A 57,359-nucleotide genomic window follows, 5' to 3' on the forward strand; every position below is an offset into this window, starting at 1 on the left:
GCTGGTGCTCAGGGTGCCGGTGGCGGTCACACTGACCGCGCCGCCGTTGCCGTTGGCCCCGCCGACCGTGCTCAAGGCGCCCAAGGTGGTGTTGCTGCCCGTGAGTGTGAGGGAGCCTGCGGCGCCGCCCGTGCCCGTGCCGGTCGCCCCACCCGTCGATGCCGTGATGCTGCTCGTACCCAGTGTGCCGCTGCCGGTGATGGACACCACGCCTGCGTTGCCGCCGGCCTGGTTGGTGCCGTTGGCTGCGCTGCCGCTGGCGGTGATGGCGCCGGTGATGGACCGGTTCACGCCGGTGATCGTGATGTTGCCGGCGTTGCTGCCGGCGCGTGTGCCTGCCGCCAGCACGGTACCGCTGGTGCCCAGCGTTCCGGTCACCGTCACCCCCGCCTGCGAAGACAGGGTCACGGCGCCGCCATTGCCGCCTGCACCGCCGGCGGTATTTATCGCCAGGGTCGTGAGGTTGGCGCCGGCTGCGCCGTTGGTGACGCTGATGCTGCCGGCGACGCCGCTGGCGCCTGTACCCACCGCTGCACCTGTACGCACGGTCAGGGAGCCCAATGCAATGTCGCCAGCGCCGCTGTTGCTCACGCTGATGCTGCCGGCATTGCCGCCCGCGCCACCAGTGGTCGAACCGCCCGCGCCGCTGGCCGTTATCGCGCCGGTCTGCGTGATGCCGTTGGTGGAGGTAATTGAGATAGCTGCGCCGTTGCCACCCGTCTGGCTGGTACCCGCGCCTACACCTGCCGAGCCGCTGGCCGTGATGACCGCTGCCGTGACCCCCGCTCCCGTGATGTTGACCGTGCCTGCGTTTCGCCCTGTGCTGTTGGCAGCGGCTGTTCCGCCTGAAGTGATGATGGCGCCCACCCCTACTGTCTGCGTACCCGTGATACTCACCGCACCGCCATCACCGTTGGCGGCGCCGGTGGTGGTGATGGCGCCGGTGGAGATGGCCTTGCCGCTCAGGCTCAGGCTCGTCCCGGCGCCCGTGCTGGCACCGGTGATGGTGATGTCACCTTTGTTGGTCGTGCGGTTGGTGTCAATCGTCACGCCGTTGGCCAGCGTCACCGCACCGGTGACCGTCGCGTTGTTGGCCGCAACATCGGCCGTGGTGATGTCACCGCGCAGCGTCGTGGTCGCCGCCGTCAGGGCTGCCGAGGCGATTTCGTTGCCTGCACCGATCTGGCCGACGCTGAGCGTGCTGGTGCCGGCGTTGAGGCTGACCGTTTCTGCCGAGTTGCCGCGGATGCCGGCAAAGGCGTTGATGGCGCCGTTATTGGTGCCTACGCTGAGGTTGGAGCCGTCGGCCAGCAGCAGCGTGCCGCCGTTGGCGTTGGCCGCGTTGCCGAAGGTGATGGTGTCTGCGCTGCTGGTGAAGGTGGTCGCGGCGCCGGCGTTGACCTTGAGAGTATTGCCCGCCGTGGCAACGTAAGTCTGCGCGTTGGCGTTGTACGTGGTGCCGGTGAAGCTGATCTCGCCGGCATCGGCGCCGGCCGTGCTTGCCGTCAATGTCGTGGCGCCGGTCACCCCAGCGGCTGCCCCACCGATGTTGGCCACGCTGATATCGTTGCCCGTGACCGTCAGCGCCGACAGGGCCGTCGTCCCGCCCGTGGTGCCGCCCAGCGTCACATCGCCCCTTCCGGCCGTCAGGACCAGCGCGCGTGCTGCGCCGTTGCTGTTGACTGCGCCGTCGAGCCCGATGTTGCCGCCCGCACCCGCGCCGGCGTTGCCGCCCGCTGCGTTGAGGGTGACCGTCGCCGCGTTGAGCAGCGCCGCGTCCCTGACGCGTATGTTCGCGCCGCTGCCCGAGGCCGCCCCGCCAATCTGGTTGCCGCCCTGCGCTGTCAGGCTGCCGCCCAGCGTGATGACCGGCGTTGCCCCGCCTGCGTCCAGCGTGATCGCGCCAGCGTTGCCGCCTGCCGTCGTGCCCGAGGCGCCCGCGTTGCCGCCGCTCGTGGTGATGGCCGCCACCGTGACATCACCGCCCGTCGAGGACACCGACACCGCTGCGCCGTTACCACCCGCCTGGTCGGCGCCGTTGCCGGCGCTGCCGCCCGCGGTGATGGCCGCCGCGGTGAGGGCTGCGCCAGCCTGCAGGGTGACGGTGCCCGCGGTGCGCCCGGCGGTGCCGGCCTGGGCTGTGCCGCCGCCTGTGCCAATCGTGCTGGTGCTCAGGGTGCCGGTGGCGGTCACACTGACCGCGCCGCCGTTGCCGTTGCCGCCGCCGCGGGTGGTGATGACCCCTGCGGTGACGTTGCCGGCCGTGTTGCTCACATTGATGCTGCCTGCCACCCCTCCGGCACCCGTGCCCACGCCAGCACCAGTCTGCGCCGTCAGCGTGCCCACGCTGACGGCACCCGCCACCGTGTTGCTCACCGTGAGGCTGCCGGCGTTGCCTCCTGTCTGGCCGGCGCCGTTGCCCGTGCTGCCGCTGGCGCTGATGCCGGCCGTTGTGACACCCCCTACGCCGGTGATGTTCACCGCGCCACCTGCACGCCCAACATTGCCCGCACTTGCCGTCCCGCCTGTGGCCGTGATTGCACCGGCCAGATTGACCACGCCGGCAGACGTGATGCTCAACTGGCCGGCGTCGGCATTGGCCGCCCCGGTGGTGGTGATGCTGCCTGCCGCCGTGCTGGTCACGCTGGCCCCCGACAACGTGATGCCACCGGCCTGAGAACTCAGGGCGGCGCCCAGTGCCAACGTGCCGGCGCCGCTGTTGTCGGCATCGGCCTTGAGGTTGATGGCACCCGCCCCGGTGACACTGAGCGCCGCGTTGACGTTGATGTTGTTGTTGGCCTCAAGGCTGATGCTGCGGCTTCCTGTGACGGCCAATGCATTGCTGAGCGTGATGTCGTTGCCTGCCTGAAGAGTGATGTTCCCTGCAACCGCGTTGAGGGTTGCCACGGACACGGTTTGCGTCGTGCCGGACTGTGCCGCAAAGGTGCTGACATCGGCATAGGTCGCCGGTCCGGCGTTGCTGACAATAATGTTCAGCGGATCCAGCAGCAAGGTGCCCGCCTCACCGCGGGCCGCCCCGAGGTTGGCGGAACCGTCGAACGCCAGGGTCTGTTTACCGGAGACTTCGGCAAAACCGCCATGGCCGGAGTCGGACCCACCGGTTGCCTTGATCGCGCCATAAAACCCGGTGGCAGCATCCGACCAGACAACCACCTTGCCGCCATCACCTGAGCCGGCGGCACTCGCGTCGATCACCACATCTCGCGCTACCAGGGTCAGGGAGGCGTTCTGCTCTACACCCTTGCCCTGGTAGTTACCGCCAATCAGCACAGTGCCGCCGCCGACCTGCCCCGATGCGTCAATTCGTGCGCCCGCGGCCAGAAACACCTTGTCGCCCAGTACCTTGACCGTGCCACCGGTTTGCCCGCCATCTGCACCGGAGGCATTGAGCTCACCACTCACAGCCACGACGCCGGTTTTTCCGCCGCTCAGCACAATCAGGCCGTTGCGCTCGGTGGCGGAAGTGGCGCGTATCACGCCGGTCTGGTTGATGACGGTGGCCATCACATCGCCCAGTGCGCTGGCCAGCACGGCGACCTGCCCCCCCTGCGCCGTGATCACGCCGCTGTTGGCGGCGACGGCGTTGGCTGCTGCGGCATCAACCGAAAAGCTCACCAGGCCCGCGCCTGAGGTGTCCACCGAAACACGCGCGCCCGCCACCAGCCCCACCGAGCCGGCGTCGGCGTTGATGGACCCGCTGTTGCTCACGCTGGGGGCGGCCAGCAACACGTAGCCGCCGCGCGCGGCCCGGATGTTTCCGCCGTTGGTCACGGTACTTGCATTGCCATTGCTGCTAAAGGTGTAGCGGCTGGCCATGAAGTCTTCGTTGCTCAGAGCCAGGGTGGACGCGACCAGTCCGCCCACATGGACTTGCGCACCGGGCGCAAACATGACACCGGCGGGGTTGATCAGGAACACCTGGCCATTGGCGCTGAGCGAGCCATAAATGGAGGACGGAGCCGCTCCCACCACCCGGTTCAGCGCGACCGAGGCCGCACCAGGCTGCACAAACTGCATCGACTGCCCCGTGTCGATATTGAAGCTCTGCCAATTCAGGATGGCTTTGTCGCTGCCCTGGGTCACCACCATGGCATTGGCGTTGGGTGTGCTGATGTTTGCCTGGCCGGCCACGAGGCTGGCGCCCTCGGGCAGGGCCGTCGCCAGCGTTGAAAAGCCCGCCAGCATGGCTGCCAGCAGGCGCGACAAAACACGGCCGCTGCGCAGGCGATAAGTGGCGGTGAGCTTGCGCGACAGGCGAACCACCACCGTGCGAACCGTCCAGGGGCGGTAGGCGCCGTGTTTTGCGGATGGATGGGTCATGGCTGTTTTCTTGCGCCGCAGCTCAGAACCACTTCTGGGCGGACACCCAGGCGCGCGGCGCCCGGTCCGGATCACCAGTGGAAGGCGTGGACCGGGTTGTGCGCCAGGCCAGGTAGGTGGTGATCAGGAAATTGTTGACTCGCCCGGCCAGCGCGCCTATGCCCACCGAACCCAGGGCAATCCGGTTGGTGACGCCCGGCACCGCGGAATCATCCTGGTTGAACCGGACCGTTCCGTAGTCATAAAAGGCCGCCAGGCTCACCGGCTCGCCGGCCAGCGTGACGGGCGGCGGCAACTGATAACGGTACTCGAGGTTGAGCAGCAGCCCGGCGTCCCCGATGCCTTCGCCCACCGGGTAGCCCCTCACCCCGTTGGGACCGCCCAGCGCCATTTTTTCGGCCGAGGCAAGGTTTCGCGAGGCCAGTTGGGTCTGGAAACCCACCTGCACACTGGACCCGCTGCCGAACAGCTGGGTGCGCTGGAATTCGAGGTTGAGCTTGCCGAAGCCGCCTGCCGTCCGCAGGCCGCCGGGGCCCTGGTCGAAACCGCGGCTGATCGCATCCAGCCGGGTACGTCCCAGCGTCCCGGTCAACGCGTAACTACTGAAGCCGCCGGATCCGACCACGTCATCAGAGAAATTGCCCAGCAAGCCGATGCGCGCTGATGCGATGCGGCGCTCGCTGTCATTGGCCGGTGTGGCGATCTGGTCGCTGAATTTTTTGTCTTCCAGGCTGAGCAGACCATACAGGTTGTTCTCGCGCGAACGGATCAGCGGCCGGGTCAGGGAAACGCCCAGGATGTCCGCTTTGCCGGTGGCCCCCAGCGCTGCAAATTGTTCGCCCAGGGCGTAGTCGGTCCGGGCGGCACTGACCGCGAGCCGGGTTCCGGCGGCATCGACGGGAACCGCGTATGCCAGGCGGTACAAATTGCTGCGTGTGGCGTCGCTGGTCTGGACGCGCGCGCTGAACACATCGCCGCGCCCCAGCAGGTTGCTGACATTGAGGTTGGCCGACACATGCAGGGGCCCGGCCGCGCGTGCGCCGAAGTTGTCCACGGCTACCGAGCCATCCACCTGCGGACCCTGCGCCCGAATCGTCACGGTCACGTCGGCCTGCCCGGGCCGCTGGCCCGGCTCGACGGTGGCGCTGGCTTCCACGCCGGCCAGGTCCCGCAGAAGCAGCACGGGCTTGTCCAGCAGGTATTCGCTGATCAACGCCCCGGGTTGCAGATTGGCGCCCACCACGCGCCGGGCGTAGGACGCCGACCCGTTGTCGCCCTCGAACTGAATACGGACCCTGCCGATGCGCGCCTCGATCACGGCAATGGTGACCGTCCCGCCGACCGCCTGGAAGGCCTGCTCGGGCAGATAGGCTTCCGTCAGAAGGTAGCCCTGCGCCCGGTAATGCCGGCTGACAAGGGCAACGGCCTCGGGCAGTCCTGCCAGGTCGGTCTTCCGGTTGACGCGATCCGCCAGCAGGGCTTCCAGGGTTTGCTGGTCAAAGAGGCTGTTGCCCTCGAAGCGGAAGCCGGCCGGGGTGATGGACACTGCGGCCTGAACCGGCAGGACCGGTTTTCCGGCAGGCAGGCTGATCGGTGGCGCCCCCGGCTTGGGCAGCATGGGGATCTGGCGTTGCGGTTCCTGCAAGGTACCGGCATCAGGTCTATGGACTGTCTGGGCGAAAACAGACGTGCCGCCCACGGCCAAAAGCACCAGGCAGGAAACCGGCAAAAAACTGGGCAGCAGGTGGCGACGCTTCAAGGAAAGTTTGATTGTTAAAAAAATTTACAAAAAGCAACCAATTGCAATAAACATTATTGAGCCTTTCGTCAACAGGTGCGCGGGCTTATTGATGCAAACGACTTATAGATGTCGCAGCAATCAAACAAAACGGGGATTTTTCACAAATCCATACGCAGAAAACAACGTAGCCGCTCATGCAACAAACGCTGGCGATAACTTCTATCCGTGCGGTAGCCAATCTCAATTGGCGAGTTAAATAGTCAATCTATATAGTCTCTAGAACTTGAATAAATTTTAGCTATTTATCAATCTCAGCTGAAAACTGACACTTCCTCCAACCAGCCCCAAGGAGCATGAACATGGCCAAGCTTGTACGTGCCAATTTGCCCACGTTGAAAAAGACGGCCAGCTACTACTTGGTTCACGTCACGGTGGCAGCAGCCGTGGCGTTTGCCGTGACCGGCAACCTGCTGCTGTCCCTCACACTGAGCCTGCTCGAGCCGGCGATTCAGGCCATTGCCTTTTTCTTCCACGAAAAGGCCTGGCAACGCTGGGGCGGCCGGGCCGCCGCAACACCGGCTGCGATGGGCGCCAGCGCCTGAACCCCGCGCCACTTGCTCTATCGGCGCGGTCCGCGCGGTCAAGTGACCCCTGATCTATGTGGAAAAGTCAAAAGCGCTGCACCGTTTTGCGTAGATCCACGTACTAGGGTTTTCCCCTTGGACGACCTACAATCGCAGACCTTACAAAAAAATGACGGCCCTGCCGGGGCCGCCGCTCAGGAGACAACTTCATGCCCGCAGTGCCAGCCACCCCCGACAGCCAGGAAAAGCGCGACGAGCTGCGCCGCGCCGCGCTGGAATACCACGAGTTTCCGACTCCCGGCAAGATCGCGATCGCCGCCACCAAGCAGCTGGTCAACCAGCGCGATCTGGCACTGGCCTACTCGCCCGGCGTCGCGGCCCCCTGCGAGGAAATCGTCAAGGATCCGAATGCGGCATTCAAATACACCAGCCGCGGCAACCTGGTGGCGGTGGTGACCAATGGCACGGCCGTGCTGGGCCTCGGTGACATCGGCCCGCTGGCCTCCAAGCCGGTCATGGAAGGCAAGGGCGTGCTGTTCAAGAAGTTCGCCGGCATTGACGTCTTCGACATCGAGATTGACGAGAAAGACCCGGCGAAGCTGGTCGACATCATTGCCTCGCTGGAGCCTACCTTCGGCGCCATCAACCTCGAGGACATCAAGGCGCCGGACTGTTTTTACATCGAGCGCGAACTGCGCAAGCGCATGAAGATCCCGGTGTTTCACGATGACCAGCATGGCACGGCCATCACGGTCGGCGCCGCGATCCTGAACGCCCTGAAGGTGGTCGGCAAGCACCCGACGCAGGTCAAGCTGGTGACCTCGGGGGCGGGTGCCGCGGCGCTGGCCTGCCTGGGGCTGCTGCTCAAGCTGGGCATTCCGCGCAGCAACATTTTCGTGACGGACCTGGCCGGCGTGGTCTACGAAGGACGCACCGAGCTGATGGACGAAGACAAGATCCAGTTTGCGCAGAAGACCTCGGCGCGGACCTTGGGCGAGATCATTGAAGGTGCAGACATCTTCCTGGGCCTGTCGGCGGGCGGTGTGCTCAAGAAGGACATGGTCAGCAAAATGGCCGCCAGGCCCATCATTTTTGCGCTGGCCAACCCCAACCCCGAAATCACGCCCGAAGACGTCAAGTCGGTGCGTGACGACGCCATCATGGCCACCGGCCGCACCGACTATCCAAACCAGGTCAACAACGTCCTGTGTTTCCCCTACATCTTCCGCGGCGCGCTGGACGCGGGCGCCTCCACCATCACGGTCGAGATGGAAATTGCCGCAGTGCATGCCATTGCCGAGCTGGCGCAGGCCGAGCAGAGCGAGGTGGTGGCCGCCGCCTACACCGGCGAGCAGCTCGCGTTCGGGCCGGAATACCTGATTCCCAAGCCGTTTGACCCGCGCCTGATGATGAAGATCGCGCCAGCCGTGGCGCAGGCGGCGGCCGACAGCGGTGTGGCACTGCGTCCGATCACCGACATGGACGCCTACCGGGAGAAGCTCCAGAGCTTTGTCTACGCCTCGGGCACGACCATGAAGCCGATTTTTGCGGCCGCCAAGAAGGCCGTCAAAAAGCGCGTGGCCTATGCCGAGGGTGAGGAAGAACGCGTGTTGCGGGCCTGCCAGATCGTCGTGGACGAGGGCCTGGCCCGGCCGACGCTGATAGGCCGGCCGGCCATCATTGCCCAGCGCATCGAAAAATTCGGCCTGCGGCTGCGTGAGAAGCTCGATTACGACGTGGTCAACGTCGAGCAGGATCACCGCTACCGCGACTTCTGGCAAACCTACCACCGCATCATGGAGCGCCAGGGCGTGACCGTGCAGATGGCCAAGATCGAGATGCGCCGCCGCCTGACGCTGATTGCGGGCATGCTGCTGCACAAAGGCGATGTGGACGGACTGATCTGCGGCACCTGGGGCACCACCGCTCACCACCTGAACTACCTGGACCAGGTGATCGGCAAGCGCCCCGGCGTCTGCACCTATGCCTGCATGAACGGCCTGATGCTGCCGGACCGCCAGGTGTTTCTGGTCGACACCCATGTGAACTACGACCCCACGGCCGAGCAGCTGGCCGAGATCACGACCATGGCGGCAGAGGAAATGATGCGCTTTGGCATCAAGCCCAAGGCCGCGCTGCTGTCGCACTCGAATTTTGGCTCGTCCAATCTTCCCAGCGCACTGAAAATGCGCCACACGCTGCAATTGCTGCGCGATGAAGCCCCGTGGCTGGAAGTCGATGGTGAAATGCATGGCGATGTGGCGCTGGATGCTGCGTCACGCGCCGCGGTCATGCCCAACAGCACCCTGTCCGGCGAGGCCAATTTGCTGGTTCTGCCCAACATCGACGCGGCCAACATTGCCTACAACCTGCTCAAAACCGCAGCGGGCGGCAATATCGCCATCGGCCCGGTTCTGCTCGGTGCCGCCAAACCCATGCACATCCTGACCGCCAGCACCACGGTGCGCCGGATTGTCAACATGACAGCCTTGACCGTGGCAGACGCCAACGCAACCCGATAGGGTGTTTTTAGACAGCTAGCACTAACTTATCGCCGCACTGAACGTTGCGATAGACTGCCTGAATTTTGGGCAGGCCCTTGCGTTTTCCTGCCGGATGCGTCAAACTCTACCTCTTGAAATTTAAGGGTTAACCCGGCAACTGCTAAATAACTGGCGGCTGGCTCTGGTTCAAGAAAGACGGATTTTTCCATGTTGCGAAAAAGTGGGGCCGGTTGGCGGCTAGCCGCAGCAGTCGTTCTGGCTGCTTTGAGCACGGGTTTCAGCCCGTCCGGCGTAGAGGCCAAAGGGCCAGTCCCCGAGGCCGAACTCAGCACGATTTCAGGCGCGGCCCTGCCCGAGCAGGGGCGCCACATGGTCCACTTGATTTACCGGGGGGGCCCGTTCAGGTACGACAAGGACGGTTCGGTGTTTGGCAATCGGGAAAGAATACTTCCCGCCAAAAATCGCGGTTACTACCGTGAATACACCGTCAGAACCCCAGGTGAGCGCAGTCGGGGCGCCCGGCGCATCGTTTGTGGTGGTTTTGTACCCACCACGCCCGATGCTTGTTATTACACCGATGATCACTACGCGAGTTTTCGCAGAATCGCTCAATAAGGTTCAACAGTGATCGTCAACTTTGAATTATTGACTTAAGAAAGAGACGCGGAGATGGAAACACCACTTCGTACTGTTAGACCCAATATCGTGCAATCCATACGCGCTTTCCGCGTGCAGGACTTGCAGGATGCTGCCACCCAGCTTGGCCACCACTTCCTCTATGCCAACTTGGGCAACGCCCAGAGCAAGCAGGACGTGCTGGACATGATCGCGGCACAGTACACATTCCCGGCGCATTTTGGCAAAAACTTTGATGCGCTGTACGACTGCATGACGGACCTGGTTCACAAGTCCGGACCGCAGCCCGGCTTCATTGTCCTGCTGGAGCAGATCCCTGCAAATGCCAAATTTGACAAGGAAGCGCGCGAACAACTGCTGGATATCTTCAGGGATGCGGCGGACTACTGGGCGGATCGAAAAATTCCGTTCAGATGTTTCTATTCTTTTCTGTAGCCCGCTCCCCAGACATTGGCCAAGGGGATCGGGCGAATGAGGCCCAGCAAGCAAACAGTGCAGACGGTGAAGAGCCGATGCCGACCGACAAACTGCTCGACGTGTCGCCGCTGGCGCTGCGCATGAGCAGCCCGTTCAACGCGGGTTACTGGTTGGCCGCGGCCTGACGCTTGCAAACACGCTGCGAAAAAGCCCGTTGTTCAACGGGCTTTTTTCATGGTGAACCGTCGCCTGGCCGATCGCCCCCGGACTGACTGAAAAACGGCTGCCAGCGCCCGATGGATGGGCGCTGACAGCTATCAATTAAATAGCAAAAGGACGATCCGCCAAGGCTCAGGCGGCCGGCCCGTTTTCAAGCGCTTGGGCCAGCGCCACGTACTCGAGCACCGGCACTTCCTCGGCGCGGCGCTGCACATTAAACGGCGGGCTGTGTGGCCGCTGCTCCAGCCATTGGCCCAGGGAGTGGCGCAGCAGCTTGCGGCGCTGGCTGAAAGCCACACGCACGACCTCGCTCAGCAGCTTGACATCCACCTTCTCCGGCGCAGCCCGGGGGACCATGCGAACCACCGCGCTGTCCACACGCGGCGGTGGATCAAAACTCTGCGGCGGCACAAACAGCACGTTTTCCATCGCATAACGCCACTGCAGCATCACGCTGAGCCGCCCGTAGTCACTGGTCGCGGGGCGGGCCACCATGCGGTCGATCACTTCTTTTTGCAGCATGAAATGCTGGTCTTCAATGACCTCCACCGCGTCGAGCAGATGGAACAGGATGGGTGTGGAAATGTTGTACGGCAGGTTACCCACCACCCTGAGCTTGTCGCTTTCTCCCCCTGCCGCTTCGGCTGCGGCGCCGCCCCGGGCAGAGGCGTCGGCCTGCACCTGCTGCGCCAGCTGCCTGAAATCCACCCTGAGCACATCGGATTCGACCACCGTCAGTTGTGGATGCGTACGCAGCTGCTGCGCCAGATCACGGTCCAGCTCGATCACCGTCAGGTGCCCGAGGCGTTCGGCCAGGGGTTGGGTCAGGGCTGCCAGACCAGGGCCGATTTCCACCATGGCCTGGCCAGGACGGGGGGCAATCGCGTGCACGATGCCATCGATGATGGCGCGGTCGGTCAGGAAATGCTGGCCGAAGCGTTTGCGCGGGATATGTTTCACGCTAGCCCGGAGGCGGAAGTTGGACGGTCCCGGACGTCTCTTTCAAGCAGGGGCCGCGGGTCCGGCTTTGCCAGTCCGCGGGCGCAGCGGCCCCCTCGGGGCTGGTGCCCGCGGCTCCAAACCTGCTTGAGCAGGTTTGGACAGGCGCCAGAAGCGAAGCCTCTGGCGAGCGGCGGCCTGCAAGGTGCAGGGAGCGACACGCGGTGCGCGACCGTGGGGGCCACATCATTGGGGCGGGTCCCGGTACTCCACGTAGGCGCGGCCGCGCACTTCCTGCGCCCAGGCGCCGTAAGCCTCTTCAAACTTTTTCTCGCGCAGCGAGGCACGCACGATTTCACGCTGCTCGCGCGGGGACAGCTTGGTATTGCGCCGCTCCAGCACCTGGATCAGGTGAACGCCGAAACGCGACACGACGGGATCCCCGACCTGGCCGGTCGCCAGGCTGTTCATGCGCTCCTCGAACTCGGGCACAAACTGGCCGGGGCCGGCCCAGCCCAGGTCACCACCGTCCTTGGCCGAGGCGTCCTGGCTGTTCTCGCGGGCCAGCGCGGCAAAATCGGCCTGTCCGGCAGCTATGCGCTTCTGGAAATCTGCCAGACGCGCGAGGGCGGCCGCCTCGCCAAGCTGGGCCGTGGGACGCAGCAGGATATGACGGGCACGGGTTTCCACCACCGTGGCACCCGGCATGCCGGCGCGTTTTCGCTCCAGCACCTTGAGCACGTGAAAACCGGCACCGCTGCGCACCGGCCCGGCGATACCGCCGACCGGCACATTTTTCGTGGTGTCGACAAAAAGCTCCGGGTAGCGGTCGGCCAGGCGCAAGCCCATCTGGCCGTCGGCGCTGCGCCCCGGCGCATTGGAAAACTCGCCCACCAGCGCGGTGAAGTCCGTCCCGCTGCGTGCGCGTTCTGCCGCCAGCTGCGCCCTGGCTTGGAGACTGGCGACCTGGGCCGGGGTGGCGTTTTCGGGAACGACCACCAGAATCTGCGCGAGGTTGAGCTCCTGCGCGGCGGAGTCGACCCCGGCTTCCTGCTCGCGGATGAACTGCTCCACCTCCTGGTCGCTGACCTTGGCCTGGGACTCGAGTTCACGCTCCCGGATCCGGGTCAGCAGGATTTCATTGCGAAGGTCGTTACGAAATTGGGCAAAGACCAGCCCCTGGGCGGTCACGCGCTGACGCAGCTCCTCAACGGACACCTGGTTTTGCCGGGCGACATTGAGCACCGCCTCATCCACCATGGCCTCGCTGACCTGCACCCCCAGTTCCTTGGCCAGCTGCAGTTGTGCGCGCTCCACGATGATGCGCTCGAGCAGCAGCCGTGCCAGCTCGTTTTTGGGCGGCAGCGCCGTGCCTTGCTGCGCCATTTGCTGCTCGGTGCGCAGCATGCGCGCGCGCACCTCGTTGTTGGTAATCGGCTCGGAGTTGACCACGGCCACGATGTAGTCGGCCTGCCGTTGCACACCCGCCCCCGTACCCAGGGTGCCCAGACCCGGTACCCGCAGCTGGCCGGGCGGCCTCAGGACCTGGGCCTGCACGGAAAGGGCGGGCAAGCCCAGCACCAGCGCCAGCGCGGCGGCGCAGCGAAAGCCAGGACGGGAGAGAAAACTGGATTTAGTCATAGTTGGTAAAGCGGCTGGGTGTCGTGCCCTGCTCACGCAGGTACTGGTAACGCGGGATGTTGGCTTTGAGGGTTTTCAGCGGATTGGCACCGATGCGCGAGAAACCGACGAACTCCAACTGGAATTTGATGCTCGTGCTGTTGGATGAACTGCCTGCCAGAACCTGCCCCAGTTGAGTACGCTCCAGCACAACGCGGCCGATCCAGCAGCAGCCGTCGTATTCAATGCCCAGCACCATGTCCACGAATTTCTTGTCCGGCACACTGTAGTTCAGGCGACCAACGCTGTACCAGCGCCCGGCGCCTTGGCCACGTCCGGCACCCAAGTCCTTGCCTTTGTCGCCCCACAGATCATTGATCGGCCATTGCCAGCCCACATCGAACTGCTCACTGACATTGCGCTGGCGGCGATAGGAGGTGCTGATAACGCGGTAATTGCCGGGGTTGTAACGGGCGCCCACCGTCGAACGCTCGGAAATATTGGTCTTCGGGTTGTACTGAACAGTGGTGTCAAGTGCCCATGCCGGCGCCACACCGATGGACGCCCCGAAAATCAGGTCGCTGAAACGATCCGTCACCGGCAAACCCCCAGGCAAGGTGACCCGCTGGTCCTTGAAGCGCAGGCGCTGCGCCACGCCCACACGCAAGGCCTCGGCACCGGTTTTCGGATCCAGCAGCCGTGAAGTGAGACCAAGCGTCAGCAGGTTGGAGTCTGAAATTCGGTCGTTGCCAACAAAAGTATTCTCAGTGAACACCGTTGCGAAATTGAAGTCGTTCGCACCCGAATCGTAGTTGGGCAGGTTACTCTGATCGCGATAGGGCGTGTGCACGTAGAAAGCGCGCGGCTCCAACGTCTGGGTGTAGGCGCGTCCGAAATAACCGGCCTCGCGCTCGAAAGTCAGACCGCTGTCCAAGCTGAAGGTCGGCACCGTGCGCGAAGCTGTCCGCGCACCATTGGCCAGCGGCCCGTCGAACTGGTAGGTCGCGGTATTGAGCATCAGCTTGGGCGTGATGTAGCCCCCAGGCCGAATCCAGGGCCGGCTGACCTGCGCCAGCGCGAACGCACGGTTGCCGTTGGGCTGCCGGGTCAGTGAGCGATCGGATTCGAAACGGGTGTAGTCGGTGGTAATCGAATAATCCAGCCCCTCCAGCCCCGCTACCGGGACATTCACGCGTGCATAAGTCGCGGTGAGTTGCGGCAGGCGGTCATACGGCGGAATGATGGTTGAGGTGACATCCTGCAGGGTCTGGTAGGTGAGGGTGCGCAGCGAGGTCGTGAAATACCCCCGGCCCCAGCTCACGGTGGCATCGTTGGCCAGCAGGCGCTGCGTCAGTGAATTGCCTGCGCGGGGGAAATCGCGCCAGTAATTGTTATCACTAACACGGTTCAGGTTCAGACTGAGACCCACGCCGCCGATAGCCGCGATCCGGGTATCCAAGCCCCCGCCATGAACATAGTTGTAAGACCAGCGGTTACTGTTGCGCAACCGGTCGCCGGGCATCAGGCTGGCGCGCAGTTCGCCCCTGTAAGCCGGCTCCAGATAACGAAACTCGCCGGCCAGGTCCACCCCGCGCTTGCTCATCAAGGTCGGCGAGAAGGTGGCATCGCGATTCGGTGCAATATCAAAATAATAGGGCACAGTCACGGCCGTGCCACTGAGACTGTCGATTGCAAGTGTTGGCGGCAACACGCCGGACTTGCGCTTGTCACTGAGCGGAAAGCTGAAGGTGGGCGCCGCCAGGATAGGCACATTCATGAAGCGCAAGACACCGCCCGACGCCTCGCCAACGTCCGCTTCCCTGTCGAGCTTGAGTGTGGTCGCCTTGACAATCCACGCCGGCATCCAGCTCGGACCCTCACCGCGCTGGCAGGTGGTGAAGGTGGCGTTGTGTGCCACCAGGCGCTTGTCGTCCAGAAAGTCGATGCGGTCGGCTGTGCCGTAACCGTCGTTCTGCAGGAACCGGTAGTCCGGTGTCAGGAAAAAGCCCTCGAAGGTATCGAGCTTGATTTCCAGTTCCGGCCCGTTATACAGGTTGCCCGAACTATTGACACGCACATTGCCCCGGGCCTTGACGACATCGGTCGGCTGGTCGTGCTCGATCCGGTCGGCGCGTATCGCCGAACCGCCGCGGCGTAGCTCGGCCTCCCCCTCAACCACGATTTCGAGATCCGGGCGGCCCGACACGCGGTTGCCAAAAACAACGGTCGGCAGCCCGATGCCCGGGCCGCCCGGCGGCTGCTCGGCCAGCATGGACGAGCTCCTGAGCAGCACCGGTGCGCCATCACTGGTTTTGACACCCGGCAATTCCTGCGCCTGCCCCGGGGTTGGTACCGGGCTTTGGGCATAGGCCGGCCCGCCATGCCCCAAACCCAGCATGGTGCAGGACACAAGGCTGAGGACGGCATGGGCGACCGGAGAATGAATAAAACGCGAGCGGGATGCGCGATGCATCGGAAGTATGAGATAAACCCGTTTGTGAAAGCTGGCCCGATTATCCTATGCCCACCCGACCCTTTCCCCATCTTTTGATGTATCCATTTGGGGCACGCCGAAAGACCGCATGACCGAATCCCCCATTGTCTGGCCTGATGCCACCCGCGCCCGCGCTTTTTCGGCCTGGCTGCAGACCCATGCTCCCACCCACGGCCTGCTGCCAGAGACGGTGCAACCCGCATCGGCCGACGCCAGTTTCCGCCGCTATTTCCGGGTACGTACAGCCGACGGCGGCAGCTGCATCATCATGGACGCCCCGCCCGCGCAGGAGGACTGCGCGCCTTTTGTCAAGGTGGCCGGGCTGATGGCCGGCGCCGGGCTGAATGCGCCACGGGTGCTGGCCTGGGACCAGGCCCAGGGCTTCATGCTGCTGAGCGACCTGGGCGCCCGGACCATGCTCGAGGTGATCGAGCAGCAGCCCAAAGCCGGCAAGGCCCAGCGCGCCTACGACCTTTACCGGGAGGCGGTCGATGTTCTGGTCCGCTGGCAGCTGGCCTCGAAGCCCGATGTCCTGCCGCCCTACGACGAAGCCCTGCTGTCGCGTGAGCTGGCCCTGTTTCCCGACTGGTATGTGGAAAAACACCGGGGCATCACGGTGGACAGCACCCTGCGCGGCAAGCTCGACGGCCTGTTTGCGCAGATCAAGGACAGCAACCTGAATTCGCTGGGCGGCGCGCGCGTGTTTGTGCACCGCGACTTCATGCCCAGGAACCTGATAGCCCCCACGCTTTTCACTTCGTGTGCCTCCGGCGTTGCGCTGCCCCTTACATCGGGAACAGGGGCTGATTTTTCCAGGGGCGGCCCGTCGGACAATTTCACCACCGCAACCGGCAACAGCGGTCTGGGGATATTGGACTTCCAGGATGCGGTTTACGGGCCCATCACCTACGACATCGCCAGCCTGATGCGCGACGCCTTCATCAGCTGGCCGGAAGACTTTGTGCTCGAGATCACCGTGCGCTACTGGGAGCAGGCGCGCAAGGCCGGCCTGCCCGTGGGGGATGATTTCGGCGAGTTTTACCGGGCGGTGGAGTGGATGGGGCTGCAGCGCCACCTCAAGATTCTGGGCATTTTTGCGCGCCTGACCCTGCGCGACGGCAAGCCGAAATACCTGGCCGACACGCCACGCTTCATCACCTACGCCCGTGCCACCTGTGCCCGCTACCGCCAGCTCGGGCCGCTGATGGTGTTGCTCGACGAGATTGAAGGCAACGAAACCCGGGTGGGCTACACGTTTTGAACCCTCTCTTCAGCATCAAATCAGGCTCTAGCCCTTATCAAACAAGTGCCGACAGCTATATATTTTATAGCAACATGCATACTCTTGAGAGCCGGCCATGACGGCCCGCTTCTACGCCGACCTGCCGCTGCGCACCGGTGACTCGCTGGCCCTGCCCGAGCGCGCCGCGCGCCACGTGCAGGTGCTGCGCCTGCAGCCCGGCGCCGGGATCACGCTGTTCAACAGCCAGGGCGGCGAGTTCCAGGCGACGATTGAACGCATGGGCCGCAGCGACGTGCAGGTGAAGGTCGACGCCCACAGCGCCGTGGAGCGCGAAACCCGCCGCGCTGTGCACCTGGCCGTGGGCATGCCGGCCAACGAACGCATGGACTGGCTGCTCGAAAAGGCCAGCGAGCTCGGTGCGGCCAGCATCACCCCACTGATGGCAGAACGCTCGGTGCTGCGCCTCAAGGGTGAACGCGCCGACAAGAAGGTCGCGCACTGGCAGGGCGTGGCCATCGCAGCCTGCGAACAGTGCGGGCGCAACCGGCTGCCACCCGTGCATGCGGTCGCCACGCTCGGCGACTGGCTGGCCGCGCTGGCGCCCGCCTCGGCGGCCACGCCCAGGCTGCTGCTGTCGCTGCGCGCCGGCACGCAGCCCCTGGGGCAGGCCCTGGCCGCCTATGACAGCGCGACCCCCGTGACCCTGCTCAGCGGCCCCGAAGGCGGCCTGAGCCCGGCCGAAGAAGACGCCGCGCTGGCCCGCGGCTTTCTGCCGGTGACCCTGGGCCCGCGCGTGTTGCGCGCCGAAACCGCGCCGCTGGCCTGCCTGGCGCTACTCACCCTGGAAGCCTGAACGATGAACCGCAACCTCTGGCTGCTGGCTGTGTGCCAGGGCCTGTTTCTCACCAACAACGTGACCTTCATCGCCATCAACGGCCTGGTCGGGCTGGCCCTGGCGCCGCTCGGGTGGATGGCCACCTTGCCGGTGATGGGTTATGTTGTGGGCGGCGCGCTGTCCACCGGCATCGTCGCGCGTACCCAGAAACGTTTCGGCCGCAAGACCTCGTTCCAGCTCGGGCTGGGGGTGGCGGTGCTGTCGGCGCTGCTGTGCTGTTACGCGGCCTACAGCCGGAACTTCTGGCTGCTGGTGGCCGCCACCGTGGTGGCCGGTTATTACAACGCCAATGCCCAGCTCTACCGTTTTGCCGCTGCCGAACTGGCCCTGCCTGCGTTTCGCGAAAAAGCCGTGTCGCTGGTGATGGCCGGCGGGCTGATAGGCGCGATTGCCGGCCCCAATCTGGCGGCGGGCACGCGCACGCTGACCGCCGTGCCTTTTGCCGGCGCCTATTTCGCGCTGGCCGGCGTGGCCTTGCTGGCCATGGCCTTGCTGGCATTCATCCACTTCCCGCCAACACCGCCCCAGCAGGCGGCCAGCGGGGGCCGGCCGCTGAGCGAGATCATGCGCCAGCCGGTGTTCATCGTCGCGGCCGCCGCTGGCGCGCTGGGCTTCGGGGTGATGAACCTCCTGATGGCCGCCACGCCGATTGCCATGCAGGTCTGCGGCCTGCCGTTTTCCGACGCGGCGCTGGTGCTCGAGTGGCATGTGATCGGCATGTTTGCGCCCGGCTTTTTCACCGGCCACCTGATCAAGCGTTTTGGCACGCTGCCCATCATGGCCGTGGGCCTGGCGCTCAATGTGGGATGTGTGCTGGTGGCGCTGTCGGGCGTCGAGCTCCACCAGTTCCTCGTCGCGCTGTTTTTGCTCGGGGTGGGCTGGAACTTCCTGTTCACCGGCAGTACCACGCTGGCCCTGACGGCCTACCGGCCCGAGGAAAAAGACAAGGCGCAGGGCGCGCTCAATTTCTGCGTGTTCGCGGTGCTGGCGCTGTCCTCGCTGGCGTCCGGCGTGCTGGTCACCACCCAGGGCTGGACGCTGCTGAACCTGGGCTCGCTGCTGCCGCTGGGGCTGACAGGGTTTGCACTGGCCTGGCTCGCACTCCGGAACCGGGCCTTGCGCAGCGCCTGATTCACTATTGATTCAGGAGCTGTCCACGCAACAAGGACGAGGGCTGGAGGCTTGTTTGATTTAAAACCTGGCGTCCAGCCAGGCCTTCAGGCTGGCAAACACCGGCGCCGCGTCCAGCTCGTTGAAGATCTCGTGGTACAGCCCGTCAAAACAGCGCGTGGTCACGACCTGGGCGCCGCCATTGCTCGCGGCAGCCTCGGCAAAAGCGCGGCTGCCGGCCGGGTTGACCAACCTGTCGGCGCCGGCATACATCAGCAGCGTCGGTGTGCTCCAGGTAGCTGCGGCGGCCACCGTCGCCGGCCCGGCGGTCGCGATGAACCTGGCCAGCCGCGCTGAAATCCTGGCATGCACCAGCGGGTCGGCCAGGTACTTGCTGACCACCTGCGGGTCATGCGAGATGAACTCGGGCTTGACGCCGTTGTTGACGCGCAGATTGGGTGCAATCGCCGGCAGGGTGGCCAGCAATAGTTTTTGAATCGCATTGAGCCCGGGATCGAGCGCCGGCGAGGACATCACCAGGCCATCGACCGGCCGCAGCCCGAGCGACACAAAACGGCCCGCCACCAGGCCGCCCAGGCTGTGGCCCAACAGGATCAGCGGCAGCGGCCCGGCCGCCTCGTCCCCGCCGCCAACACGCGGCAAGCGCAGTGAGCGCAGGCGGGTGTCATCCACCACTTCGGCCAGGTCCTCGAGCAGCAGGGTCTCGCTGGACAGGCCGCCGCGCTCGCCGCCCGATTCCCCGTGACCGCGCTGGTCATAGGCGCGCACCGCGAACCCCCAGTCAAGCAGCTGCCGCGCCACATGGTCATAGCGGCCGGCATGTTCACCCAGGCCATGGACCATCAGCACGACCGCCCGCGGAGGCAGGCTGTTGTCGGACGGCCAGGCCTCCATGGGCCACTCGTAGATCGCCAGATTTTCGCCGTCGCGGGCCGTGAACGGCGCCAGCAGGGGGAGGTCCATGCAATGCCGATTCAGGGCATGCGCGCGATGACGGACGCCACGGCGGCGGTGATTTTCTTGGCATACGGCACATGCAGGAATTCGTTGGGGCCGTGTGCATTGCTCTTCGGACCCAACACGCCGCAGACCATCATCTGCGCCTTCGGAAAACCCTGGCTCAGCATGTTCATCAGCGGAATCGTGCCGCCCTGGCCGATGGTGCCGCAAGGTGCCCCATAAAAAGCCTGTGAGGCTTCGTTGAGCGCCTGCTCGAACCAGGGCGAGGTGGTCGGCGCATTCCAGCCGGTGGCGCCGCCGGCGCTTTCAAACGTGACCTTGGCCTGGTAGGGCGCATTGTCTTCGAGCAGGGTCTTGAGCTCCTGCACCGCGCTGCCGGCATCCACCAGCGGCGGCAGGCGCAGCGACAGCTTGAAGGCGGTGTAGGGCCGCAGCACATTGCCGGCGTTGCCCATCTCGGGAAAACCGTCGGCGCCGGTCACGCTCAGCGTGGGTTTCCAGGTGCGATTGAGCAGGGCTTCGACCGGGTCGGTGGTGGTCGGCAGCGCAAAGGTGGTGGCGCCGCCGCAGTCGTAATGCGCCCACGGGAAACGCTTGTAGATCTGGTCGCCCAGGATCTGCGCGGTGGCCTGGGCCTGCGCCAGCCGCTCGGCCGGAATCTCGCAGTGAAAGCTTTGCGGCAGCAGGCGGCCGGTCTTGCTGTCCTCGAGTCGGTCCAGCACCTGGCGCATGATACGAAAACTCGAGGGCACCAGCCCGCTGGCGTCGCCGGAGTGAACACCTTCGGTGAGGATCTCGACTTTCAGCACACCGCTGGCCATGCCGCGCAGCGAGGTTGTCAGCCAGAGCTGGTCGTAGTTGCCGGCGCCCGAGTCCAGGCAGATCACCAGCCCCACGTCGCCGAGCCGCGTGCGCAAGGCATCGACATAAGGCAGCAGGTCGTAGGAGCCGCTTTCCTCGCAGGTTTCCACGAGACCGACGATGCGCGGGTGCGGCACGTTCTGGCTTTTCAGCGCCTGGATCGCGGCGATGCTGGCGTACACCGCATAACCGTCGTCGGCGCCGCCGCGGCCAAACAGCTTGCCGTCTTCGTACTTGGGCGTCCACGGGCCGAGGTCCTTGCGCCAGCCGGTGAACTCGGGTTGCTTATCGAGGTGGCCGTACATCAACACGGTTTCGGTGGAGCCGGGCTTGGTGGCAGGCACCTCAAAAAACAGCACTGGCGTGCGGCCTTCCAGCCGGACGATCTCGAGCTTGAGGCCCTCGACCTTTTGCGCCTCGACCCAGCTTGCGGCATTGCGCATGACCGTGTCCAGGTGACCGTGGCCGGCCCAGTCGGCGTCAAAGGACGGCGACTTGGCGGGGATGGTGATGTAGTCGGTGATCTGCTTGACGATGTCGCCGTCCCACTGGGCGCTGACCTGGGACAGGGCCTGGGCGGCGTCAAGCACGCTCGCGGGAATTTCTCGATGCAGGGGGGCGTTCATGAATAAACTCCGGGAAAAGGGGTTCAGCGGGACGGTCCGGCTGAGCTGTCACTGTAACCGTGCTGCGCCCATCGTGCCAGACTGTCCTTCGGGGAACGCTGCACATCAGGGCATTGTCCGGGACCCTGGCGAAAACGTCATCCCCCTGTTTGCGGGAGTATCTGCCTTGAAAACATCCGTCAGCCCTCTCCCCGCCATCCGTGTCGGCATTGGCGGCTGGACCTACGCGCCCTGGCGCAACAACTTCTACCCGGCCAAACTGCCACCCAGCCAGGAGCTGGGCTACGCCAGCCGCCAGCTGACCGCCATCGAGGTCAATGGCACCTACTACAGCAGCTTCAAGCCGCCGACCTTTGCCAAATGGCGCGACGAGACGCCCGATGACTTTGTGTTGTCGCTCAAGGCCAGCCGCTTCACCACGAACCGCCGGGTGCTTGCCGAAGCCGGCGGGTCCATAGCCCGCTTTGTGGACAGCGGCATCAGCGAGCTCGGTAGCAAGCTCGGTCCCATCGTCTGGCAGTTCATGCCGACCAAGGTGTTTGATGCGGAGGATTTCGGGGCTTTCCTGGCGCTGCTGCCGAAAGCCGTGGACGGCCGCCAGCTGCGCCACGTGCTGGACGTGCGGCATCCCAGCTTCATGTCGGCGAACTACCTGACGCTGGCGCGCAAATACCGCTGCGCGACGGTGTTCACCGATTCACCCGACTTTCCGTCCTTTGCCGACCTGACGTCTGATTTCGTGTATGCCCGGCTGATGCGCAGTGACGCCAGGCTCAAGAGCGGTTATGCCCCCAGGGCCCTGGACGCCTGGGCAGCGGCGGCCCAGACCTGGGCCCAAGGCGGCGAGCCGTCAGACCTGCCGCGGGTGGAGGCCGCGAAACACAAGGGCGCGCCCAAAGACGTGTTTGTGTTTTTCATCAGCGGCGCCAAGGAAAAAGCGCCGGCGGCCGCGACCGGCCTGTTGCAGCGGCTGGGTTTCAAGGCGCAGGCCTAGGGACGGCCGAGTCGCCCACGGGATCAGGCCCGGGCACGCTGCGGCACTCCTCGAAAATACGCGCCGTGCATTGTCGGCAGATGGCCGGGTCCAGCCGCGTGAAAATCGTGGCGATGGCGCTGCGCTTGTCGGGGAACTGGTGCTCCGGTCCGAGCAGCCGCGTGAACCCGGTGGTCTGCCACATCTGGATGACTTCGGGACGCGGGCGGTGAAAGTACAAGTCGCCCCCCATCGCCCGGCGCGCGTTGAGTTCCGCCTCCCACAGCTGGGCACCGGCCAGGTCGATGAAATTCATGCTTTTGCCCATCACCAGCAGGTGTTTTTGCGGATGGGGCGCATGGCGCAAGGCATGCAGGGTGTCGGCCACATGCTGGGTCGCACCAAAGTAAACCTCGCCCTCCATGCGCAGCAGCTTGAGTTGCGGGCATTCCGGCAGGAATGTGGCCCCCACGCTCCCCACTGCGTGTGGTTCGCTGCCCCCCGAGGGGGCGCTGCGCCTGCGGCCCGGCAAAGCCGGTTCCGCGGCCCTGGCTGGTGAGGAAGGAGCTCCGGGCTGTCGGGCGCTGCTGCTGCCGTCTTCGGCGGCGTCGGCATCGTCAATCACCACGAATTGCCGGTCCGCTGCCCGGCTGTCGAAGCCCATGGCGCGCATCGCCGGTTTCGAGGTGCGGTACAAAAAGGACATCAGCGACAGCAGCGTGCCCAGCAGGATCGCGATCTCGAGCCGGATGCTGACGGTCGCCGCCAGCGTGGCCAGGGCCACGGCAAACTCGGTGCGGCTCAGGCTGAACAACTGCCGCCAGCGCCCGAGGTCCAGCAGCGAGACTGCCACCAACACCAGCAGCGCCGCGAGCGCCGCCATCGGAATCTGCGCCAGCAGCGCCGCGCTGACGGCGACCAGGCCCAGCAGCAACAGGGCCGAGAAAACCGACGCCAGCGGCGTGCGTGCCCCGGCCTCCAGATTCGGCATGGACCGGTTCAGCGAGCCGCAGGACACGTAAGACGAAAAGAAGCCGCCGATGATGTTGGACAGGCCCTGGCCGCGGAACTCGCGGTTCGCGTCAATGCGCTGACCCGAGCGCGCGGCCACCGCCTTGGCAATCGAGATCGACTGACCCAGCGCCACAATGGTCAGCGCAAACGCCAACCCCAGCAGCTCGGACAAGGCCGACCAGCTCACGCTGGGGATGGCAAATTTCGGCCACGGCGTGGTGATCTGGCCGACCGTGCGCAGGGGCAGCGGCGTTGCACTGACATGTGTTGTCCAGACCCAGGCCAGCGCCGTCGCCGCCACCAGCCCGGCCAGCATGGACGGCCAGCTGGGGCGCAGCCGCCGCACCAGCAGGGCCACGGCCACAGTCACGCCAGCCACGGCGAGCGCCGCCGGCTGCACCGAGCGGGCCATCGCGGCCACATGCAGCAGCACCGCGGCAGCCCCATGGTCGGCTGCGGCCGGCAGGCCCAGCAGGTCGGGCAGGGCGTACACCGCGATCAACACCGCCGCCCCCGAGGTGAAGCCGAACAGCGCCGCAGGCGAGATGAAGTTGGCCAGGGAGCCGAGCCGCAGCGCGCCAATCAGCCACTGCATGATGCCCACCATCACCGTGACCGCCAGCGCCATCTGGATGTAGCCCGGGCTGAAGGCCAGCGCCAACGGCGAAAGCATGGCAAACAGCGCCAGCGAGTTGGCGTTGGTCGGGCCCGACATCACATGCCAGCTCGAGCCGAACAGCGCGGCAATGATGCAGGGGATGATGGCGGTGTACAGGCCATATTCCGGCGGCAGCCCGGCCAGCGTGGCAAAGGCAATGCCCTGCGGCAACACCAGCACCGCGCCCAGCAGGCCCGCCATCAGGTCGGCGCGCAGGCTCGCCGGCGTCACCTGGTGCACCCAGTGGCCGAACAGCCGCTCAAACAGCTTCAGCGCCGGGGCAACGTGTTTTATTTCCGGATGGCTTTGCATGGGCTGGAGCATACCGCGGCGCGTGTGACACGCCGCAGTCCCGCCTCAGGCCAGACCGCCCAGGCGCAGCAGCAGGCCGGCCAGCGCGCTGGCGGCGATGACGGGAATCACACCCACCTTGTAGCGCAGCAGCGCCAGGCTGGCAGCGGCCATGATGGCCAACGCCGGCCACGCCACGTTTGAAGGAAAACTGCCTGTAGCGCCCGCCGGCAAAGCGACGTGCGCTATAAAAAACAGACCAAGACTGGCAATCACGCCAACCACGGCGGCCGTGATGGCCGCCAGCGGCGCGGTGAAATGCAGCTTGCCGTGGGTGGACTCCACCAGCGGTCCGCCCGCCAGGATAAAAATGAACGACGGCAAAAAAGTGAACCAGGTCACCAGCAAGGCCGCCAGCGCCGCGCCCTGGAACAGCGCGTCCGGCCCCAGCACCTCCTTGGTCCAGCCTCCGACAAAAGCCACAAAGGCCACCACCATGATGAGCGGGCCCGGCGTGGTTTCGCCCAGCGCCAGCCCGTCGATCATCTGCGGCCCGCTGAGCCAGCCGAACTGTTCGACCGCGCCCTGGTACACATAGGGCAGCACCGCATAGGCGCCGCCAAAGGTCAGCAGCGCCGCCTTGGTGAAAAACCAGCTCATCTGCGTCAAGGCGCCGTGCCAGCCCTGCCAGGCGAGCAGTGCCCCCATCGGCAACAGCCACAGCGCGGCGCCCACCGTCAGCACCCGGGTCAGGCGCCTCGTGCTGAAGCGCGCGTGGCCGGGGGTGGGCGTGTGGTCGTCGATCAGCGCGGGCACGTGGGCCCGAACCGTGCCGCCATGCCCACCATCGGCGGCAAACTGCCCGGGCGCAAAACGCGCACACAGCCAGCCGGTCAGCGCGGCGCCCAGCACCACCCAGGGAAAGGGCACCTGCAAAAAGGCAATTGCTACGAAACTGATAGCTGCCACCGCCCACGGGACGGGGGCTTTGGCCGGATTTTTCAATGACTTGCTGCCGATGCGGTGCACCGCCTGCAGCACGATGGCCGCCACCGCCGGCTTGATGCCGTCAAACATCCCGGCGACCAGCGGCACGTCGCCAAAGGCCACGTACATCCAGCTCAGCGCGATCAGGATGAACAGCGACGGCAGCACGAACAACGCGCCGGCCACCACACCGCCCCAGGTCCGGTGCATCAACCAGCCGATGTAGGTGGCCAGCTGCTGCGCCTCCGGCCCCGGCAGCAGCATGCAGTAGTTGAGCGCGTGCAGAAAACGCTTCTCCGAGATCCAGCGTTTCTGCTCGACCAGCTCGCGGTGCATGATGGCAATCTGCCCGGCCGGCCCGCCGAAACTGATGAAGCCGAGCTTGAGCCAGAACCGGAAGGCTTCGCGAAAACTGACCGCCGTCGGTACGTCGGTGGTCTGCGTCATGCGCCAGCGCCTGTCATGGCTTCCGGCTTCCAGCTGTGTGTTTCGGGCGGTTGCCCTTGCCACACGGCTCTGGCTTCGCTGGCGCACCAGGCGTAAAGGGCGTCGTACAGCGGCATGGCGGCTTCCAGCATGCTGTGGTCGTCGGCATGCAGGCGGGACAAACCCAGCGAGAAGGCCAGCAAGCCGGCGCACTGCGGCTCCAGCGCCAGGCGGTCGGTGTCGGCCCCGCGCACGATGCGGGCCAGGCGGTCCACGGCCGGGTCTTCAATTTCGAACGCGCGAAGCAAGCCATCAAAACTGCACCACTCGCCTTCGTGCGACACCGGTGCGCCCGGAATGTCGTAGGCCACGGCGTGCAGTCGCGCCGCTTCACTGAAGACCTGCGCGGTCGGCACGTAGAAGAATTCGGCGCGAGTATCGATAAAACGTCGAATCAGCCAGGGACAGGCGATGCGGTCAATCTTCGGGCGCTCGCGGGTGATCCAGCGCGACGCTTGCTCACCGGTCACGCCCCAGTCGGGGCGCTTGCGCATGGTGGGCAGCGGCGTCGTGCGCCACCGGGCAATGTCGGATGCGGTGTCGACGCTGTCTTCACCACCTTCGATGCCGCCGGCCAGCAACCAGGCCTTCCAGCCGGCTTGCAGTAATTGGGCGACCGCGTCCTCGCTGGCCTTGTGGCCATAAACGCAGTAAACAACGACTTCGCGCGGCGGTTGCGAGGTGGCAAAAGCGGCCACCCCTTCGGGTTGGCAGCGCACGGCACCCGCCAGCATGCGCGGGCTGTCCAGAAAGCTGCCTTCGCGGCGAACGTCCAGCAGCAGGGGCGCGTCCGCGCGGCCCATGCGGACAGCGAGTTCTTCGGGGGTGATGCGGGGAACGGAAATGAAAGAGGTGTCCACGGAGTACTCCAATGAGTTGCCAGCGCTTGGACGGACACCGTCTATCTGTGAAGAGTCGGGAGGCTGAAATCCCGATGCGGAAATAATAGCATCGGTTTCGCGCAGCCGCCAGCCCGCTGCTAGCCGTGCTGGAACTTGAACACCGCGCGGCTGGCGCGGGCATTCGGCCAGAAGCGGACTTCCCGGCCGTCCTGCAGGCCAAAGGCATCCAGGATGTGGAGCCGGTTTTTCAGCGCCAGCGCCGCAAAATCCCGCAGGGTGCCGACCCGGATGTTCGGTGTGTCGTACCACTGGTAGGGCAACACCCTGGTGACTGGCATGCGGCCGCGCAGCACCGCCAGGCGGTTCGGCCAGTGGCCGAAGTTGGGAAAGGCGACGATGCCGGTGCGGCCGACACGCGCCGTCTCGCGCAGCATGACCTCGGCATTGCGCAGGTGCTGCAGCGTGTCGATCTGCAGCACCACGTCAAAACTCGCGTCGCCGAACATGGCCAGGCCTTCGTCGAGGTTGAGCTGGATCACGTTGACGCCGCGCGCCACGCAGGCCTGGATGTTGGCGTCGTCTATCTCCACGCCATAACCGGTGCAACCGCGTTCGCGGGTCAGGTGGTCGAGCAAGGCGCCGTCGCCGCAACCGAGGTCCAGCACACGTGAACCCGGGGGCACGAGACGGGCGATCACTTGCTGGTCGGCGGACAACCGGGGCGTCGACTTCAGCATGGCGTCACCTTGCTCTCGAAATAGGAGCGCACCACACCCATGTAGCGCGGATCATCGAGCAAAAAGGCATCATGGCCGTGGGGCGCGTCGATTTCGGCGTAACTGACGTCGCGCTGGTTGTCGAGCAGGGCCTTGACGATTTCGCGGCTGCGCGCGGGCGAAAACCGCCAGTCGGTCTTGAAGCTCACGAGCAGGAATTTCGCCCGGGCCCGCGCCAGCGCGGGTGTGAGTTTGCCGCCGTGCTCTGCGGCCGGATCGAAATAGTCGAGGGCCCGCGTGATCAGCAAATAGGTGTTGGCGTCAAAGTACTCGCTGAACTTGTCGCCCTGGTAACGCAGGTAACTTTCGATCTGGAACTCGACGTCCTGGGTGGAAAATTTGTAGCCGCTCGCATGGCCAATGGCGACTTCACGCAGCTGACGGCCGAACTTCTCGTTCATCACGTCGTCGCTGAGGTAGGTGATGTGCCCGATCATGCGGGCGATGCGCAGGCCGCGCTGGGGCAACACGCCATGGCGCCCGTAATGCCCGCCGTGAAAATCCGGGTCGGTCACGATGGCGCGCCGCGCCACTTCGTTGAACGCGATGTTTTCGGCGGTCAGGTTGGGTGCACTGGCCACCACCACCGCGTGGCGCACGCGCTCGGGGTACTGCAGTGTCCAGCTCAGCGCCTGCATGCCGCCCAGGCTGCCACCCATCACCGCGGCCAGGGTGGTTATGCCCAGCGCGTCGAGCAGGCGCGCCTGCGCCTGCACCCAGTCCTGCACCGTGACCACCGGAAAGTCGGCGCCGTAGATCTCGCCGCTGTCGGGGTTGCGCTGCATGGGTCCGGTCGATCCGAAGCAGGAGCCCAGGTTGTTCACGCCAATGACGAAAAACACATTGGTGTCCACCGGTTTGCCGGGGCCTATCATGGTGTCCCACCAGCCTTCGGATTTCGGCACCACGCCGCCCTGCGCATCGAGGTAGACGCCGGCCACATGGTGCGAGGCGTTCAGTGCGTGGCAGATCAGCACGGCGTTGGACCGGTCGGCATTGAGCGTGCCGTAGGTCTCGTAGCTCAGGTCGTAGGCACGGATGGACGCGCCGCTTTGCAAAGGCAAAACGTCGGCGAAATGCATGGACTGTGGTGTGGCAACTAGCAAAACAGAAGGCCCCAACAGAAACAGTGAACAAAAAGAAAACCCGGCATCGCTAAAAGCGAGTCCGGGTTCATGGATGTTCGTCTTTAGCCGTACTTTTTAAGCGCCCGCAAGCTGAGCAAATCGGCGCTGGAGGCTAGTATAAATGCAAGGCGTCAGACTAAACCACCCTCAACCCGGGAAATCCCATGTCAGAACTGTTTGGCTCCGATGCCTACGCCCCACGCGAAATTGCCGAACGCATTGAAACCGTGGGTGTGGCCAAGGCGCGAATGGCGACCTTGCCGCTGCTGATGCTGGGTGTACTGGCCGGGGCGTTTATCGGTCTGGGCAGCCTCTTTTTTGTGATCGTGAAGTCCGATGCCGGCTTGGGTTTTGCCGCGGCCCAGCTTGTTGGCGGGCTGGTCTTCTCCTTGGGCCTTTTGCTGGTGGTGGTGGCCGGGGCGGAGCTGTTTACCGGCAACAACCTGCTGGCCATGGCCTGGGCTGACGGCAAGATCACGAGCGCCGATGTGCTGCGGAACTGGGTACTGGTCTGCGCGGCCAATTTTGCCGGTGCGGCCGGGCTCGCGCTGCTGGTCTTCGCCAGCGGACACACCGGCATGAACGGCGGCGCCATTGGCCGTACGGTGGTAAAAATCGCGCAGGTCAAACAGGATTTGCCTGTCTGGGAGGCATTTTTCCGCGGCGTGCTGTGCAACGTCCTGGTGTGCATGGCGGTGTGGATGGCGATGGCAGGGCGCAGCGTCGTGGACAAGGCGGTCGCCATTGTTTTTCCCATCAGTGCTTTTGTTGCCGCAGGCTTTGAACACAGCATCGCCAACATGTACCTGATGCCACTGGCCATGCTGCTTCAGCAGTCGGGTGGCGTGCCTGCGGGCGAAACCATGATCACCTGGGGCGGCATGACCCTGAACCTGGCCGTTGTCATTGCCGGCAACCTGATGGGTGGCAGCGTACTGGTCGGCTTGACCTTCCACCTGATCTACCGGCGCGGCCCCAAGGCCCCCTGAGCGTCTTCAGCCCCAGCCGAACAAGGCGGCGGCGCCCAGCAACGCAAAAATCAATGCCGACACCAGGTGCACCACCCGGAGCGGCACTTTCTTCGTGACCTTGGCGCCCAGCCAGACCACGGGGACGTTGGCCAGCATCATGCCCAGGGTGGTGCCGGCGACCACGCCGAACCAGGCGTCATAACGGGCGGCCAGCATCACGGTTGCGATTTGCGTCTTGTCACCCATCTCGGCCAGGAAAAACAGCATCGCGGTGGTGCCGAACACGCCGAAACGCGGCAGGCGTCCGTCGGCCGCGTCATCGTCGAGCCTGTCCGGAATCAGCATCCAGCCCGCCATGGCGATGAAGGACACACCCAGGATCCAGCGCATCGTTTGCGGGCTGATCAAGGTGGTCAGCCAGGCGCCCAGGGCACCGGCCATCGCATGGTTGGCGATGGTGGCGACGAAGATGCCCGCCACGATGGGCCAGGGTTTGCGAAAACGCGCGGCCAGCACCAGCGCAAGAAGTTGTGTCTTGTCGCCCATTTCGGCGAGGGCGACGATGCCGGTGGAAATAAGAAAAGCGTCCATGAATGACTCCGGCCGGAAAAAACCCATGACTGCACGACATCCCCGGCCTGAACGGAGGCTGTGCAGTCAAAGGTCTCGCCAAGTCTGAACCGTTTGCGCCATGTCGTCCCTGTGGCAGGGACGGACAAGTCTGTTGACGCAAACCCCTCTCGCCCCCGCCGTGACGGCAGGAGGGAGGGAGGCTACTCCCCAATGACAAGCCGCCATTGTAGCGGGCGTCCCTCGCTGCCATGGAGCGGCGGAGCCGTCCAACTTGGTGCGCACCTCTCTGGCGCAGTTTTTGCTTGATTTTGGTGCTGTTGCTTTTTACAACCTGCTTTCGCACTAAAACTGCTCAAACATTCAAAGAGGGGCTTATGGACGCACTAAAACAGGGCTCGGACGCCTTGTTCATCCTGCTGGGCGGCATCATGGTGTTGGCCATGCATGCCGGCTTTGCCTTTCTGGAGCTCGGCACGGTTCGCAAGAAAAACCAGGTCAATGCGCTGGTCAAGATCCTGGTGGACTTCTCGGTGTCCACTGTGGTGTATTTCATCGTGGGTTACGGCGTGGCCTACGGCACGAGCTTTTTCGTGGGCGCCGAAGTGCTGGCCGCGAAAAACGGCTACGAACTCGTCAAGTTCTTCTTCTTGCTGACCTTTGCCGCGGCCATCCCGGCCATCATCTCCGGCGGCATTGCGGAGCGGGCACGGTTTTATCCGCAGCTGCTGGCCACCGCTGTGATCGTCGGTTTTGTCTATCCCTTTTTCGAGGGCATTGTCTGGAACCAGCACTTCGGCGTGCAGGCCTGGATCAAGGCACTGACCGGTGCCGAGTTCCATGACTTTGCCGGCTCCATCGTGGTTCATGCGGTCGGCGGCTGGCTGGCCTTGCCGGCGGTGATTCTGCTCGGCGCGCGCAGCAACCGCTACCGCAAGGACGGCGGGATCTCGGCGCATCCGCCCTCCAGCATTCCTTTTCTCGCGCTGGGCGCGTGGATCCTGACGGTCGGCTGGTTCGGCTTCAACGTCATGAGTGCACAGACCATAGCCAATATCTCCGGCCTGGTCGCCGTCAACTCGCTGATGGCCATGGTGGGCGGCACGCTGGCTGCGCTGGTCCTCGGCAAGAACGACCCCGGTTTTGTACACAACGGCCCGCTGGCCGGGCTGGTGGCCGTGTGTGCGGGCTCGGACCTGATGCACCCGCTGGGCGCGCTGGTCACGGGTGGCATCGCCGGCGCGGTGTTTGTGCTGATGTTCACGCTGACGCAAAACCGTTGGAAGATTGACGATGTGCTGGGCGTCTGGCCGCTGCACGGCCTGTGCGGCGCCTGGGGCGGCATCGCCGCCGGTATCTTCGGCAGCAAGGCCCTGGGCGGCTTGGGCGGCGTGAGCCTGGGCGCGCAGCTGATCGGTACCGTGATGGGCGTGGGTTGGGCGCTGCTGGCGGGCTTCGCGGTCTACGGCCTGATCAAGGCCACCATGGGTCTGCGCCTGAGCCAGGAAGAAGAATACGCAGGCGCCGACCTGTCGATACACCGCATCGGCGCCACCCCCGACCGCGAGGTCAACTGGTGATGGCCACGATGACGGCCGATCACCGCTTGCTCCTGAATTTATAGCTCCTTGCGCATACCCCTATTGGGCTGGCGGCCGATTTGGCTTATGAAGTTCGGCGAACCCGCTGCAGTGTCGGCGCCAGCCAGCGGTCCCGTCCGCATTTTTTTCTGCACACCCCATACTGCGGCGGGGTTAGTGCAGTGTTGCACGCTATCTGGAACATAAAAGCGCGTCTTTTGCGCCATGGCGGCGTTGCAAATCCGCGCGATACCCAAGGTATCGCTGTGGTTTGCGCCTTGCCCTGACCCAAAATCCATCGCTTTTATTCGTTCCATCAAGCATGCAACACTGCACTAGACTTGCCCCCCATGCCCACCTTTGAAGAGCAACTGGTTGAACACCGCGTCTACCTCATGCGTTTTGCGAGGCTGCAGCTGCGCAACGACGCCTGGGCGGAAGACGCCGTCTCGGAAACCCTGCTGGCGGCCCTGTCCAAACCACAATCATTTGGCAACCGTTCGCAGCTCAAGACCTGGCTGGTCGGCATTCTCAAGCACAAGGTCATCGACCTGATCCGCAGCCACGCCCGGGAGGTCTCGCTTCCCGACCATGGGGCCGACGACGAAGCCGATGGACTGGACAAGCTCGTCTTCCTGGCCGACGGCCACTTCGCCAGCCCGCCCGGCGACTGGGGTGATCCGCAGCAAACCCTGGCGCAAAGCCAGTTTTTCAACGTCCTCGATGCCTGCGTCGAGCGCTTGCCCCCGGCCCTGGGGCGTTTGTTCCTGATGCGCGAATGGCTGGAACTGTCCTGCGAAGAAGTCTGTAAGGAACTCTCGCTCACGCCGACCAACCTGTATGTCCAGCTTCACCGTGCCCGCCTGCGTCTGCGCGAATGCCTGGCCATTCACTGGTTTGGCCAACAAGCCCACTGAACAGTCGTCATGAAAATCCAGTCCCTTCCCCTGATGCGCACGTGCAAACAGGCCGCGGCATTGCTGGTGGCACGGGAGGACCGCGCCTTGAGCCTGTCCGACACCGTGGCCATGCGCCTGCACCTGCTGGCCTGCAAGGCCTGCCCGCAATTTGAAAACCAGCTGGTCACCATGCGCCTGGCGATGGGCCGCTGGCGCAACTATGCGGGCGAGGCAACGAGCCCGGACACTCAGGGGCTCAAGCCCGACTGATGGCAGCACGCCGCACTGCCGCTGCCGCCCGACCCCCCTGTATTCCCGAGGACGCGAACCCTCACAAAATGGGCTGGTTATTTGTGTGAGCAGTGTAAAAATTCGTTTTCTACGCCGCCGCTCTGGCACATCCCGACCATCTCCTTCTCACAAATACAAGTGGGTACAAACTTCCTGTTTTTCTCTTGAAAATCAATGCTCTTTCATCTTTTGAAGGAATGTTTTCGGCGCCTCGCACCGTCGACCGGCACGCCAGCTCTCGCGCTCCGGGGTAAAACCGGCCGCCAGCCCAGTGTTGATGCGGGTCCGCCCGGCCTGGTGATGGCAATATTTGCTTGTCTTCCCCGGCTCTGGCCGAATACCATGAGGGGTGTGGATGCGAATTCACACCAGTGAGGTGATCGGTCAGTTTCGCGCGCTACAGCGGTACGTTGGAAGATTGTTGTGCTTTCGGGACCCCATCGCTTTTGTTATTGTGTTTTAGAGGAGTCCCTTCATGGGCAACAAACTTTACGTCGGCAATCTGCCTTACTCAGTCCGCGACGAAGACTTGCAACAATCTTTTGGCCAGTTCGGCGCTGTCACCAGCGCTAAAGTCATGATGGAACGCGACACCGGTCGCTCCAAGGGCTTTGGCTTTGTGGAAATGGGCAGCGATGCCGAAGCGCAGGCAGCCATTGCCGGCATGAACGGCCAACCTCTGGGCGGTCGCAGCGTTGTCGTCAACGAAGCCCGTCCGATGGAAGCTCGCCCTCCACGCACTGGCGGTGGCGGCTACGGCGGTGGTGGCGGCAGCGGCAGCGGTGGTGGTGGCTACGGCGGTGGTGGCGGCGGCGGCCGTTCCGGCGGCGGCGGTTACGGGGGTGGCGGCGGCAACGACGGCGGCTTCCGCAGCCCCTACGGTGGCGGTGGCCGTTCCGGTGGTGGTGGCTCTGGCGGTGGACGCGGAGGCTACTAAGACCTGACCGCCAGCCTCTTCAGTTTTAGCTGAAGAAGCTTTAAAAAGGTTTCAAGACTCCGGTTTCGAAGCCTTTTTTGCATGGCGGCTTTTTACCGCTGGTCGCAAAGCGCTCCTGATTTTTCGGGATTTCTGTTGGTTTTTCTCATATCTGGCGCATAATGCACGGGTGTGGATATAAATTCATACAGGTTAGGTGATCGGTCAGTTTCGCGCGCTACAGCGGTACGTTTGAAGATTTGTTGTGCTTTCGGGACCCCATCGCTTTTGTTATTGTGTTTTAGAGGAGTCCCTTCATGGGCAACAAACTTTACGTCGGCAATCTGCCTTACTCAGTCCGCGACGAAGACTTGCAACAATCTTTTGGCCAGTTCGGCGCTGTCACCAGCGCTAAAGTCATGATGGAACGCGACACCGGTCGCTCCAAGGGCTTTGGCTTTGTGGAAATGGGCAGCGATGCCGAAGCGCAGGCAGCCATTGCCGGCATGAACGGCCAACCTCTGGGCGGTCGCAGCGTTGTCGTCAACGAAGCCCGTCCGATGGAAGCTCGCCCTCCACGCACTGGCGGTGGCGGCTTCGGCGGCGGTAGCGGTGGTGGCGGCGGCTACGGTGGTGGTGGCGGCGGTGGCGGCTACGGTGGTGGCGGCGGCGGCCGTTCCGGTGGTGGCGGCTACGGTGGCGGCGGCTCCGGCGGCGGACGCGGCGGCTACTAAGCCCCGACCCCCAGCCCCTTCAGCTTCGGCTGAAGACAGCTTTAAAAGGCTTCAAGACTTCGGTTTTGAAGCCTTTTTGCATAGCGGCCCTTGATTGGCGGGCGCCTGCAGCTATTGTTTTTAGCATCACAACGGCTTTGCCGGCTGCCGGTGTTTGCGCGGCCGGCCCGCCAGGGCCTTGTCGAACACGGCATTGGGCAACAGCCGCAGCAGCTTGGCCACCACGCCCATCTGCCAGGGAATCACGCGGTAGCTGGCGCCCGCCTCAATGGCTGCGAAGGCCTTGTCGGCAAACGCCTCTGACTGCATCAGAAACGGCATGGCGTAGCGGTTCTTCTGCGTCAGCGGCGTGTCGATGTAGCCGGGGCACAGGGTCACGACCTTCACGCCCGCAGGCCGCAACTCGCCGCGCAGGCTCTCGCAATAGCTGATGACCGCTGCCTTGCTGGCACAGTAGGCGCCGTGGCCAGGCAGTCCGCGAATGCCCGCCACGCTGCCGATGCCCACCAGCGAACCCGAACCCCGCTGCACCATGGCAGCCACAAAAGGATGAAAAGTCGCCGCCAGGCCGATATTGTTGGTGGCAAACGTCTGCGCCATCACCTCCAGGTCCTCGCGCACCGCCGTGTCCATGCCAATGCTGATGCCGGCGTTGGCCACCACCACATCCGGCACCCCCTGGGCCGCCATGCAGGCCTGCCCTGCCGCCACAATGCTGTTGCTGTTGGCTACATCGGCGCTATAAATTTTATAGCTGTCGGCGCTTATTCCCTGTGCCTGAGCCCATGATTCGACTTCGGAGGTTCGGCGCGCCACCAGTGCCAGCCGGTAGCCGGCCTGAAAAAACCGCAGGGCCAGGGCCTGGCCAATGCCGCTGGAGGCGCCGGTGATAAAAACGAGTCTGGACATGGAAAACTCCTGCCGGGCCTGGACAGGCTGGCTGATTCTTGCCGGCGGCCACCGGTCGCCGTCAGGGCGCGCCACCCGCGGGGGCTTTGCGCGGTACGAGCACGCCTTTGACACGCCCCTTGAGGTCTGCCACACGGTCAAGATTGTCGTAGGCAAAGGTGTCACCGGCAAACTGGTCGCTGCCGCGCGTGATGACCACCGGCAGGTGCGACTTCGCGCGCTCCTCGTTGACAAACACGTGCAGGAACTCGCCCTGGAATTCGAGCCGCGGAATTTCCTGGCCGGCTGCGTCCACGGCCGCTTCGCGCACCACGCGTGCATTGCCGATGAGCTGGACTTCCGAGCCGTCGGCATTGGTCAGGGCCCGGTTTCCGGTGGAGGTCGTCAGCCGGCCTTCCAGGCTGTAGCTGCGGATCAGCGCCTGGTCGATCTCCAGCGTGTCGGTGTCGGGATAGTGGCGCAGCTCGGCGCCGGAGACATCGCTTTTGAGCCGCCCCGCGTCGTCAAAGGTCTTGATGCCGAATTTGCGCATGTAGTAGTCCGGCTCGGCGCTGACCACCCTCTGGCCTTCCGGCGCCAGCGAGGCGGGCGTGTTTCTCACCAGCCAGTAAGTGCCCAGCGCCAGCACGCCCATCATCAGCACCGGGATATAGATGGCGGTGCGCTCCCACAGCAGCGACGCCCTGTCCAGCGCGTTGCGCCAGGCGGGAACCACGACGGCGGGCGGACCCAGGGAAGGGTTGGCAGCCATCAGGCGGTGTACTCCTGCAACAAGGCCGCGTAACGGCCGCTGGCCACCATCAGCAGGTCGCAGAACTCGCGCACGGCACCGTCGCCGCCGCGGGCCTGCGTAACATGCGTGGCCAGGGCCTTGACCTCCACATGCGCATTGGCGGGTGCGCAGCTGAAGGCAACGCGGCGCATCACCGGCAGGTCGGGCCAGTCATCCCCCATGAACGCCGCCTGCGACCAGTCCAGCCCCAGCGCCTTCAGCGTGCTCTCGGCCGCCGGTCGTTTGTCTTCGGTTCCGAAATGGGCGTGCACGATGCCGAGGGCCTGCAAGCGGGTCCGCAGCACGGCGCTGTCGCGCCCGGTGATCACCGCCGGCGTGATGCCGGCGCGCTGCAGCAACTTCAGGCCATGGCCATCGAGCGAATTGAAGCGTTTGAGCGTCTCACCCGCGGCATTGAAGCCGACCTGCGGCGTCGCCCGGGGGTCGCCTTCGGGGTATTCGCCGAAATACAGGCCACCATCAGTGAGCACGCCATCCACATCAAAAAAAGCCACTTTCACCTGCTGCGCAAGCAGCAGCAGTTGTGGCGCGAAATTCAGGGCAGGCACACAGGGTTTCATCAATGACTTCAAATGACTTTGGCACGCAGCAGATCGTTGCTGTTGAGCGCGCCACACAGGACACCCGCATCGTCGACCACCAGCACACTGGTAATGCGGTATTGCTCCATCATCGCCACTGCCTCCACAGCCAGCGCACCGGCACGCAGGGTACGCGGGTTGGGATGCATGACATCGGCTGCCTTGCTGCTGCGCAAATCCACCCCTTTTTCAATCAGCCGGCGTAAATCACCATCGGTGAAAATGCCACGCACCTGGCGCGCGTCATCGACGATGGCTGAAGCGCCCAGGCCCTTGCTGCTCATTTCGCGCATCAGTTCCGTAAAACCGGCCTGCAGGCCGACCGCCGGTATCGCGTCGCCGGTGCGCATCACATCGTCGATATGCGTCAGCAGTTTGCGGCCCAGCGCGCCGCCCGGGTGGGAACGGGCGAAGTCTTCTTCCCTGAAGCCGCGTGCATCGAGCAAGGCAACCGCCAGCGCATCGCCGAGCGCCAGCTGCGCCGTGGTGCTCGCCGTTGGCGCCAGATTGAGGGGACAGGCCTCCACATCCACAGCGCTGCTCAGGACAATATCGGCGTGCTGCGCCAGCGTCGATTCGGCCCGACCGGTCATCGCCACCAGCGTCACCCCGACCCGCTTCAGAGCCGGCAGGATGACCGCCAGCTCCTGGACTTCGCCGGAGTTGGAGATCGCCAGCACGATATCCCCCGGCGACACCATTCCGAGGTCGCCATGGCTGGCCTCGGCCGGATGCACAAACATCGCCGGCGTGCCGGTCGAGGCCAAGGTGGCGGAAATTTTCCGGCCAATGTGGCCGCTTTTTCCCATGCCCATCACCACGACGCGGCCCTTGCAGGCCAGCATGACCTGCACGGCTTTCGCAAATTCGGGGCCGACCCGGGTTTTCAGGCCGAGTACCGCGGCGGCTTCAATGTCAAAGGTTCTGTGGGCCAGTGCCAGCGCTTGCGCAGGGTCGAATTTCGCGGGATCAAAGCTCATGCCTGCATTCTATAGAGCCGCACTGCATCATGGCCTGCGATGGCCGGTCCCCACCCGGGGGAGAAGACCCCCATCGGCTACCATCAAAGCATGACCGCGCTCGAACTCACCCTGCTGTACTTGCTGGCTGCTGTGCTTGGCGTGGTCGCCTGCCGCTCGCTCAAGTTGCCGCCCATGCTGGGGTACCTGGCGGTCGGCGTGGTGATCGGCCCGAACGCGCTCGCGCTGGCGAAAAACTCCGATGGCGTGCGCCATCTCGGCGAGTTCGGCGTGGTTTTCCTGATGTTTGTGATCGGGCTGGAGTTCAACCTGCCCAAGCTGCGCTCGATGCGGCGTCACGTCTTCGGTCTGGGCATGCTCCAGGTCGTCTCCACGATGGTGCTGGTCACCGGCGGCTCCCTGTTCCTGGCGACGCTGGCACCCGCCCTCTGGAAGATGCCCTGGCAGACCGCGCTGGCACTGTCCGGCGCGATTGCCATGAGCAGCACCGCCGTGGTGGTCAAGCTGCTGTCCGAGCGACTCGAGCTCGATTCCGAACACGGCAAACGCGTGATGGGCGCGCTGCTGTTCCAGGATTTGGCCGTGGTGCCGCTGCTGGTGCTGATTCCCGCGCTGGGCGCCTCCCCCGACAAGCTGCTGATGGCCCTGGCGATTGCCGGGCTCAAGGCGACGGTGCTGGTCGGTTTGCTGCTGACCGGCGGCCAGCGCGTCATGCGCTGGTGGCTCACGCTGGTGGCCAGGCGCAAAAGCGACGAGCTGTTCGTGCTGAACCTGCTGCTGGTCACCCTGGCGCTTGCCTGGCTCACCGAGCTGGCCGGGTTGAGCCTGGCGCTCGGCGCGTTCATCGCCGGCATGCTGATCTCGGAGACCGAATTCAAGCACCAGGTGGAAACCGACATCCGCCCCTTCCACGATGTGCTGCTCGGCCTGTTTTTCATCAGCATTGGCATGATGCTGGACTGGCGGCTGGTGCTCGAACGCTGGCCGCTGGTGCTGCTGCTGCTGACCGTGCCGGTGTTGTTCAAGTTGGTCATGATCACGGCGCTGGCACGCGGCCTGGGCGCCACCACCGGCGTGTCGCTGCGCACCGGTCTGTACCTGGCGCAGGCCGGCGAGTTCGGCTTTGTGTTGCTGACACTGGCGCAGGGAAACAACCTCATTCCCCCGTCATTGCTCAACCCCATCCTGGCGAGCATGGTGCTGTCAATGCTGGCCACGCCTTTCATCATCATGTACAGCAACCGCATCGTGATGAAGCTGGTCTCCAGCGAGTGGCTGCAGCAGTCGCTGCAGATGACCACGATTGCGCGCAAATCCATCAACACCGACCGGCACGTGATCGTCTGCGGCTACGGCCGCTGCGGCCAGAACCTGGGCCACATGCTGGAGCGCGAAGGCATTCCCTACATTGCGCTGGACCTGGACCCGGACCGGGTGCGCCAGGCCGCCGCCGCCGGCGATTCGGTGGTGTTTGGCGATGCCGTGCGCCTGCAGGCGCTGATGGCGGCCGGCCTGGCGCGCGCAAGCGCCGTGGTAGTGACCTACCTGGACACCGCCAGCGCGCTCAAGGTGCTGGCCAACATCCGTGCCCATGCACCCACCGTGCCCGTGATTGTGCGCACACTGGACGACCGCGACCTGGAAAAGCTGCAGGCCGCCGGCGCCACCGAGGTCGTGCCCGAAGCCATCGAAGCCAGCCTGATGCTGGCCAGCCATGCGCTGGCGCTGGTGGGCGTGCCGATGCGCCGCGTGATCCGCGTGGTGCAAGACCAGCGCGACGCGCGCTACAACCTGCTGCGCGGCTACTTCCGCGGTGCCGATGACGACACAACAGGCGACCTGGAGCAGGAGCGCCTGGCCACCGTCACGCTGCCGCTGGTCACCAAGTCGGCCGGCCGGCCCTTGGGCGAGTTGGCATTACATGCGACCGGTGTACGCGTGATCAGTCTGCGCCGGGGCGGCGGCAAGGCGCTGGAAGCGCTGGACAACACGCTGCTCGAGGGCGGCGACACCCTGGTGCTGTCGGGCAAATCCGAAGCGCTGGCCCTGGCCGAGCAGAAACTTTTGCGCGGCTGAGCGCTCCCAGGCTCATGGACCGACGACTGTTCACCGGCGCGCTGCTGGCCACCCCCTTGCTGGCCGGCGCGCAAACCGACCCGCTCGCCACCCGCCTGCGCGCCGGCGCCTGTGTGGTGTTGCTGCGCCATGCGCAGACCGTGCCCGGCATTGGCGACCCGCCGGAATTTCGCCTTGACCGGTGCAGCACGCAGCGCAACCTCAGCGAAGAAGGGCGCCTGCAGGCCGGGCGTATCGGCCAGTGGTTCACATCCCGCGGCCTGCAACCCCGCGCCGTCCGGTCCAGCGCCTGGTGCCGCTGCAAGGACACCGCGGACCTGGCGTTCGGCAGCCACCAGGTCTGGCCGGCGCTCAACTCCTTTTTCGGGTCCGGCGGCAGGGAAACCCAGACGGCGCAATTGCGCGCTGCACTCGGCCGCATCCCGGCGGGCCATTTCGAGGTGTGGGTCACCCACCAGGTCAACATGACGGCGCTGACCGGTGAAGGCATGGCGATGGGCGAAGGCCTGCTGGTCGATGCGAGGGGCAAAATGGTGGCCCGCAGCACTTTTGGCTAACTCCATGCCCTCCACCCGCGACGCGTTCAATTTCGGCCCCTATCTCCGCAGCCACATCCGCACCGTGCCCGACTGGCCGACACCCGGGGTCCAGTTTCGCGACATCACGCCGCTGCTGCAGGACCCGAAGGTGTTCCGTGTGCTGATTGACGCCTTTGTGCACCGCTACATGGATCCGGCGCTGCGCCCCGACGTGGTGGCCGGGCTGGATGCGCGTGGCTTCATCCTCGGCGCGGTCGTGGCGTACGAACTCAACATCGGTTTTGTGCCGATCCGCAAAAAAGGCAAGTTGCCGTTCACCACCGTGCAGGAGACCTATGAACTGGAATACGGCAGCGCCACCGTCGAGTTGCACACCGATGCCGTCAAGACCGGCGACAGGGTGCTGCTGATCGACGACCTCATCGCCACCGGCGGCACCATGATGGCCGGGAAAAAGCTGCTGGAAAAGCTGGGCGCCCGCGTCATGGAAGGCGCGGCGATTGTGGATCTGCCGGAGCTGGGCGGCTCCGCCAAACTGCGTGACGCCGGTCTGCGGCTGTTCACACTGGTGGATTTCGGCGGCCACTGAGCCCGACCCACCACTATCAATTCAATAGCTGTCGGCGCCCGTCCATCAAGGGCCGGAGGGTGAATTGATTCAATATTTCAGAAAACGCGGGCAGCGGCGCCCGCGGCTCACACCAGGTCGCCGTACTGCGTTGCACTCAGCGCCGGCGCCGAAACGGGCATTTCCGGCATCTCGGTGTCTTCAAAGCCGGTGAGCAGCGTGTAGGAGTGTGGGCCACTGCGGGTCGACACGCCTTTTTGCACCACCTGCGCCGTGCCGCCGCTGGCGGACGCGGCGGCCAGGGCCTGCTTGAAAGCGGCCACTTCGTCGTCCTGAATGGGTTCAAAGCGGGAGGCGACCGGCGCCGCAACAGCCGGCTCGGCGGCGGCAACAGCAGCAACGACAGCAACAGCCGTCTCGACGGCGGTAACGACAGCGACAGCCGGCTCGGGCAGGGCGGCCGCCGCGCCTGCCGTCGCCGCTACGGCGGGCGCGTTGTGGGGCTGGGCGCCGTGGCTGCTGGGCCGGGGGCGGCCCACCGACACCAGCTCGTTCATGCGCCAGTACACGGCCGTCACCCGGATGTTGTAGCGCGACTTGGCGCTCTGGGCGATCATCACCTCGATTTCCGCCAGCCGATCGGCCTGACCGCCGAACTCCTGTGCCAGGTCCATCATGACCATGAACTGCTCACCGCGCGGGTCCAGGGACAGCACCTTGAATTTGTAGCTGGCCGACAGGACGCCGGCACGGATCATGGCCTCGCGCACGGCAACATACAGCAGCTCCCTCTTGGCATGCCGCTGGGATTTCTGCTCGCCGGCGTGTTCGCCGGTTTTCAGGGGCGTTGGCGCCGAAGCCCTGGCCCGCGCGCCGGCCACCGGCCGGGTCCGCTCGTCGCGCGTCAGCCCCGAACTGTCGCTGTCGGGCCGCGCCTTGCCGGAGACATGCTGGTCCTTGCTGGAGGTACCGGAAAACCAACTGAAAAATGACATCGCCTGGCGCCTGGAAAATGACGGCTGCGCATGCAGCGATCGGGGTGGTGTTGCAGGAGGCCTGCAACTTTCATCGGTCTAGTTTACTGAGTCCTCCTGTCAAGGCAGCCCGCGCCGGGCGGGCGGCAGGTACCGCCGGTAAGTCCTGGCGCCCATCCCTTCCCTGCAATAAATCACGTTATCGCCGCCTGAATGCACAGCCGGCGCCTTGTTTGCGCCCGTCTGTGTGGTGATGACGCCACCACGCTGGTCACGGTCAACCGCCCTCAGGTGACCGCCACACGTTTGGGACGGTTGTACAGGCGCCTGGCCATCACCCCGCCCATGGCCAGGCACAGTTCGAGCGCGATCGGGCTGTGCCGGTTGGACAGTTCCTTGAAACGAATCGCGGTGAGACACCAGAGCTGGCAGGCGTTGGAGGCCTGCACGGTGGCGTTGCGCGGCAGGCGCGAGAAAAAAGCGCCTTCGCCCACCATGGAACCCGCAGCCACCATGGCCAGCCGTATGCGGCCCTTCTCGTCCTGGTAGTGAACGCTCAGCGTCCCGCTCTCGATGAAATACAGGGTCTGGTCCGCCGAACCCTGCTCGATCAGCGACTGCCCCTGCTGCAGCGCGAAAGGCTGCATGTAGCCGGCCAGCACGTCCCACTGCTGCGCAGTAAGCTGACAGCGCAGGGCGTCGCTGGCATGGCTGTGCGCCATGGCATTGATCAGTCCCTGGATGTCAAAGCGGACCGCAGTGGGAAGGGGCGCGTTCATGATGGGTGGAAGATACCCTTCGCGGGGACCTTGCGGCAAGGGACGTTAACGCCCATTTACACCTGATACACCGACGCGCCACATGTAATCTGTTCCGATGCCGCCGTCGGCCCAGGCCGGGCCGCCCATCGTTAGCGTGCTATTTGCCGATGCAGAATTTCGAAAAGATCTCGCCGAGCAGGTCATCGGTCGTGAACTGGCCGGTGATGTCGCCCAGGGCATTCTGGGCCTGGCGCAGGTCTTCCGCCAGCAGGTCCAGCGCGGGCACCGGTGCGTGCAACTGGGCGGCGGCCCGCGCGAGTTGTGCCTCGACCTGGCGCAGCGCCCGCACATGGCGCTCACGGGCCATGAACACCCCTTCGGGCGCGGCCTGCCAGCCCACCACCTGCAGCAACTGCTGACGCAGCTGCTGCAGGCCGGCACCGGTTTTGGCGGAGATGAGCACGCCTGAAGAAACCGCGGCCAGCACGTCGGCACCGGCCATGTCGGACTTGTTCCAGACATCGATCACCGGTGTGCTGGCAGGCAACCTGTCGGTGATGGCGTCCGCGATTTCTGCGTCGGCCGCGAGGTAGTTCATGGCAATGCGGAGGTCCTCGGGCGTGCGCTGGCGCGTCAGGTCATGCAGGAACAGCACGGCATCCGCACTCTGGATTTCCGTCCAGGCGCGCTCAATCCCGATTTTCTCGACCTCATCGACCTCGGGCAGCAGGCTGTCGCGCAGGCCCGCGGTGTCCACCACATGCAGGGGGACCCCGTCGATCTGGATCAGTTCGCTGACCTTGTCGCGCGTCGTGCCCGCCACCGGCGTCACGATGGCCAGCTCGGCGCCCGCCAGCGCGTTGAGCAGCGAGCTTTTGCCGGCGTTGGGCTGGCCGGCAATGACGACCTTGATGCCCTCACGCAGGATGGCCCCCTGCTGCGTGCGCTGCAGCACCGTGGCCAGCGTCTGCTGCAGGCGGCTCAGCTGGCCCTGGGCATCGGCCTTTTGCAGGAAATCAATGTCTTCCTCGGGGAAATCGAGCGTGGCCTCCACCAGCATGCGCAGGTGCACCAGCTGGTCGAGCAGCGCATGAACCTCTTTCGAAAACTCCCCGGACAGCGAACGTGCCGCCGATCGCGCGGCCGTTTCGGTACTGGCGTCGATCAGGTCGGCAATCGCCTCGGCCTGCGCCAGGTCGATCTTGTCGTTCAGGAACGCGCGTTCGGTGAATTCGCCGGGCTGGGCCAGACGCAGGCCGGCGAGCCGCGGGCGGCCCGTGGCCGCATCGTTTTCTGCCGACGCCTCCAGGCAACGCGCCAGCAGCAGCTGCAGCACCACCGGTCCGCCATGGGCCTGCAACTCGAGCACGTCTTCGCCGGTGTAGGAATGCGGCGCCGGGAAGAAAATCGCCAGGCCCTGATCGATCGGCTGACCGGCTGCGTCAAAAAAAGGCAGGTAGGTGGCCTGCCGGGGGGTCAACCTGCGACCGCACAAGGCCTCAACCAACGGCGCCATGGCCTTGCCTGAAATGCGGACGATGCCCACCGCACCGCGGCCGGGCGCAGTGGTGATGGCAGCGATGGGGTCGTGGTGACGGGCCAGCATGAGGGCACCATGTTAAAGGGCCGCGAAGCGGCCCTTTTTTTCAGCTTACTTGAATTTCGGCAAATTGAACTGCGGCGGCACACCCATGCGGGTGTTGATCACCCACTGCTGCGCGATCGACAGCACGTTGTTGGTGATCCAGTAGAGCACCAGACCGGCCGGGAAGAAGAAGAACATCACGCTGAAAATCAGCGGCATGAACCACATCAGCTTGGCCTGCATAGGATCCGGTGGCGTCGGGTTCAGGGCCGTCTGCAGCATGGTGGTCAGGGTCATCACGATGGGCAGGATGAAGTAGGGATCCGGCGAGGACAGATCCTTGATCCACAAAATCCAGGGCGCATTGCGCATCTCGACCGAACTGAGCAACACCCAGTACAGGGCAATGAACACCGGAATCTGGATCAGGATGGGGAAACAGCCACCCATGGGGTTGACCTTTTCGTCGCGGTACATCTTCATCATGGCCTGCTGCATTTCCTGCGGCTTGTCCTTCAGCCGCTCGCGCATTTCCATGATCTTCGGGTTGACCGCCTTCATCTTGGCCATGCTGGCGTAGGCCTTGGCGTTGAGCCAGTAGAACGCGGCCTTGAGCAGCACCACCAGCGCCACGATGGACCAGCCCCAGTTCTGCAGGAAGCCATGCAGCTTGTCGAGCAGCCAGTACAGCGGTTTGGCCAGGATCGTCAGCCAGCCATAGTCCTTGACCAGCTCCAGGCCGGGTGCAATGGCTTCAAGCTGCTTTTCAATCTGGGGGCCCACAAAAAACCGGGCCTCCACTGTTTTGGTTGTGCCGGGTGCCACAGCCCCCAGCGGCGTGATCATGCCCACCGCATACAGGTTGGTATCGACCTTGCGCAGGAAGATGTCGCGCTGGACGCCGTCGGCCAGCATCCAGGCCGACGCAAAATAATGCTGCACCATGGCCACGTAGCCATTGCTCGCCTGTTTCTCGACATCGACCTTGTTTTTCTCGATGTCGCTGAACTCGACCTTCTGGTATTTCTGGGCCTCGGTGTAAAGCGCCGGACCGGTGAAGGTGGAATAAAACGAAGACTCGCCGGGCGGCTTGTTGCCGTCGCGCACCAGTTGCAGGTAAAGCTGCGGCGACGCCGCGCTGCTACCGGTGTTGACCACGTCATGACGCACGGTCATGTCATAAACACCGCGCTTGAGCGTGTAGGTCTTGACCAGCTTGATGCCACCGACCTCGGCCGACTCGAACTTGATTTCCAGGGTGTCCTGGCCGTCCTTGAGCGTGCGCTCGCCGGGGACGACGGTCATCAATGTCTTGTGGGTCGGGAAACTGCCGCCCTCGGCGCCGGCAATCAGGCCGGACTGCGCCACATACACACGCGCCGCACTCTCATCGAGCAGCACAAAGCCTGAGGACTGGTCAACCATGTCCTTGTGCTTGAGGAAGGAGGAGTGGACCAGCGTCCCGCCTTCGGTGTCGAAAGTCAGGCTCAGCACATCGGTATTGACGACCAGACGTTCCTTGGTGGCCGACGGTGTGGTGGCAGGCAGCGCACCAGGCGCCGAAACAGCCGCAGCGCCGGCCACCGGGGCCGGCACGGCACTGCCGCCGACCGGGCCGGTCGGCACGCTGGCGGCACTGGCCGGCTTGCTCGCCGGTGCCGTGGTGCTCACGGCGGGGGCGGGCGACGGGAAGAAGGTGGCCTTGTTGCCATTGAAGAGCTGCCACTGGTCCCACAGCAGGACCATGGAAAAACCAAAAATCACCCACAAAATGGTACGGCGAATGTCGTTCATGACGGCTTCTTTTTAGAGGGGATCGAGGTCACGGGCGTGACCAGACGGGTGAAAAGGGAAGGACGGCCGGAAGGCGGCGGCACCGGATCGTAACCACCGCTGCACCAGGGGTGGCAACGCGCCACACGGTAAAGCGTCAGGTAGCTGCCCCGGGCGGCGCCATGCTGCTGCAACGCCTGCAGCGAATACGCTGAACAGGTCGGCTCGAAGCGGCACGACGATCCCAGCCAGGGGCTGAGCAGGAGGCGGTAACCCTTGACCAGGGCCACCAGTGTTTTCTGCGGCAGGCGGCTGACCGTCACCGCCGCGCGGCGAAGTGTGGACAGCGCGCTCATGCGGCCTGCGCCCCGGCCTGCATCAAGGCCTGCACTTCGCTGCGGACGGCCTGCTTGAGCGCCTCCGAGCTGGCGCTGACAAATTCCTTGCGCGAAAAGTCACGACGCAAACGGATCACCCACCCGGAACGGGACAGGCGAGGCGAAAAATCAGCGCTCACGGTGTAGATCTGTCTTTTGATGGCGTTGCGCGTGACGGCTCGTTTGGCCCAGCGTTTAGGCACCATCGCCCCGACCCAGACATCCTGAACGGGAAACAGGTCCGGCGTGTCATGGGTCTTGCTGGGCACGGTTTGCGCGTTCATGGCATCGAGCGCATTGCGGTGCAATGCGAAATGCGTTGTTTTTGCAACAATGGCGCCAGCAAGGACTGCCTGGAACTGGGGTCGGGTTTTAAGCCGCTGCACTAGCGCCAAGCGTCCGCGAAGCAATAGGCCTGCTGGACCCGGCGCTTAGACAGCCAGGCGCTTGCGGCCTTTGGCGCGACGAGCCGCAATCACTGCGCGGCCGCCACGTGTTTTCATGCGTGACAGGAAACCGTGCGTACGGGCGCGCTTGACTTTGGAAGGTTGGTATGTGCGTTTCATGATGGGTCCTACAAGCTACAAAAAGCTCCCTTGTGCAAAATCTGAAAATTATGCGATTCGATCCTGGCGGCTGTACAACACAACCAACTCTGCAAGTCAGCATGGCCCGCAAGGCGTAAACGGTGCTTGAAAACAAGCACCTCCACGGCAAGCCGACCCGCTATGAATCAGGGAAACCCACGATTATCGCAGATTTCCCAACGCTGGCAACAAGTTAGGGGCCGCATTGCCGGTAAAAGCTGAGATCCCCCTGACAATGCCGGCGTCAGGGCCACGCAGCGCCGGGCCGTCGCGGTCCAGGAGACTGTCGGACTTTGGAAGCGTCGGCTGGAAATCGCTTTCGACGTTCCAAGCCCGACAGGCTCCTAGGTTAAAACCCGAAGTCCTTTTTTTGTGGATAACTAGGCCACACGACTACAATGACGGGTGCCAAAAATTAATAATATCCACAAGCAAAAGCATGCTGGCCAATGCGACTACCCAGCCCCCGGACGCCATGCGTGAGGGAGCCGTTCACAGTTCGAGCCAGGACTTGTGGCAAAGTTGCGTAGACCACCTCGCGCAGGAATTGCCCGAGCAGCAGTTCAACACCTGGATCCGCCCGCTGGTAGCCGAGGTCGCCGGCGACCTGTCCAAAGTCACCATCCAGGTTGCCAACCGCTTCAAGCTGGACTGGATACGCGCGCAATACGCCGGCCGTATTTCTGCCCTGCTGGAGAAGGTTTCCGGTCACAGCATCCACCTTGAGTTAGCGCTCGCTCAGCGCGAACCCGGCACCAGGTCTGCACCTTTGACGCGCAGCTTTGAGGGTAACGGCGTCACCGAGCCGGCTGGCCTGGGCGTCGCCGAAGACGCCGCCGGTGCGCCGTTCAAGAGCCGGCTCAACACCGCCCTGACCTTCGACACCCTGATCGAAGGCACGGCCAACCGCATGGGCCGTGCCGCTGCCATGCATGTGGCCAGCAGTCTGGGCCAGCTTTACAACCCGCTGTTCATCTATGGCGGCGTCGGTCTGGGCAAGACCCACCTGATGCACGCCATCGGCAACAAGCTGATGGTCGACAACCCCGCCGCCAAAGTTCTCTACATCCACGCCGAGCAATTTGTCTCGGATGTGGTTAAAGCCTACCAGCGCAAGACTTTTGACGAGTTCAAGGAGCGTTACCACTCGCTCGATCTGCTGCTGATCGACGACGTGCAGTTCCTCGCCAACAAGGACCGCACCCAGGAAGAGTTCTTCAACGCCTTTGAGGCGCTGCTGACCAAGAAGTCGCACATCGTGATGACCAGCGACACCTATCCCAAGGGGCTGACGGACATCCATGAGCGCCTGATCTCGCGTTTTGACTCGGGGTTGACGGTCGCCATCGAGCCGCCCGAGCTGGAAATGCGCGTGGCCATCCTGATCCGCAAGGCCGAGGCTGAAGGCACGGTCATGCCCGAAGAGGTTGCGTTTTTTGTCGCCAAAAACGTGCGCTCCAACGTGCGCGAGCTTGAAGGCGCGCTGCGCAAGATCCTCGCCTACTCGCGCTTCAACCTCAAGGAAATTTCCATCCAGCTGGCCCGGGAAGCCCTGCGCGACCTGTTGTCCATCCAGAATCGCCAGATATCGGTCGAGAACATCCAGAAGACCGTGGCCGACTATTACAAGATTAAAGTCGCCGACATGTATTCGAAGAAGCGGCCCGCCAGCATTGCCCGGCCGCGCCAGATTGCCATGTACCTGGCCAAGGAACTGACCCAGAAGAGCCTCCCCGAGATTGGCGAGCTGTTTGGCGGCCGCGACCACACCACCGTGCTGCACGCCGTGCGCAAGATGGCTGCCGAGCGACAGCAGATGACCGAACTCAACCAGCAGCTGCACGTGCTGGAACAGACCCTGAAAGGCTGAATTGAATACTTTTTGGGCCACTTTCCCCCGGTTTCAGGCTTGCCTGACAACCATGGGGACAACTTTTGAACAACTGATGACTTATCCACAGGGGAAGTGGATTTCCGGAAGTTGTTCATATCAAGCGGCAGGGTAGAGAGTGGTCTGACCACAAGGTTAAACAAGCGCCAAGTAGTTGATCAAAAAGAAGAAAATAGGGCTGTCCACAGAAACGTGCTTCCCTTATCTACTACTACTAATTTGAATTAAAGAAATAAGAGGTTAAGACAGTGATCGTTCTCAAAGCCACCCAGGATAAAGTTTTGTCGGTTCTGCAATCGGTCGCGGGAATTGTTGAGCGTCGGCACACGCTGCCGATTCTGGCCAACGTGTTGATCCGCAAAACCGGCGCGCAGCTGCAGTTGACGACCAGCGACCTGGAAATCCAGATCCGCACGACAGCCGAGCTGGACGGTGACACGGGCAACTTCACGACCACGGTCGGTGCACGCAAGCTCATCGACATCCTGCGTTCCATGCCCAGCGACCAGACGGTGTCGCTGGAGTCGGCGCAGAATAAGCTGATCCTCAAGGGTGGCAAGAGCCGCTTCACGCTGCAGACCCTGCCGGCCGAAGACTTTCCGCTGGTGCAGGAAGCCGCCAACTTTGGTCCCAGCTTCTCGGTGCCGCAAAAAGTCCTCAAGGAGCTGCTGAACCAGGTCTCGTTTGCCATGGCTGTGCATGACATCCGTTACTACCTCAACGGCATCCTGTTCGTCGCTGAAGGCAAGCAGCTCAGCCTGGTGGCCACCGACGGCCACCGCCTGGCGTTTTCGTCGGCCACGCTCGACGTCGAAGTGCCGCGCCAGGAAGTGATCCTGCCGCGCAAAACGGTGCTCGAGATGCAGCGCCTGCTCAGCGACAAGGAAGGCGCGATCGAGATGCAGTTCGCCGGCAACCAGGCCAAGTTCTCGTTCGAAGGCATGGAGTTCGTCACCAAGCTGGTCGAGGGCAAGTTCCCCGACTACAACCGCGTGATCCCGAAGAACCACAAAAACATCATCACCCTGGGCCGCGTGCCGCTGCTGGCCTCGCTGCAGCGTACCGCCATTTTGACCAGCGAGAAGTTCAAGGGTGTGCGGCTGAACATCGAGCCCGGCACCCTGCGTGTGGCGTCGAACAACGCCGAACAGGAAGAAGCGGTTGACGAGCTCGACATCGACTACGGCGGTGACGCCATCGAGATCGGCTTCAACGTGACCTACCTGATCGACGCGCTGGCCAACATGGACCAGGACATGGTGAAGATCGAGCTGGCTGATTCGAATAGCTCCGCGCTGCTGACCATTCCCGACAACGCGGCGTTCAAGTACGTTGTGATGCCGATGCGGATTTGAGCTGCACCAGCAGAAAAGATCAAACCGCCGTCCCACCGAACCCGCTAGCCAAAGCGGGTTTGGTCATTCAAGAGATTGAGAAAACGTAGTTCACCGTAGGTAAAACTGAGTTATGACCGAAGAAAACAAACCCAACGAAGCCACTCCTGACCATGCGGGCCGTGAGATGGAGGGCGTTCATTCCGGTGAAGGCGGTGAGGGAAGCTCCAATTTCCAGCCCAAGATCGACTCCAACCAGGCCGGCGCGTCCGAAGGCTATGGCGAGGGTTCGATTCAGATCCTGGAAGGCCTGGAGGCCGTGCGCAAGCGCCCTGGCATGTACATCGGCGACACGTCCGACGGTACCGGTTTGCACCACCTGGTGTTCGAGGTGGTTGACAACTCCATCGACGAATCGCTGGCCGGCCATTGCGACGACATCATGGTCACCATCCACCTGGACAACTCCATCAGCGTGGTGGACAACGGCCGGGGCATCCCGACCGGCATCAAGATGGACGACAAACACGAGCCCAAGCGTTCGGCAGCCGAAATCGCGCTGACCGAGCTGCATGCCGGTGGCAAGTTCAACCAGAACAGCTACAAGGTCTCGGGCGGCCTGCACGGCGTGGGTGTGAGCTGCGTGAATGCGCTGTCCAAAATGCTGCGCCTGACGATTCGCCGCGAAGGCAAGGTCCATGTGATGGAGTTCTCCAAGGGCTTTGTGCAGAACCGCATCGTCGAGCAGGTGGGTGGTGTGGACGTGTCACCGATGCAGGTGCTCGGTGACACCGACAAGCGCGGCACCGAGGTGCATTTCCTGCCCGATACCGACATCTTCCAGCAGAACAACGACTTCCACTACGAGATCCTGAGCAAGCGCCTGCGCGAGCTGAGCTTTCTGAATAACGGCGTGAAGATCCGCCTGAAAGACGAGCGCAGCGGCAAGGAAGACGACTTTGCCGGCGCTGGCGGCGTGACGGGTTTCGTGAATTTCATCAACAAGGGCAAGACCGTCCTGCACCCCAATGTGTTTCACGCCATGGGCGACCGCCAGAGCGACCAGAACACCAACATCGGTGTGGAAGTCGCCATGCAGTGGAACAGCGGCTACAACGAGCAGGTGCTGTGTTTCACCAACAACATCCCGCAGCGTGACGGTGGCACGCACCTGACCGGCCTGCGCGCGGCGATGACACGGGTGATCAACAAATACATCGACGACAGTGAGATTGCCAAGAAGGCCAAGGTCGAAGTCACCGGCGACGACATGCGCGAAGGCCTGACCTGCGTGCTGAGCGTCAAGGTGCCCGAGCCCAAGTTCTCCAGCCAGACCAAGGACAAGCTGGTCAGCAGCGAAGTGCGTGGCCCGGTGGAAGACATCGTCAGCAAGCTGCTGCACGACTACCTGCAGGAGCGCCCGAACGATGCCAAGATCATCGTCGGCAAAATCATCGAAGCGGCGCGTGCCCGTGAAGCCGCGCGCAAGGCCCGCGACATGACACGCCGCAAGGGTGTGCTCGACGGCATGGGTCTGCCCGGCAAGCTGGCCGACTGCCAGGAAAAAGACCCGGCGCTGTGCGAAATCTACATCGTCGAGGGTGACTCCGCCGGCGGCTCCGCCAAGCAGGGCCGTGACCGCAAGTTCCAGGCGATCCTGCCGCTGCGCGGCAAGATCCTGAACGTGGAAAAAGCGCGTTATGAAAAGCTGCTGACCAGCAACGAGATCCTGACGCTGATCACCGCGCTGGGCACCGGCATCGGCAAGGCAGGCGGCACCACCGGCAACGACGACTTCAACGTCGCCAAGCTGCGTTACCACCGCATCATCATCATGACCGACGCCGACGTGGACGGCGCGCACATCCGCACGCTGCTGCTGACCTTCTTTTACCGCCAAATGCCCGAGCTCGTCGAGCGCGGCCACATCTACATCGCGCAGCCGCCGCTGTACAAGGTCAAGTCGGGCAAGGAAGAGCAGTACCTGAAAGACGGCCCGGCCCTCGACAGCTTCCTGCTGAAGATCGCGCTGAAAGACGCCGCGGTGCTGACCGGTGCCGACCCCGCCAATGGCCAGGGCACGCTGCTGACCGGCGACACGCTGGCCGAACTGGCGCGCAAGCACCAGCTCGCCGAGTCTGTCATTGCCCGCCTGCGCGGCTACATGGACGCCGAAGCGCTGAAAGCCATTGCCGATGGCGTGGCCCTGAACCTGGACACGGTGGAAGACGCCGAGCGGTCCGCCGCTGCGCTGCAGGCCCAGCTGCCGACCGCCGAAGTGGCCGGCGAGTTTGACAGCCGCAACGACAAACCGATTCTGCGCATCAGCCGCCGCCACCACGGCAACGTCAAGAGCAGCGTGCTGACGCAGGATTTTGTGCACGGCGCCGACTACCTGGCACTGGTGGAAGCCGCCGTGACCTTCAAGGGCCTGATGAGTCAGGGCGCCAAGGTGACGCGCGGCGAGGGCGAGCGCCAGAAGGAAGAAAAAGTCGAGACCTTCCGCGAAGCCATGGCCTGGCTGATCACGCAGGCCGAAGGCGCCACTGCACGCCAGCGCTACAAGGGCCTGGGCGAGATGAACCCGGCCCAGCTGTGGGAAACCACCATGGACCCGACCGTGCGCCGCCTGCTGCGTGTGCAGATCGACGACGCGATCGAAGCCGATCACGTGTTCACCATGCTGATGGGCGACGACGTCGAGCCGCGCCGCGAGTTCATCGAGGCCAATGCGCTGCGCGCCGCGAATATTGACGTCTGAGGTGTTCAGCGCATAATTTGCAGCATGAACATTGCACCGGCCCAGCGCTCACAGATCGCCGAGATCTGCAGGCGTTATCACGTGCGCAAGATGAGCATGTTTGGGTCAGCAGCCATGGGGCAGGAGCGACCTGAAAGCGATGTGGATTTGCTGGTGGAGTTTATTCCGGGAGAGGCCCCCAGCGGCTTTGCGCTGGTTGACATGCAGGACGAGCTGTCTGCTGCGTTCGACGGGCGAAAAATTGACCTGGCTTTTCCTTCCATTCTCCGCAATGCCTACAGGCGCATGGCCATTGAGCCGCAATTGCGACCCGTTTTTGAATGACGATTGATCGCACGCCGGCACATCTGGCCGATATGCTCCAGTTTGTGCAGGAGATCCGCGGATTGCTTGCAGATCAGACGCTCGAAAGGTTTCTGGCGAACCGGGTGCTTTGTCTGGCGACGGAAAAACTGTTTATCAATCTCGGTGAAGCTGCCAGCCGCATAGACGTGGCGCAGTGTGGGCAGATGCTCAATGTGCCATGGCGGCAGGTGATCGGCTTGCGCAACATACTGGCGCACGGCTATGAGCAGGTTGAACATGAAACCCTGTTCAACACCGTCGCGCAGGATCTCCCTCAGCTTGAGGACGCATTGAGCCAGGAGTTGCTGAGGTATCAGCTGCGTTGAGATCCCTGCCATGAACGACCTGAAGCTCGATAGCTTGTATGTGGTTTACCCGGGGCTGCATCGCTACAAGCTGGCCGACGGCATCGAGGCGGTCCCGCTCTGGGCCATGCTGCCCGGTGACCTGGCATGACCCGCATCGCCGTCATCGACTTTGAAACCACCGGCCTGTCGCCCGCCATGGGCGACCGCGCCACCGAGGTGGCCATCGTGCTGCTTGAAAATGGCTGCGTGGTGGACCGCTTCCAGAGCCTGATGAATGCGGGTGTGCACATTCCCGCCTTTATCACCAGCCTTACCGGCATCAGCAACGCCATGGTGGCCACCGCGCCCGAGGCAGCCAGCGTCATGCTTGATGCCAGCCGCTTTGTGGGCAACGCGCCCATGGTGGCGCACAACGCAGCGTTTGACCGCAAGTTCTGGCAGGCTGAGCTGGCGCGGGCCGGCGCGGCGGCGGCACAGCCCTTTGCCTGCACCATGCTGGTCGCGCGCCGGCTGTACCCCCAGGCACCCAGCCACAAGCTCGGCGTGCTGGTGGACTACCACCACCTGCCGCGCGCCGGCCGTGCCCACCGGGCGCTGGCCGATGCAGAAATGGCGGCATCGCTGCTGGGGCAGATCCAGCATGACCTGCGCACCCGGCACCGCGTGGGCAAGCCCGACCACGCCTTGCTGATGACCCTGCAGCGCTGCGCGAAACCTGCCGTTCCTGCGTTGATGGCGAAATACGCGAATTTCGAACAGGCGTAAGTGACGTGATAAATAGCCCGTGACGCTATAAATTCAATAGCTGACTGCGCTTGTTGTACAAGGGCTGCAGCCTGAATTGCTTATGAAATGTGCCAGGAAGCCCTGGTCGAGGCCCCTAATCAGCGCAGCTTCATGCTGCTTGCATCTGTCGGGCCAAGGCCGTCAGGCTCATGGCTTGCGCACCGTGTCGAACCGGGTAGCTTTCTTCCCCGGGGTACACGACATAACGCTGGCGCAACTTGAGATCGTCACAGGCCATGCCAAAGCCCTTGTCCAATGAGGGTGCCGAGGATCGCTTGATCTCGATGGCTATTTCGGGTTGACCACCGCGCTCCAGCAACAAGTCGATTTCAGCACCATCATGTGTGCGGTAGAAATAGGGTTTCCAGCGCGGCCCGGCGCACTGGATCAGGTTTTCGATCACGAAGCCTTCGTAGCTTGGTCCCACGACCGGATGGCCCAATAGATCGTTGCTGGTTTCCAGGTCCAGCAGTGCATGAACGATGCCGCTGTCCCGTACATAAACTTTGGGTGCCTTCACGAGGCGTTTGCCGACATTGCCACTCCATGGTGCCAGGCGTCGTACCAGTTGCAGATCCACCATCAGATCGGTGTAACGCGTGACAGTGGGCGCTGATACGCCCAGTCCGGCCGCCAGCCGGGCCTGATTGAGCAGGCCGCCCTGCTGGTGGGCCAGCATGGTCCACAGGCGCCCAAGCGCCTGCACCGGCATGCGGGGGGCAAACATGGGCACGTCCCGCTCCAGGTAAGAGCGGATGAAGTCCCGTCGCCAGTCCAGGCTGGGACCATCGCCGGGTGCGAGCAGGCTCTCGGGAAAGCCACCGCGCAACCAGAGCGTTTGGGCGTCCAGACTGGCAGCGTTCGCCTCAAGAATGTCCACAGGCCCAATTTCAAGATAAGCCGCCCGCCCCGCCAGTGTTTCTGATGACTGCCGCATCAGTTCGAGCGCGGCCGAGCCCAGCAGCAGGAAGTGGCCAAATCGTTCCCCGCCAGCACGCCGGTCATCAATGATGCCGCGCAGCACCTCAAACAAGCCCGGTGCGCGCTGAATTTCGTCAATGACGACCAGTTTGCCGCTTTGCGCACGCAAGTAGGCATCAGCGTCATCCAGCCGCCGCCGGTCGGCCGGGCGCTCCATGTCCAGATAGACCGCTCCGCCCGGCCAGTCGGAGGCGAGTTTGCGGGCCAAGGTTGTTTTGCCGACCTGACGGGGGCCAAGCAACACCACGGCTGGCACAACGGTGGCCAGGCGGGTGCGCAGGATGGCTTCGATATGTCTCGGAATCATTGCCGTAAATCATACGACATACGTTCGATTTACGGCGTAAAAATTCTGAATATCCTCCAGGAAAACCAGCGCGCGGCACCAAATCGCTATTAAAAAAGTAGCTGCTTGCGCCCGCCCACCAAGGGCTGGAGCCATAAAACGCTCATAATCTGCGGCATGAGCACCCACACCCACCCCGCCACGCCGCTGTCCACCCACGACACCACCCGCATTGACGACACCCGCATAGGCGCGGTGCGCCCGCTGATCACCCCCGCCTTGCTGCAGGAGTGGCTGCCGGTGCCCGAAGCCAGCCTGAGCCTGGTGGAGCGCAGCCGCGCGGCCATCTCGCGCGTGCTGCATGGCGCCGACGACCGCCTGATCGTCGTGGTGGGGCCCTGTTCCATTCACGACCATGACCAGGCCATGGACTATGCCCGCCAGCTCAAGGTGCAGGCCGATGCCCTGGCCGGCGAGCTGCTGGTGGTGATGCGTGTTTACTTCGAGAAACCGCGCACCACCGTGGGCTGGAAAGGCTACATCAACGACCCGCACATGGACGGCAGCTTCGCCATCAACGAAGGGCTGGAAATGGCGCGGCGCCTGCTGCTCGACGTGCTGGCCCTGGGCCTGCCGGTGGGCACCGAGTTTCTGGACCTGCTGAGCCCGCAGTTCATCAGTGACCTGGTGAGCTGGGGCGCCATTGGCGCGCGCACCACCGAAAGCCCCAGCCACCGCCAACTGGCCTCGGGCCTGAGCTGCCCGGTCGGCTTCAAGAACGGCACCGACGGCGGCATCAAGGTTGCCACCGACGCCATCCAGGCGGCGCAGGCGCAACACGCCTTCATGGGCATGACCAAGATGGGCCAGGCCGCGATTTTTGAAACCCGCGGCAACAAGGACTGCCACGTGATTCTGCGCGGCGGCAAACAACCCAACTATTCAAAAGCCGATGTAGACGCCGCCTGCGCGTTGCTCAAACGCGCCGGCCTGCGCGAGCAGGTGATGATCGACGTGTCGCATGCCAACAGCAGCAAGCAGCACCAGCGCCAGATCACCGTGGCGGCCGAAGTGGCCCAGCAGTTGGCGGCGGGCGACCAGCGCATCACCGGCCTCATGATCGAGAGCCACCTGCACGAAGGGCGGCAGGACATCGTGCCCGGCACGCCGCTACGGCCTGGCGTGTCGGTCACCGATGCCTGCATCAGCATGGCGCAGACGGTGCCGGTGTTGGAGGGGTTGGCTCGGGCAGTGAGTGAGCGGCGTAGGGCCAAGTACTAAACGAATCCGATCGCGTGCGCGTGAAATACCTCAGTTGTGCTGCGGGAAGAAAGTCCGGATCGACAGCGCGATCAAAGCTGATCACGTGTTCACGATGCTTATGGGTGAAGGGGGCTAGCCGCGCCGGAAGTTTGTAGAGACGACGGGGTTGCAGCTACGGATATTGATGTTTAACCCAGTTATTTAATAAAGCCGAAACGACGTGCATGAGCCTCAAGAAATTTTGGGTCAGGGCCGTATCGGTCTGGCATCAAGATTTTCTTGTTGTTGAATCGCAGAAGTGCTTGCTTCATAAAGGCGTCTTCAGGTCTCAACGCTAATTTTTTGGATACTTGAACTCGAAAGTCCGGCATCACAGTAATCAATCCAATGTCGAAAGCGCGGTCATGCAGGACAGAGAGACAAAGACCGTTTTGAGGGTTCATTCGGTTTTTGAGATCACTGCTCCACGGCAGAATATGACTAGCGTTGACAAGTTGATCATTGGCCAGCCCAGTGATGCAGCAGCGAGCGCCGTAGTTTGCAAGTATGGATTTGCGAAACTTCCACTGGGTAAC

At 63.8% G+C, this 57,359-nt stretch carries 50 protein-coding genes and 1 riboswitch (1 of these 51 cut by a window edge); of the genes, 24 read left to right on the plus strand and 26 right to left on the minus strand.

Annotated features, from left to right (window positions below):
• Together PSV40_RS18495 and PSV40_RS18500 are read right to left on the minus strand one after the other, a co-directional pair.
• On the minus strand, positions 1-4,341 hold a 4,341-nt coding region (locus PSV40_RS18495), incomplete at its 3' end, for a filamentous hemagglutinin N-terminal domain-containing protein (protein ID WP_300540518.1).
• Between the two features lie 22 nt (positions 4,342-4,363).
• Entirely contained in the window at positions 4,364-6,100 is a 1,737-nt protein-coding gene (locus PSV40_RS18500; RefSeq protein WP_300540521.1) for a ShlB/FhaC/HecB family hemolysin secretion/activation protein, read from the minus strand.
• 335 nt (positions 6,101-6,435) lie between these two features.
• On the opposite strand from PSV40_RS18500, the gene PSV40_RS18505 reads away from it, so the two are divergent.
• The 4 genes from PSV40_RS18505 to PSV40_RS18520 all read left to right on the plus strand — a co-directional run bounded on the left by PSV40_RS18505 (position 6,436) and on the right by PSV40_RS18520 (position 10,241).
• The gene (locus PSV40_RS18505; protein ID WP_366915048.1) at positions 6,436-6,684 is read left to right on the plus strand and encodes a DUF2061 domain-containing protein; all 249 of its coding nucleotides are present in this window, start codon (positions 6,436-6,438) and stop codon (positions 6,682-6,684) included.
• Between the two features lie 191 nt (positions 6,685-6,875).
• Positions 6,876-9,188 carry an NADP-dependent malic enzyme gene (locus PSV40_RS18510; RefSeq protein ID WP_300540527.1) on the plus strand — a complete coding sequence of 771 codons (2,313 nt, stop codon included), beginning with the start codon at positions 6,876-6,878 and terminating at the stop codon, positions 9,186-9,188.
• Between the two features lie 189 nt (positions 9,189-9,377).
• Positions 9,378-9,785, plus strand: a complete 408-nt coding sequence (locus PSV40_RS18515) for a ribonuclease domain-containing protein (protein WP_300540530.1) — start codon at positions 9,378-9,380, stop codon at positions 9,783-9,785.
• A gap of 54 nt (positions 9,786-9,839) precedes the next feature.
• Positions 9,840-10,241, plus strand: a complete 402-nt coding sequence (locus PSV40_RS18520) for a barstar family protein (RefSeq protein WP_096696873.1) — start codon at positions 9,840-9,842, stop codon at positions 10,239-10,241.
• Positions 10,242-10,574: 333 nt separating this feature from the next.
• Here PSV40_RS18520 and rsmA read toward each other — a convergent pair whose 3' ends face one another.
• The 3 genes from rsmA to PSV40_RS18535 form a co-directional block, all read right to left on the minus strand.
• Positions 10,575-11,402 (minus strand): 16S rRNA (adenine(1518)-N(6)/adenine(1519)-N(6))-dimethyltransferase RsmA, encoded by an 828-nt coding sequence (gene rsmA / locus PSV40_RS18525; protein ID WP_300540534.1) that lies wholly within the window; start codon positions 11,400-11,402, stop codon positions 10,575-10,577.
• 225 nt (positions 11,403-11,627) lie between these two features.
• The gene (locus tag PSV40_RS18530; protein ID WP_300540537.1) at positions 11,628-13,022 is read right to left on the minus strand and encodes a peptidylprolyl isomerase; all 1,395 of its coding nucleotides are present in this window, start codon (positions 13,020-13,022) and stop codon (positions 11,628-11,630) included.
• Positions 13,015-15,474, minus strand: coding sequence for an LPS-assembly protein LptD (locus PSV40_RS18535; protein WP_300540539.1), 2,460 nt, complete (start codon positions 15,472-15,474; stop codon positions 13,015-13,017). The genes PSV40_RS18530 and PSV40_RS18535 overlap by 8 nt, the downstream gene beginning before the upstream one ends.
• A gap of 109 nt (positions 15,475-15,583) precedes the next feature.
• On the opposite strand from PSV40_RS18535, the gene PSV40_RS18540 reads away from it, so the two are divergent.
• The 3 genes from PSV40_RS18540 (at position 15,584) to PSV40_RS18550 (ending at position 18,764) form a co-directional block, all read left to right on the plus strand.
• A complete protein-coding gene (locus PSV40_RS18540) occupies positions 15,584-16,756 on the plus strand; it encodes a phosphotransferase (RefSeq protein ID WP_300540542.1) in 1,173 nt (390 codons plus the stop codon).
• A 97-nt stretch (positions 16,757-16,853) separates the two neighbouring features.
• Positions 16,854-17,591 carry a 16S rRNA (uracil(1498)-N(3))-methyltransferase gene (locus PSV40_RS18545; RefSeq protein WP_300540545.1) on the plus strand — a complete coding sequence of 246 codons (738 nt, stop codon included), beginning with the start codon at positions 16,854-16,856 and terminating at the stop codon, positions 17,589-17,591.
• A gap of 3 nt (positions 17,592-17,594) precedes the next feature.
• Complete coding sequence (locus PSV40_RS18550) at positions 17,595-18,764, plus strand: MFS transporter (protein ID WP_300540547.1); 1,170 nt, start codon at positions 17,595-17,597, stop codon at positions 18,762-18,764.
• 60 nt (positions 18,765-18,824) lie between these two features.
• Here the strand turns inward: PSV40_RS18550 and PSV40_RS18555 are convergent, their stop codons facing one another.
• On the minus strand, positions 18,825-19,727 hold the full coding sequence (locus PSV40_RS18555) for an alpha/beta hydrolase (protein ID WP_300540550.1): 903 nt from the start codon (positions 19,725-19,727) through the stop codon (positions 18,825-18,827).
• An 11-nt stretch (positions 19,728-19,738) separates the two neighbouring features.
• Positions 19,739-21,211 (minus strand): M20 family metallopeptidase, encoded by a 1,473-nt coding sequence (locus PSV40_RS18560; RefSeq protein WP_300540553.1) that lies wholly within the window; start codon positions 21,209-21,211, stop codon positions 19,739-19,741.
• A gap of 166 nt (positions 21,212-21,377) precedes the next feature.
• Between PSV40_RS18560 and PSV40_RS18565 the strand changes: the two genes are divergently transcribed.
• Positions 21,378-22,205, plus strand: a complete 828-nt coding sequence (locus tag PSV40_RS18565; RefSeq protein ID WP_300540556.1) for a DUF72 domain-containing protein — start codon at positions 21,378-21,380, stop codon at positions 22,203-22,205.
• Here PSV40_RS18565 and PSV40_RS18570 read toward each other — a convergent pair.
• The 5 genes from PSV40_RS18570 to PSV40_RS18590 all read right to left on the minus strand — a co-directional run bounded on the left by PSV40_RS18570 (position 22,189) and on the right by PSV40_RS18590 (position 28,359).
• Positions 22,189-24,168 (minus strand): SulP family inorganic anion transporter, encoded by a 1,980-nt coding sequence (locus PSV40_RS18570; RefSeq protein WP_300540558.1) that lies wholly within the window; start codon positions 24,166-24,168, stop codon positions 22,189-22,191. The genes PSV40_RS18565 and PSV40_RS18570 overlap by 17 nt on opposite strands.
• Before the next feature lie 45 nt (positions 24,169-24,213).
• The gene (gene chrA / locus PSV40_RS18575) at positions 24,214-25,581 is read right to left on the minus strand and encodes a chromate efflux transporter (protein ID WP_300540561.1); all 1,368 of its coding nucleotides are present in this window, start codon (positions 25,579-25,581) and stop codon (positions 24,214-24,216) included.
• Complete coding sequence (locus PSV40_RS18580; RefSeq protein WP_300540564.1) at positions 25,578-26,480, minus strand: chromate resistance protein ChrB domain-containing protein; 903 nt, start codon at positions 26,478-26,480, stop codon at positions 25,578-25,580. The genes chrA and PSV40_RS18580 overlap by 4 nt, the downstream gene beginning before the upstream one ends.
• Before the next feature lie 119 nt (positions 26,481-26,599).
• A complete protein-coding gene (metW, locus tag PSV40_RS18585) occupies positions 26,600-27,199 on the minus strand; it encodes a methionine biosynthesis protein MetW (RefSeq protein WP_300540566.1) in 600 nt (199 codons plus the stop codon).
• Positions 27,193-28,359, minus strand: a complete 1,167-nt coding sequence (locus PSV40_RS18590; protein WP_300540569.1) for a homoserine O-acetyltransferase — start codon at positions 28,357-28,359, stop codon at positions 27,193-27,195. The genes metW and PSV40_RS18590 overlap by 7 nt, the downstream gene beginning before the upstream one ends.
• Before the next feature lie 170 nt (positions 28,360-28,529).
• Between PSV40_RS18590 and PSV40_RS18595 the strand changes: the two genes are divergently transcribed.
• Positions 28,530-29,354: a formate/nitrite transporter family protein gene (locus tag PSV40_RS18595; RefSeq protein WP_300540571.1), complete on the plus strand. Its 825-nt coding sequence runs from the start codon at positions 28,530-28,532 to the stop codon at positions 29,352-29,354.
• 6 nt (positions 29,355-29,360) lie between these two features.
• Here PSV40_RS18595 and PSV40_RS18600 read toward each other — a convergent pair whose 3' ends face one another.
• Positions 29,361-29,927 carry a TMEM165/GDT1 family protein gene (locus PSV40_RS18600; protein WP_300540574.1) on the minus strand — a complete coding sequence of 189 codons (567 nt, stop codon included), beginning with the start codon at positions 29,925-29,927 and terminating at the stop codon, positions 29,361-29,363.
• A 1-nt stretch (position 29,928) separates the two neighbouring features.
• Positions 29,929-30,130: riboswitch (yybP-ykoY riboswitch) on the minus strand.
• 153 nt (positions 30,131-30,283) lie between these two features.
• Between PSV40_RS18600 and PSV40_RS18605 the strand changes: the two genes are divergently transcribed.
• The 5 genes from PSV40_RS18605 (at position 30,284) to PSV40_RS18625 (ending at position 34,326) form a co-directional block, all read left to right on the plus strand.
• On the plus strand, positions 30,284-31,486 hold the full coding sequence (locus PSV40_RS18605; RefSeq protein ID WP_300540576.1) for an ammonium transporter: 1,203 nt from the start codon (positions 30,284-30,286) through the stop codon (positions 31,484-31,486).
• Between the two features lie 350 nt (positions 31,487-31,836).
• Complete coding sequence (locus PSV40_RS18610) at positions 31,837-32,403, plus strand: sigma-70 family RNA polymerase sigma factor (protein WP_300540579.1); 567 nt, start codon at positions 31,837-31,839, stop codon at positions 32,401-32,403.
• 9 nt (positions 32,404-32,412) lie between these two features.
• Positions 32,413-32,655 (plus strand): zf-HC2 domain-containing protein, encoded by a 243-nt coding sequence (locus PSV40_RS18615; protein ID WP_300540582.1) that lies wholly within the window; start codon positions 32,413-32,415, stop codon positions 32,653-32,655.
• 496 nt (positions 32,656-33,151) lie between these two features.
• On the plus strand, positions 33,152-33,613 hold the full coding sequence (locus PSV40_RS18620; protein WP_300540585.1) for an RNA-binding protein: 462 nt from the start codon (positions 33,152-33,154) through the stop codon (positions 33,611-33,613).
• Positions 33,614-33,909: 296 nt separating this feature from the next.
• Positions 33,910-34,326: an RNA-binding protein gene (locus PSV40_RS18625; RefSeq protein WP_300540588.1), complete on the plus strand. Its 417-nt coding sequence runs from the start codon at positions 33,910-33,912 to the stop codon at positions 34,324-34,326.
• Between the two features lie 126 nt (positions 34,327-34,452).
• Here the strand turns inward: PSV40_RS18625 and PSV40_RS18630 are convergent, their stop codons facing one another.
• The 4 genes from PSV40_RS18630 to PSV40_RS18645 all read right to left on the minus strand — a co-directional run bounded on the left by PSV40_RS18630 (position 34,453) and on the right by PSV40_RS18645 (position 37,589).
• Entirely contained in the window at positions 34,453-35,235 is a 783-nt protein-coding gene (locus PSV40_RS18630) for an SDR family oxidoreductase (RefSeq protein WP_300540590.1), read from the minus strand.
• 61 nt (positions 35,236-35,296) lie between these two features.
• The gene (gene lptC, locus PSV40_RS18635; protein ID WP_300540593.1) at positions 35,297-35,986 is read right to left on the minus strand and encodes an LPS export ABC transporter periplasmic protein LptC; all 690 of its coding nucleotides are present in this window, start codon (positions 35,984-35,986) and stop codon (positions 35,297-35,299) included.
• Complete coding sequence (locus tag PSV40_RS18640) at positions 35,986-36,588, minus strand: HAD hydrolase family protein (RefSeq protein ID WP_300540596.1); 603 nt, start codon at positions 36,586-36,588, stop codon at positions 35,986-35,988. The genes lptC and PSV40_RS18640 overlap by 1 nt, the downstream gene beginning before the upstream one ends.
• An 8-nt stretch (positions 36,589-36,596) precedes the next feature.
• Positions 36,597-37,589, minus strand: a complete 993-nt coding sequence (locus tag PSV40_RS18645) for a KpsF/GutQ family sugar-phosphate isomerase (RefSeq protein WP_300540599.1) — start codon at positions 37,587-37,589, stop codon at positions 36,597-36,599.
• 90 nt (positions 37,590-37,679) lie between these two features.
• On the opposite strand from PSV40_RS18645, the gene PSV40_RS18650 reads away from it, so the two are divergent.
• The 3 genes from PSV40_RS18650 to PSV40_RS18660 are packed head-to-tail and all read left to right on the plus strand — an operon-like array spanning position 37,680 to position 40,793.
• Positions 37,680-39,665, plus strand: a complete 1,986-nt coding sequence (locus PSV40_RS18650) for a monovalent cation:proton antiporter family protein (protein ID WP_300540602.1) — start codon at positions 37,680-37,682, stop codon at positions 39,663-39,665.
• 14 nt (positions 39,666-39,679) lie between these two features.
• Positions 39,680-40,222 (plus strand): histidine phosphatase family protein, encoded by a 543-nt coding sequence (locus PSV40_RS18655; RefSeq protein ID WP_300540605.1) that lies wholly within the window; start codon positions 39,680-39,682, stop codon positions 40,220-40,222.
• A 4-nt stretch (positions 40,223-40,226) separates the two neighbouring features.
• Complete coding sequence (locus PSV40_RS18660; protein WP_300540608.1) at positions 40,227-40,793, plus strand: adenine phosphoribosyltransferase; 567 nt, start codon at positions 40,227-40,229, stop codon at positions 40,791-40,793.
• 107 nt (positions 40,794-40,900) lie between these two features.
• Here the strand turns inward: PSV40_RS18660 and PSV40_RS18665 are convergent, their stop codons facing one another.
• The 7 genes from PSV40_RS18665 to rpmH form a co-directional block, all read right to left on the minus strand.
• The gene (locus tag PSV40_RS18665; RefSeq protein ID WP_300540611.1) at positions 40,901-41,767 is read right to left on the minus strand and encodes a hypothetical protein; all 867 of its coding nucleotides are present in this window, start codon (positions 41,765-41,767) and stop codon (positions 40,901-40,903) included.
• A 266-nt stretch (positions 41,768-42,033) separates the two neighbouring features.
• Positions 42,034-42,525 (minus strand): cyclic nucleotide-binding domain-containing protein, encoded by a 492-nt coding sequence (locus PSV40_RS18670; protein WP_300540614.1) that lies wholly within the window; start codon positions 42,523-42,525, stop codon positions 42,034-42,036.
• Positions 42,526-42,664: 139 nt separating this feature from the next.
• Positions 42,665-44,113 carry a tRNA uridine-5-carboxymethylaminomethyl(34) synthesis GTPase MnmE gene (mnmE, locus tag PSV40_RS18675; RefSeq protein WP_300540617.1) on the minus strand — a complete coding sequence of 483 codons (1,449 nt, stop codon included), beginning with the start codon at positions 44,111-44,113 and terminating at the stop codon, positions 42,665-42,667.
• 45 nt (positions 44,114-44,158) lie between these two features.
• Positions 44,159-45,886: a membrane protein insertase YidC gene (yidC, locus tag PSV40_RS18680; RefSeq protein ID WP_300540620.1), complete on the minus strand. Its 1,728-nt coding sequence runs from the start codon at positions 45,884-45,886 to the stop codon at positions 44,159-44,161.
• Positions 45,883-46,173 (minus strand): membrane protein insertion efficiency factor YidD, encoded by a 291-nt coding sequence (yidD, locus tag PSV40_RS18685; protein WP_300540897.1) that lies wholly within the window; start codon positions 46,171-46,173, stop codon positions 45,883-45,885. The genes yidC and yidD overlap by 4 nt, the downstream gene beginning before the upstream one ends.
• 44 nt (positions 46,174-46,217) lie before the next feature.
• Entirely contained in the window at positions 46,218-46,628 is a 411-nt protein-coding gene (locus tag PSV40_RS18690; RefSeq protein ID WP_300540623.1) for a ribonuclease P protein component, read from the minus strand.
• 45 nt (positions 46,629-46,673) lie between these two features.
• On the minus strand, positions 46,674-46,808 hold the full coding sequence (gene rpmH, locus PSV40_RS18695) for a 50S ribosomal protein L34 (RefSeq protein WP_077595646.1): 135 nt from the start codon (positions 46,806-46,808) through the stop codon (positions 46,674-46,676).
• 496 nt (positions 46,809-47,304) lie between these two features.
• Here rpmH and dnaA point away from each other — a divergent pair, with 496 nt between their 5' ends.
• From dnaA to PSV40_RS18725, 6 genes are all read left to right on the plus strand, one after another.
• Entirely contained in the window at positions 47,305-48,699 is a 1,395-nt protein-coding gene (gene dnaA / locus PSV40_RS18700) for a chromosomal replication initiator protein DnaA (RefSeq protein WP_293595830.1), read from the plus strand.
• A gap of 269 nt (positions 48,700-48,968) precedes the next feature.
• Complete coding sequence (gene dnaN / locus PSV40_RS18705) at positions 48,969-50,075, plus strand: DNA polymerase III subunit beta (RefSeq protein ID WP_096699065.1); 1,107 nt, start codon at positions 48,969-48,971, stop codon at positions 50,073-50,075.
• Between the two features lie 166 nt (positions 50,076-50,241).
• On the plus strand, positions 50,242-52,815 hold the full coding sequence (gyrB, locus tag PSV40_RS18710) for a DNA topoisomerase (ATP-hydrolyzing) subunit B (RefSeq protein ID WP_300540899.1): 2,574 nt from the start codon (positions 50,242-50,244) through the stop codon (positions 52,813-52,815).
• Positions 52,816-52,839: 24 nt separating this feature from the next.
• Positions 52,840-53,139, plus strand: a complete 300-nt coding sequence (locus tag PSV40_RS18715) for a nucleotidyltransferase domain-containing protein (protein WP_096670881.1) — start codon at positions 52,840-52,842, stop codon at positions 53,137-53,139.
• Positions 53,136-53,486, plus strand: coding sequence for a DUF86 domain-containing protein (locus PSV40_RS18720; RefSeq protein WP_300540634.1), 351 nt, complete (start codon positions 53,136-53,138; stop codon positions 53,484-53,486). Before PSV40_RS18715 ends, PSV40_RS18720 begins: the two co-directional genes overlap by 4 nt.
• A gap of 126 nt (positions 53,487-53,612) precedes the next feature.
• Positions 53,613-54,233, plus strand: coding sequence for a 3'-5' exonuclease (locus PSV40_RS18725; protein ID WP_300540637.1), 621 nt, complete (start codon positions 53,613-53,615; stop codon positions 54,231-54,233).
• A gap of 130 nt (positions 54,234-54,363) precedes the next feature.
• Here PSV40_RS18725 and PSV40_RS18730 read toward each other — a convergent pair whose 3' ends face one another.
• Positions 54,364-55,542: an ATP-binding protein gene (locus PSV40_RS18730; protein ID WP_300540641.1), complete on the minus strand. Its 1,179-nt coding sequence runs from the start codon at positions 55,540-55,542 to the stop codon at positions 54,364-54,366.
• Positions 55,543-55,698: 156 nt separating this feature from the next.
• Here PSV40_RS18730 and PSV40_RS18735 point away from each other — a divergent pair, with 156 nt between their 5' ends.
• The gene (locus tag PSV40_RS18735) at positions 55,699-56,802 is read left to right on the plus strand and encodes a 3-deoxy-7-phosphoheptulonate synthase (protein ID WP_300540644.1); all 1,104 of its coding nucleotides are present in this window, start codon (positions 55,699-55,701) and stop codon (positions 56,800-56,802) included.
• A gap of 179 nt (positions 56,803-56,981) precedes the next feature.
• Here the strand turns inward: PSV40_RS18735 and PSV40_RS18740 are convergent, their stop codons facing one another.
• On the minus strand, positions 56,982-57,359 hold the 3' portion of the coding sequence (locus PSV40_RS18740) for an HNH endonuclease (RefSeq protein ID WP_300540647.1). It continues 255 nt past the right edge of the window; 378 of the gene's 633 nt are visible here — the last part of the coding sequence; its start codon lies beyond the right edge, outside the window; it ends in the stop codon at positions 56,982-56,984.

Origin of the sequence: Polaromonas sp., assembly GCF_029945925.1 — a bacterium.
GTDB lineage: Bacteria > Pseudomonadota > Gammaproteobacteria > Burkholderiales > Burkholderiaceae_C > Polaromonas.

Bases quoted from the DNA above. Each gene is read 5' to 3' on its own strand.
- PSV40_RS18505 (WP_366915048.1), top strand. From the start codon at position 6,436: ATGAACATGGCCAAGCTTGTACGTGCCAATTTGCCCACGTTGAAAAAG.
- PSV40_RS18510 (WP_300540527.1), top strand. From the start codon at position 6,876: ATGCCCGCAGTGCCAGCCACCCCCGACAGCCAGGAAAAGCGCGACGAG.
- PSV40_RS18515 (WP_300540530.1), top strand. From the start codon at position 9,378: ATGTTGCGAAAAAGTGGGGCCGGTTGGCGGCTAGCCGCAGCAGTCGTT.
- PSV40_RS18520 (WP_096696873.1), top strand. From the start codon at position 9,840: ATGGAAACACCACTTCGTACTGTTAGACCCAATATCGTGCAATCCATA.
- PSV40_RS18530 (WP_300540537.1), bottom strand. From the start codon at position 13,022: ATGACTAAATCCAGTTTTCTCTCCCGTCCTGGCTTTCGCTGCGCCGCC.
- PSV40_RS18535 (WP_300540539.1), bottom strand. From the start codon at position 15,474: ATGCATCGCGCATCCCGCTCGCGTTTTATTCATTCTCCGGTCGCCCAT.
- PSV40_RS18540 (WP_300540542.1), top strand. From the start codon at position 15,584: ATGACCGAATCCCCCATTGTCTGGCCTGATGCCACCCGCGCCCGCGCT.
- PSV40_RS18545 (WP_300540545.1), top strand. From the start codon at position 16,854: ATGACGGCCCGCTTCTACGCCGACCTGCCGCTGCGCACCGGTGACTCG.
- PSV40_RS18550 (WP_300540547.1), top strand. From the start codon at position 17,595: ATGAACCGCAACCTCTGGCTGCTGGCTGTGTGCCAGGGCCTGTTTCTC.
- PSV40_RS18555 (WP_300540550.1), bottom strand. From the start codon at position 19,727: ATGGACCTCCCCCTGCTGGCGCCGTTCACGGCCCGCGACGGCGAAAAT.
- PSV40_RS18560 (WP_300540553.1), bottom strand. From the start codon at position 21,211: ATGAACGCCCCCCTGCATCGAGAAATTCCCGCGAGCGTGCTTGACGCC.
- PSV40_RS18570 (WP_300540558.1), bottom strand. From the start codon at position 24,168: ATGCAAAGCCATCCGGAAATAAAACACGTTGCCCCGGCGCTGAAGCTG.
- chrA (WP_300540561.1), bottom strand. From the start codon at position 25,581: ATGACGCAGACCACCGACGTACCGACGGCGGTCAGTTTTCGCGAAGCC.
- metW (WP_300540566.1), bottom strand. From the start codon at position 27,199: ATGCTGAAGTCGACGCCCCGGTTGTCCGCCGACCAGCAAGTGATCGCC.
- PSV40_RS18595 (WP_300540571.1), top strand. From the start codon at position 28,530: ATGTCAGAACTGTTTGGCTCCGATGCCTACGCCCCACGCGAAATTGCC.
- PSV40_RS18600 (WP_300540574.1), bottom strand. From the start codon at position 29,927: ATGGACGCTTTTCTTATTTCCACCGGCATCGTCGCCCTCGCCGAAATG.
- PSV40_RS18605 (WP_300540576.1), top strand. From the start codon at position 30,284: ATGGACGCACTAAAACAGGGCTCGGACGCCTTGTTCATCCTGCTGGGC.
- PSV40_RS18610 (WP_300540579.1), top strand. From the start codon at position 31,837: ATGCCCACCTTTGAAGAGCAACTGGTTGAACACCGCGTCTACCTCATG.
- PSV40_RS18615 (WP_300540582.1), top strand. From the start codon at position 32,413: ATGAAAATCCAGTCCCTTCCCCTGATGCGCACGTGCAAACAGGCCGCG.
- PSV40_RS18620 (WP_300540585.1), top strand. From the start codon at position 33,152: ATGGGCAACAAACTTTACGTCGGCAATCTGCCTTACTCAGTCCGCGAC.
- PSV40_RS18625 (WP_300540588.1), top strand. From the start codon at position 33,910: ATGGGCAACAAACTTTACGTCGGCAATCTGCCTTACTCAGTCCGCGAC.
- PSV40_RS18630 (WP_300540590.1), bottom strand. From the start codon at position 35,235: ATGTCCAGACTCGTTTTTATCACCGGCGCCTCCAGCGGCATTGGCCAG.
- lptC (WP_300540593.1), bottom strand. From the start codon at position 35,986: ATGGCTGCCAACCCTTCCCTGGGTCCGCCCGCCGTCGTGGTTCCCGCC.
- PSV40_RS18640 (WP_300540596.1), bottom strand. From the start codon at position 36,588: ATGAAACCCTGTGTGCCTGCCCTGAATTTCGCGCCACAACTGCTGCTG.
- PSV40_RS18645 (WP_300540599.1), bottom strand. From the start codon at position 37,589: ATGAGCTTTGATCCCGCGAAATTCGACCCTGCGCAAGCGCTGGCACTG.
- PSV40_RS18650 (WP_300540602.1), top strand. From the start codon at position 37,680: ATGACCGCGCTCGAACTCACCCTGCTGTACTTGCTGGCTGCTGTGCTT.
- PSV40_RS18655 (WP_300540605.1), top strand. From the start codon at position 39,680: ATGGACCGACGACTGTTCACCGGCGCGCTGCTGGCCACCCCCTTGCTG.
- PSV40_RS18660 (WP_300540608.1), top strand. From the start codon at position 40,227: ATGCCCTCCACCCGCGACGCGTTCAATTTCGGCCCCTATCTCCGCAGC.
- PSV40_RS18665 (WP_300540611.1), bottom strand. From the start codon at position 41,767: ATGTCATTTTTCAGTTGGTTTTCCGGTACCTCCAGCAAGGACCAGCAT.
- PSV40_RS18670 (WP_300540614.1), bottom strand. From the start codon at position 42,525: ATGAACGCGCCCCTTCCCACTGCGGTCCGCTTTGACATCCAGGGACTG.
- mnmE (WP_300540617.1), bottom strand. From the start codon at position 44,113: ATGCTGGCCCGTCACCACGACCCCATCGCTGCCATCACCACTGCGCCC.
- yidC (WP_300540620.1), bottom strand. From the start codon at position 45,886: ATGAACGACATTCGCCGTACCATTTTGTGGGTGATTTTTGGTTTTTCC.
- rpmH (WP_077595646.1), bottom strand. From the start codon at position 46,808: ATGAAACGCACATACCAACCTTCCAAAGTCAAGCGCGCCCGTACGCAC.
- dnaA (WP_293595830.1), top strand. From the start codon at position 47,305: ATGCGTGAGGGAGCCGTTCACAGTTCGAGCCAGGACTTGTGGCAAAGT.
- gyrB (WP_300540899.1), top strand. From the start codon at position 50,242: ATGGAGGGCGTTCATTCCGGTGAAGGCGGTGAGGGAAGCTCCAATTTC.
- PSV40_RS18715 (WP_096670881.1), top strand. From the start codon at position 52,840: ATGAACATTGCACCGGCCCAGCGCTCACAGATCGCCGAGATCTGCAGG.
- PSV40_RS18720 (WP_300540634.1), top strand. From the start codon at position 53,136: ATGACGATTGATCGCACGCCGGCACATCTGGCCGATATGCTCCAGTTT.
- PSV40_RS18725 (WP_300540637.1), top strand. From the start codon at position 53,613: ATGACCCGCATCGCCGTCATCGACTTTGAAACCACCGGCCTGTCGCCC.
- PSV40_RS18730 (WP_300540641.1), bottom strand. From the start codon at position 55,542: ATGATTCCGAGACATATCGAAGCCATCCTGCGCACCCGCCTGGCCACC.
- PSV40_RS18735 (WP_300540644.1), top strand. From the start codon at position 55,699: ATGAGCACCCACACCCACCCCGCCACGCCGCTGTCCACCCACGACACC.